The sequence below is a fragment of the Pseudomonas sp. S31 genome, assembly GCF_016648105.1.
Classification (GTDB): domain Bacteria; phylum Pseudomonadota; class Gammaproteobacteria; order Pseudomonadales; family Pseudomonadaceae; genus Aquipseudomonas.
The window spans coordinates 57672-109826 of record NZ_JACVVE010000021.1 but is presented as its reverse complement, the minus strand read 5'-3'; the positions used below and the strand labels follow the sequence as shown (position 1 = coordinate 109826).

Here is a 52155-nt window from a genome sequence, read left to right as displayed (position 1 = left end):
AGTCTGGACAACACCGGCGGCCTGCTGCTCAGCCAGCAAGCCATCGACCACAAGCTGAACCCCTCAAGCGGAGTCAGCCCCATGAGCACCCAGCACCCCATCGTTTCCCGCACCGAGTGGCTCGCCGCCCGCTACCAGCTGTGGCTCCACGAAAAAGCCCTCACCCACCAACGCGACGAGGTCGCCGCCGCTCGCCTGGCCCTGCCCTGGGTCAAGCTGGAACAGCCCTACCGCTTCCAAGGCGCGGATGGCGAACTCAACCTCGCCGACCTGTTCGCCGGCCGCCGCGCCACATTGCTGTCATCGCTAGCGAACCCCGAATAGCGGCGGTTTTCGGGAAACCAACCATACTTCAGCGGTCTCCTCCCGTGCCGACGACTGCCTATGCACAACCGCCGCCGCTTCTTGCAACTGCGTACCCTGGTCCTGGGCATGGTGCTGCTGGCCTGCCTGTCCACATTGATAAACACGCTCTACGTGGCCTACCGGGTCCAACAGACCGCGCTGGTGAAATCGAGCCTGCAAGCCAACCAAGCCTATGCCAGCAAAGTCGCCTCGAGCATCGATGCATTCATCAAGTCGGCACGCGATCACCTGCGCTACAGCGCCGCGCTGCTGGCAACCGAAATGCCCGACGCCGACCTGCGTATCGCCGAGGCAAAGCGCCTGCAGGCCCAGGACCTGGACTTCAACTCGATCGTCATCGTCAATGCCCGCGGCCGCATCCTGGCGGCCTATCCGGATATCCGCCAGATCGCCAGCAGCCGCCTGAGCTCTTCCGAAATACTCCAGGCCGTGGACTCGGCCAAGCCGCACATCAGCAACGCCTATACCTCGCGCGGAGGTGACCTGGTGGTGTTCATCTCCGAACCGATCCGCGCGCCCGACGGCACCTACCTGGGCCTGGTCGGCGGTTCGGTGTTCCTCAAGAAGGAAAGCGAACTGCATACCGTGATTGGCGCGCATTACCAGAACGATGGCTCATACGTATTCGTCGCCGACACCAACCGTCGGCTGCTCTATCACCCTGACCATGAGCTTATCGGTAGCGTCGTCAGCGGTAGCCCGACCATCGAAGCGGCCCTACGTGGGGAGACTGGTAGCCTGGATGCGCCCAACTATATCGGCATCCCGATGCTTGCAGGCTTCGCCCCGGTGGCCGACGCACACTGGGCGGTGGTGGCCCAGCAACCCCGCGAGCTGGCCCTGGCGCCCTTGCGTGAGCTGATGCAGAAAGTGGCGTTGCATATCTTGCCGACCAGCGCCATCGGCCTGCTGCTGATGCTCTGGCTGACCCAATACCTGACCAAACCGCTACGCCACCTCGCCGACGCGGCCAGGCATTTTTCATCCAGCCATGCCGACGCAGACCTCAAGCGCATCGACGCCTGGTATGCCGAAGCGGCGGACATTCGCAGTGCTTTGATCACCGGCGAGCAACTGCTGCAGGAGCGTTTCGGCAAGTTGCGCCAGGAAGCCGAGAGCGATGCCCTCACCGGCCTGCCCAACCGCCGGGTGCTGCAAGCCGCACTCGACGAGCTGATGCAGGGGCAACGCGACTTCGCCGTGCTGGCGCTGGATATCGACCACTTCAAGCGGGTCAACGACACCTATGGCCACGATGCCGGCGACGAAGTGCTGCAGCACCTGGCCGAATTGCTACGCCAGCGCTCACGCCAGCAGGACCTGCCCTGCCGGGTCGGCGGCGAGGAGTTCACCATGCTCCTGCCCGATACCCGGCTCGAGGACGCCCGGCGCATTGCCGAACGCATCCGCGCAGCGGTCGAAGAAGCCGATACCCCCCATGTCGGCCGGCTGACCCTGTCGATCGGCGTGGCCTGCCGCCAGCCCGACACCCAGCAGGCCGATACCTTGCTCAAGCAGGCCGACGAGCAGCTGTACAAGGCCAAGCAGAGCGGCCGTAACCGGGTCGAGGTATTTACCCCCTGACCCGGAGCATGCCGCGTTCGACGATGAAATCGATCACCGCCTGCAGCCCTTCGCCCTTCTTCAGGTTGCTGAAGGTCCAGGGCCGCTGCGGGCGCATGCGCTGGGTGTCGCGCTCCATCACCTCCAGCGAAGCCCCCACATAAGGGGCCAGGTCGGTCTTGTTGATCACCAGGAAGTCGGATTTGGTGATGCCTGGGCCGCCCTTGCGCGGGATTTTCTCGCCTTCGGCGACGTCGATCACATAGATGGTGAGGTCGGCAAGCTCCGGACTGAAGGTGGCGCTGAGGTTGTCACCGCCACTTTCCACGAATATGACTTCGAGATTGCCAAATTTGCGCGCCAGGTCCTCGACTGCAGCCAGGTTCATCGAGGCGTCTTCGCGGATGGCCGTGTGCGGGCAGCCGCCGGTCTCGACGCCGACGATGCGCTCAGGTTCCAGTGCGCCGGCCTCGGTGAGGATGCGCTGGTCTTCCTTGGTGTAGATGTCGTTGGTGACCACGGCAATCTGGTAGTGATCGCGCATGGCCTTGCACAGGGCTTCGAGCAGCGCGGTCTTGCCAGAGCCGACCGGGCCGCCGACACCGACGCGCAGGGGTTGCTGATAGCTTTGCATGAAGGCAGTCCTCAAGAACGGAACAAACGGGTGTATTGGGTTTCGTGTCGTGACGAGGCGATGGCCAGCAGCGGCAGGCCACCGCCAAGCTGGTCATCGCTCAGGGCCAGGGCATGGTCGAGCACGCCGGGCAACTCTGTGCCCAGGTCGCGCAACAGGGTCTGCGCCGCCTGCTGGCCGAACGGCACCAGCTTGACCCCAGCCATCACCGCCCCTTCCAGCCAGGCGAAGGCATGGCCCAGGGCGAGCTGGCGCAGCGGTATCGACCAGTGCGCGGCCAACCAGGCCATGCCGCTGAGCTGGGTCAACTCCAGGCTGGCGCGCCAGGCCGGATCCTGGCCCAGTTGCCAGCCGTCGATCATCCGCGCCAGGGCCGCGCCGCGCTGCCGTTCTTCCAGGCGCAGCTCGGCGGTCTCGCGGTTGGCCAGGAGGAACTGGCTCCAGCGGGCGAAGGCCTCGGCATCGCCGACCTGGCAGGCTTGATACAGGCGCGCCAGCAGCGGCCAGTCCAGGTGCACCAGGGTGTCGTGGATCTGCTCGCGCTGCCAACTGGCGAAACCGGCAGTGTCACGCACCCAGCCGGCCTCCACTGCCCACTCCAGGCCCTGCGAATAGGTGAAGCCGCCCACCGGCAGGCCCGGGCTGGCCAATTGCAGCAGGCGCAACAGCGCCAGGTCGCTGTCCATCAGCCGGCCAGCACCACGGCGGCGCCAGCCAGCAGGCCGCCACCGAAGGCTTTCTGCAGGCCGCTGTGGCGGCGCAGCAGGCAACCGACGGCAAAACCGGCCAGCAGCAACAAGCCACTGACCGTCACGAAGCCGGCGCTGAACTGCCAGAACGCGCTCGGCGTGGCCTCGACGCCATGGGCCCAGCCATGGAACAGCGCGAATACCGGCATGGCCAGTGCCAGCAGCAGCTGGCGGCTGGGCAGCAACACGGCGGCCGCGGCGACCAGCACCGAGACCGCGATCATGCTTTCCATACCCAGCACGTCACCGAACAGATGACCACACACGGCACCGGCGAACATCGCCGCCAGGGTCGCCAGCGGCAAGGCCAGGTTGCGTCGGGTCAGCGCGGCCAGCACGCCGGTACCGAGCAGCATCAGCAAGTGATCGAGCCCAGTCAGCGGGTGCAGCAGACCATCGTGCAACGGATTGGTATCGTGGCCGGGGTGAGCGAAGGCCGGCAGCGCGACCAGCAGCAGAGCAAGGGCGAAAGTCTTTTTCATCAGGGTCTCCATCGAAGGCAGGTCAAGCGTGGGACGGCAGTCGCACGAAGGGGTGGTCGTGGCTATGTTCGTGGCTATGGTTGTGGCTGTGTGGTGCACTTTGGTAAGCGCCGGCTTCCGGCTCGAATGGCGCCTGTTCGGCTTCGACCGTCAGCCCCAGGCCGCGCAGCATGTCGTCGAGCACATGGTCGTGCTGGTAACGCAGCAGGCCCGGCTCGATCTGCAACGGCACGTGGCGGTTACCCAGGTGATAGGCGGCACGGGCCAGCAGGTGCGGGTCGTCGCAGCGCATCGTGGACACGCGCTCGGGCGCGGCAAGCACGCGCACCACCAGGCTGCCCGCGGCATCGGCGAGCAGCTCGCCGCCGCGCAGCAGGTGCCCACGGTCGAGCATCAGGCCGGCCTCGCGGCCATCGTCGAGGGTCACCCGCAAGCGGCTTTTGATACGGCTGTCGACATCCAGGGTGACAGTGCCGTCGACGCGGTCGGCGGCCTCGATACGGCGGGTCAGAACAATCATATTCACTCCTTCAGAACAGGAAATAACGCTGCGCCAGAGGCAGTTCGCGCGCCGGTTCACACACCAGCAGCTCACCATCGGCGCGTACCTGGTAGGTCTGCGAGTCGACCTCGATCAACGGCTGCAAGGTGTTGTGCCGCATGTCGGCCTTGCGTACCTGACGGCAGCCGTGAGCCATCCCGATCAGGCTGCGCAGGCCAAGCTCCTCGGCCAGGCCACGGTCCATCGCCGCCTGGGGCAGGAACGTCATGCGCGTGGCATGGCGGGCCGCACCAAGGGCGCCGAACATTGGCCGGTAATGCACCGGCTGTGGGGTCGGGATCGAGCCATTGATGTCGCCCATGGGCGCGGTGGCGATCATCCCGCCCTTGATCACCAGGGCTGGCTTGACCGCGAAGAACGCCGGCGACCACAGCACCAGGTCGGCCAGCTTGCCGACTTCCACCGAGCCGACTTCGTGGGCAATGCCGTGGGTCAGCGCCGGGTTGATGGTGTACTTGGCGATGTAGCGCTTGACCCGGAAGTTGTCGCTGTAGGCGCCATCCGGTGCCAGCGGGCCACGGCGCAGCTTCATCTGGTGAGCCACCTGCCAGGTACGCAGCACCACTTCGCCGACCCGGCCCATGGCTTGGGAGTCGGACGAGGTCATGGCGAAAGCGCCCATGTCGTGGAGGATGTCCTCGGCGGCGATGGTCTCGCGACGGATGCGCGACTCGGCGAAGGCCACGTCCTCGGCGATGCTCGGGTCCAGGTGGTGGCAGACCATGAGCATGTCCAGGTGCTCGTCGACGGTGTTGATCGTGTACGGCAGGGTCGGGTTGGTCGAGGATGGCAGTACGTTGGCCTGCCCCGCCGCACGAATGATGTCCGGGGCATGGCCGCCACCGGCACCTTCGGTGTGGAAGGTATGAATGGTGCGATCGCCAATGGCCGCCAGGGTGTCCTCGATGCAGCCGGACTCGTTGAGGGTGTCGGTGTGGATCGCCACCTGGATGTCCATTTCCTCGGCCACGCCCAGGCAGCAGTCGATGGCCGCGGGAGTCGACCCCCAGTCCTCGTGCAGTTTCAGCCCCACCGCACCGGCGGCGATCTGCTCGCGCAGCGCTTCAGGGCGCGAGGCATTGCCCTTGCCGAGCAAGCCGATGTTGATCGGCAGGCAGTCGGCGGCCTGGAGCATCCGCGCCAGGTACCAGGGCCCCGGTGTGCAGGTGGTGGCATTGGTACCGGTGGCCGGGCCGGTGCCGCCGCCGATGAAGGTGGTGACACCACTGGTGAGTGCTTCTTCGACCTGCTGCGGGCAGATGAAGTGGATGTGCGAGTCGATACCGCCGGCGGTGACGATCTTGCCTTCGGCGGCGATCACCTCGGTGCCCGGCCCCACCGGCACGGTGACGCCCGGCTGCACATCGGGATTGCCGGCCTTGCCGATGGCCGCGATGCGCCCGTGCTTGACGCCGATATCGGCTTTGACGATACCCCAGTGGTCGATGATCAGCGCATTGGTCAGTACCAGGTCCATGGCCTCGGCCGCCAGCATCTGGCCCTGGCCCATGCCGTCGCGGATGACCTTGCCGCCGCCGAACTTGACCTCCTCGCCGTAGATCGTGAAGTCCTTCTCGACCTCCACCCACAACGCGGTGTCGGCCAAGCGCACACGGTCGCCGACGGTGGGGCCGAACATGTCGGCATAGGCACGGCGGGAAATTCGGCTCATGCCCTGCCCTCCAGCGCGCCCATCACCTTGCCCTGGAAGCCGTGTACCTCGCGCTTGCCGGCATAGGCCACCAGCTGCACGGTGCGCGACTGGCCCGGCTCGAAGCGCACCGCGGTACCGGCCGGGATGTCCAGGCGAAAGCCGCGAGTCGGCTCGCGCTCGAACACCAGGGCGTCGTTGACCTCGTAGAAGTGGTAGTGCGAGCCGACCTGCACCGGCCGGTCGCCATGGTTGGCCACGCTGACACTGACCGTGGCGCGGCCGACATTGAGTTCGATGTCGCCGGCGGCGACCTGGATTTCTCCTGGGATCATGCTGGGCTCCTGGGCCGGGTCAGACGATGGGGTCATGCACGGTCACCAGCTTGGTGCCGTCGGGAAAGGTGGCTTCGACCTGCACGTCATGGAGCATCTCGGCGACGCCTTCCATCACTTGCTCGCGGCCGAGCACCTCGCGGCCCAGGCTCATCAGCTCGGCCACCGTGCGGCCATCGCGGGCGCCTTCGAGCACGGCGGCGCTGATCAACGCCACCGCCTCCGGGTAGTTGAGCTTCAGGCCACGGGCCAGGCGCCGTTCGGCCAGCAGTGCGGCGGTGAACAGCAGCAGTTTGTCTTTCTCTCTCGGGGTCAGCTCCATGGCGCTCTCTCAAGTGGCCCAGATGCGCGGCGGGCACGCAGGCAGGCCGAGGACGGCCGGGCGCAGTACGTGCCAGAGGCGCTGCAGGGTGTGTTGCAGGTGTTGGTTGTCGTGGTCGAGCAGGCGGATCACCAGCAGTGGACCGAGCAAGGTGGCGCCGGCCGGGTTGCCCAACTCGTCGAGGAGCGGGCGGATCCGTTCCAGCACGGCCTGGTCGGCAGGCGCCGCGCAGAAGGTGGCGAGCAAGGGATGCCCGGCCAGCTTGCCCAACTGCCCGCCCTCGATACGCAGGCGCTCGTGCAAACCAGGACCGTCTGGCAAGTCGATGCACAGGCGGCTGTCCAACGCGCCCTGGTCGAAGCGTTCGTGCATCACCGGGCGGCCCAGGCACAGGGTTTCCCAGGCCAGCAGGCGAGCGCCGGGTTCGAGGGTAAAGCGGCTGTCCAGGCTGGCCCGTGCGCCGTTGAAGAAGATGCTGTCCTGCGGCAGCCACTCGAGCGTGCTGCCGGCCTGCAGATGGAAGCGCTGGGCCAGCCGTGCCGTAGGGCAGATGCTGCGGTAGAACTTGCTGGCGCCGGGCATGGTCAGCAGCGCATGGCTAGCGGGTTCGAGGTGGATATCCAGTTCCAGCCGGTCGCCAGCGACGATGCCGCCGGGCGGGTGTAAGACGTAGACATGACAAGGTGCACCTTCAGGGTAGAAGGGTCGCTGCACCAAAAGAGGTCCGAAATGACGCCGCGCACCAAGGCGGGTCACGCCGTCACGCTCGACGAAGCGTAGCTGAAGGTGCGCGCTCCAACCTGCATCCTGTTCCGGTGGTTCGATCTGCTCCGCGAGCGACATCCTGCGGCCCCTGATAATCCGTGGCCTGACGGCCGTTTAGAGGGTCACGCGCGGCACTCCAGGGGAGCGTTGCGGGCTGACCACTCGATCAAATTCGCTGGCTGGATATAGCAGGTTGCGGGCCAACTTCGCAGGTGAAGGCAGATGAAACATTTGCCGCGAGGGCTCTGGCATGGGGCATATGCGCCTGGAACGCACATGGAAGGGGCGGGATTCAGCCCTGTTTCGGTGCTGGTTGGTGAGACGTTTTGGAGGGGCTGGGAGCAGGGCGAGGAGTCGTAGTGGATTCGAGATCGAGCGCCGCCCGCGCGGCGCTTCGCGGGTAAACCCGCTCCTACATTTGTTGCAACGTGCCATACCTGAAAGGCCATGGTTGCCAGCCTTGCACCCGCCAGGAGATCCCACAGGCAATATTGGCCCGAAACAAACTGGGGCTAGGCAATGAAAATCCCCCGCCATGCCCCCTGCGCACCTGCCAATTCGTGACTGGCCGTTCCCGATCCGCGACGGATGTATTATCGTGGCGAGGTGCGCATACAACAGCAGCCCGAGCGATCGGGCATCTGCAAGACAATCGAGGGTGTCATGAGTAACGAGAGCATTAACTGGGACAAGCTGGGTTTCGACTACATCAAGACCGACAAGCGCTACCTGTCCGTATGGCGCGATGGTGAGTGGGACAACGGCACCCTGACCGAAGACAACGTGCTGCACATCAGTGAAGGCTCCACCGCCCTGCACTATGGCCAGCAATGCTTCGAGGGCCTCAAGGCCTACCGTTGCAAGGACGGCTCGATCAACCTGTTCCGCCCTGACCAGAACGCCGCCCGCATGCAGCGCAGCTGCGCCCGCCTGCTGATGCCGCAAGTGCCGACCGATGTCTTCATCGAGGCCTGCAAGCAAGTGGTCAAGGCCAACGAGAAGTTCGTTCCGCCACACGGCAAGGGCGCCCTCTACCTGCGTCCGTTCGTGATCGGCACCGGTGACAACATCGGCGTGCGCACCGCCCCCGAGTTCATCTTCTCGGTCTTCGCCATCCCGGTTGGCTCGTACTTCAAGGGCGGCATGAAGCCGCACAACTTCCAGATTTCCAGCTTCGACCGTGCCGCCCCTCAAGGCACTGGCGCCGCCAAGGTCGGTGGCAACTACGCCGCCAGCCTGCAGCCAGGCGCCGAAGCCAAGAAGGCTAACTTCGCCGACGCCATCTACCTGGACCCGCTGACCCACACCAAGATCGAGGAAGTCGGCTCGGCCAACTTCTTCGGCATCACTGCCAACAACGAGTTCGTCACGCCGAAGTCGGCCTCGGTGCTGCCAGGCATCACTCGCCTGTCGCTGATGGAACTGGCGCAATCGCGCCTGGGCCTGACCGTGATCGAAGGCGACGTCGAGATCAACAAGCTCGACCGCTTCCTCGAAGCCGGCGCCTGTGGCACCGCTGCGGTGATAACCCCGATCGGTGGCATCGAGTACAACGGCAAACTGCACGTGTTCCACGACCTGGAGAAGGTCGGCCCGGTCACCCAGAAGCTCTACAACGAGCTGACCGGCATCCAGAGCGGTGACGTCGAAGCGCCAGCAGGCTGGATCGTCAAGGTCGCCTGAGGCGTCGCGCCACACGAATCAACGGGGCATGCCAGGCAATGGCATGCCCCGTTTCGTTTTGTGCGACCGATAGATGAATTTTTCTTAAATCGCCGCTTGTCTATTCTTTGGCACAATCAAATCTCCATTCGCCGCCCAGGAACCAGCATGCCCCGCGTACTGACCATCGAAGACGACGCAGTCACCGGACAGGAAATCGTCGCCGAACTCACCAGCCACGGCCTGGACGTGGACTGGGCCGACAATGGCCGTGAGGGCCTGGCCAAGGCCATTGCCGGGGGCTATGACCTGATCACCCTCGACCGCATGCTGCCCGAAGTCGATGGCCTGACCATCGTCACCACCCTGCGCAACCTGAAGATCGCCACGCCGATCCTGATGATCAGCGCCCTCTCCGATGTCGACGAACGCGTGCGCGGCTTGCGTGCCGGCGGCGACGACTACCTGACCAAGCCGTTCGCCTCGGACGAAATGGCCGCCCGCGTCGAAGTGCTGCTGCGGCGCAACAGCGTACCGATGACCCAGACCCGGCTGCAGGTCGCAGACCTGGAGCTGGACCTGATCAGCCACGAGGCACGACGCGGCGAGCAGACCCTCAACCTGCTGCCCACCGAGTACAAGCTGCTGGAATACCTGATGCGCCATGCCGGCCAGGTGATTACCCGGATGATGATTTTCGAGGAGGTCTGGGGCTATCACTTCGACCCCGGCACCAACCTGATCGACGTGCATATCGGCCGCCTGCGCAAGAAGATCGACGCGCCTGGCCAGTCACCGTTGATCCGAACCGTTCGGGGCTCCGGCTATGCCATTGCCGAACCCGTCTAAAGGCTGGAGTTCCTCGACCAGCCGCCTGCTGGCACTGTACAGCTTCCTGTTCGTGGCCTGGAGCTGCATCCTCATGGGGGTGCTGTACTTCGAGGTGTCCAGCTACCTGAACAAGCTCACCCGCCATTCCATGCTGCAGCGCCAGCACCTGTTCGCCCATATGAGCGGCAAGCAGCTGGACGACGCCCTGATCGCCAGCCAGGCCTTCGAGGAGCGGGCCTTCGATGCCTATGGCCTGTTCGACGCCCAGCTCAATCCGATCGGCGGTCGCATCCGCGCTATACCGCCCGAGCTCGGCATGGACGGCCAGGTGCACGAGCTGCAGCGCTGCCTGGATGCCGACGACCCGCATGTACCGCGCGACAGCTGCGATGCCGTGGCCATCAAAGTACAGGACGGCCGCTGGCTGGTACTGGTGCGCGACAACGGCTCGCTGTTCGTGGTCACCCGGATCATTCTCGACGCCCTGCTGTGGGGCATCTCCCTGACCCTGATACCCGGCTTCGCGGGTTGGTACCTATTGCGGCGCAGGCCGCTCAAGCGCATCCGCGCAATCCAGGCGCAGGCCGAACTGATCGTCGCCGGCGACCTGACTCACCGCCTGCCCCTGTCTGCCCGCCGCGACGAGCTGGACATGCTCGCCGCCATCGTCAACGCCATGCTCGACCGTATCGAGCGCCTGATGCATGAGGTCAAGGGTGTGTGCGACAACATCGCGCATGACCTGCGCACGCCGCTGACCCGCTTGCGCGCCCAGCTCTACCGAATCCGCCAGCAGAGCAGCGTGGATTCGCCACAAGCCGAAGCGCTGGACCAGGCGATCGGTGAGACCGACACACTGATGGCGCGTTTCCGCGGCCTGTTGCGCATCAGCGAGCTGGAGGATCGCCAACGGCGCGCCGGCTTCGTCCAGCTCGATCCCCATGAACTGCTGGTGGAATTGCATGATTTCTACCTGCCACTGGCCGAGGATGGCGCCATTCGCCTGCATCTGCAGCAGCCTGAGCGCCTGGCGGCCCTGCACGGGGATCGCGAGCTGATGTTCGAGGCCCTGGCCAACTTGATGGGCAACGCCATCAAATTCACCCCCGAAGGCGGCCAGGTGGTGGTGACCGCGACCCAGGACGAAGCCGGCGTGCATATCGCCATCGATGACAGTGGGCCGGGGATTCCCGCACAAGAGCGGGACGCGGTATTGAAACGCTTCTATCGCAGCGAGGAAGGCCACCGCCATACCGGTTTCGGGTTGGGATTGTCGATCGTCGCGGCGATCGTCGACCTGCATGGGTTTGGCCTGGAGGTCGGCGAAAGCGAGTTGGGTGGGGCAAAGCTGGTGCTGCATTGCAAATAAAAGCTGGGGCCGCGTTGCGGCCCCAATTACGCTGATCAGTCAGCCAGTCGCCAGGTAGTGGCACCCTTGCTGTCTTCCAGCACCACGCCCATGGCGGTCAGCTGGTCGCGGATACGGTCGGACTCGGCCCAGTTCTTGTCGGCACGCGCCTGCAGGCGCGCCTGGATCAAGGCTTCCACTTCGGCGCCATCGACCTTGCCTTCGGCACCGGCACGCAGGAACTCATCGGCATCCAGCTGCAGCACACCCAGCACATCACCCAACTCGCGCAAGCGACCGGCCAGGCCGGCGGCGGCCTCAGGGTCGCTGTCACGCAGGCGGTTGATCTCACGCACCAGGTCGAACAATACCGCGCAGGCCTCGGGCGTACCGAAGTCGTCGTTCATCGCCACGCTGAAGCGCTCGACGAACGCTTCGCCACCCTTGGCCGCCACCCGCGGCAAGCCGCGCAGGGCATGATAGAAGCGCTCCAGCGCACCCTTGGCATCACGCAGGCTGTCTTCGGAATAGTTGATGGCGCTGCGGTAGTGGCTGGCCACCAGCAGGTAGCGCACCACTTCCGGGTGATACTTTTCAAGCACGTCGCGAATGGTGAAGAAGTTGTTCAACGACTTGGACATCTTCTCGCCATTGATGCGGATCATGCCGCAGTGCATCCAGGCATTGGCGTACTGCTTGCCGGTGGCGGCTTCGCTCTGGGCGATCTCGTTCTCGTGGTGCGGGAACTCCAGGTCGCTGCCACCGCCGTGAATGTCGAAGCTCTCGCCCAGGCAGCAAGTCGACATCACCGAGCATTCGATGTGCCAGCCCGGACGGCCTGGGCCCCACGGCGACTCCCAGCTCGGCTCGCCGGGCTTGACACCCTTCCACAGCACGAAGTCCAGCGGGTCCTGCTTGGCCTCGTCGACCTCGATGCGTGCACCGATGCGCAGGTCTTCGATCTTCTTGCGCGACAGCTTGCCGTAACCGACGAACTTGCCGACCCGGTAGTACACGTCGCCATTGCCCGGCGCGTAGGCGTAGCCTTTGTCGATCAGGGTCTGGATCATCGCGTGCATGCCGGCGATATGGTCGGTGGCACGCGGTTCCTGGTCCGGCGGCAGGATGTTGAGGCGACGCTCGTCTTCATGCATCGCGTCGATCATACGGGCGGTCAGCGCGTCGAACGACTCGCCGTTCTCGTTGGCCCGGTTGATGATCTTGTCGTCGATGTCGGTGATGTTGCGCACGTAGGTCAGTTCGTAGCCGCTCTTGCGCAGCCAGCGGGTAACCAGGTCGAAGGCCACCATGCTGCGGCCATGGCCCAGGTGGCAGTAGTCGTACACGGTCATGCCGCACACGTACATGCGCACCTTGTTGCCGTCGAGCGGCTTGAAGGTTTCCTTGGTCTTGCTCAGCGTGTTGTAGATGGTAAGCACGGCGATTCCTTAGCTGCCCCAGGAGTCACGCAGGGTGACGGTGCGGTTGAACACCGGACGGCCCGGCTGGCTGTCCTTGAGGTCGGCGCAGAAGTAACCCTCGCGCTCGAACTGGAAGCGGTCCTCCGGCTGTGCCTGGCCCAGCGAAGGCTCGGCGCGGCAACCACTGAGCACTTGCAGCGAATCGGGGTTGATGTTGTCGAGGAAGCTGCCGCCATCTTCGGTCTTTTCCGGGTTCGGCGAGCGGAACAGGCGGTCGTACAGGCGCACTTCACACTCCACGCTGCCTTCAGCCGGGACCCAGTGGATCACGCCCTTGACCTTGCGGCCCTCGGGGTTCTTGCCCAGGGTGTCCGGATCGTAGGAGCAGCGCAGCTCGACGATGTTGCCATCGGCGTCCTTGATCGCCTCGTCGGCGCGGATCACGTAGCTGCCGCGCAGGCGTACTTCACCGGCCGGTTCCAGGCGCTTGTAGCCTTTTGGCGGCTCTTCCATGAAGTCGTCACGGTCGATGTACAGCTCGCGGGCGAACGGCAGCACGCGCACGCCCATGTCTTCCTTCGGGTGGCGCGGCAGTTCGAGCTGCTCGACCTGGCCCTCGGGGTAGTTGGTGATGACCACCTTCAGCGGGCGCAGCACGCACATGGCGCGCGGTGCGGTGCGGTCGAGGTCGTCGCGGATGCTGAATTCGAGCATCGACATGTCGACCACGCCGTCGGAACGGTTGGTACCGATCATTTCGCAGAAGTTGCGGATCGACGCCGGGGTGTAGCCACGGCGGCGGAAGCCCGACAGGGTCGACATGCGCGGGTCGTCCCAGGCGCTGACGTGTTGCTCGTCGACCAGCTGCTTGAGCTTGCGCTTGGAGGTGATGGTGTAGTTCAGGTTCAGGCGGCTGAACTCGTACTGGCGTGGGTGCGCCGGTACCGGCAGGTTGTCCAGGAACCAGTCGTACAGCGGGCGATGGCCTTCGAACTCGAGGGTGCAGATCGAGTGGGTGATGCCCTCGATGGCATCCGACTGGCCATGGGTGAAGTCGTAGTTCGGGTAGATGCACCACTTGTCACCGGTCTGGTGGTGGTGGGCATGGCGAATACGGTACAGGATCGGGTCGCGCAGGTTCATGTTCGGCGATGCCATGTCGATCTTGGCACGCAGCACACGCTCGCCATCCTTGAACTCGCCGGCCTTCATGCGGGCGAACAGGTCGAGGTTGTCCTCGACGCTGCGCTCGCGGAACGGGCTGTTCTTGCCGGGTTCGGTCAGGCTGCCACGGTATTGCTTGGCCTGATCAGGGGTCAGGTCGCAGACATAGGCCTTGCCACGCTTGATCAGTTCGACGGCCCAGTCGTGCAACTGGTCGAAGTAATTCGAGGCGTAGCGCACCTCGCCGGCCCAGTCGAAGCCCAGCCACTTGACGTCGCTCTGGATGGCGTCGATGTACTCCTGGTCCTCTTTGGCCGGGTTGGTGTCATCGAAGCGCAGGTGGCAGACGCCGCCGAATTCCTTGGCCAGGCCGAAGTTGACGCAGATCGACTTGGCGTGGCCGATGTGCAGGTAGCCGTTGGGCTCTGGCGGGAAACGGGTGACGATACTGCTGTGCTTGCCCGAGTCCAGGTCGGCCTGGATGATCGGCCGCAGGAAGTTCGCAGGGACGGCGGGGGCGCCTTTGGCAGCGGCGTTGGGCGCGTTGTCGGCAGTGGGCTTGCTCATAGGATCCTTGAATGCACGTGTCCGGCCTGGGTAGGCCGATTGAATCAAAGGGCCTATCATAGCCGAAGCAGTCAAGCTGCTGACAGTCGGGCTCGGACAAACTGCCGTGATTTATCGCCGCTTTTTGCCGCAGCCTGGCAAAATGGCCCCTGCGCGCCATGTGTCGTGGTCGCCGGATCCTGCGTCAGGTGACTACAGGCGCCCTGCGCACCCTATTCCCGAATGCCTTGAGAGAGCGAATTCCAGCATGTCCAAAGTCAAACTGACCACCAACCAAGGCGATATCGTCATCCAGCTGAACGCTGAAAAAGCCCCGATCACCGTGGCCAACTTCATCGAATACGTTAACGCTGGCCACTACAGCAACACCGTATTCCACCGCGTCATCAAAGGCTTCATGATCCAGGGCGGCGGTTTCGAGCCAGGCATGAACGAAAAACGTGACAAGCGTGCCAGCATCCAGAACGAAGCCGACAATGGCCTGAAGAACACCAAGTACAGCATTGCCATGGCCCGCACCATGGAGCCGCACTCCGCTTCCGCACAGTTCTTCATCAACGCCTCCGACAATAACTTCCTCAACCACAGCGGCAAGAACGTGCAGGGCTGGGGCTACGCCGTGTTCGGTGAAGTGATCGAAGGCCGTGAAGTGGTCGACGCGATCGAAAAAGTCGCCACTGGCTCCAAGGCTGGCCACCAGGACGTGCCGAAAGACGACGTGATCATCGAGAAAGCCGAGATCATTGAGTGATACTGCTGATCTCCGATCTGCACCTGCAAGAAGAACGCCCGGACATTACCCGGGCGTTTCTTGATCTGCTCGATGGCCGCGCCCGCCATGCCGAGGCCCTGTACATCCTCGGCGACTTTTTCGAGGCCTGGATCGGCGACGATGCCATGACGCCCTTCCAGCAGTCGATCTGCCAGGCCCTGCGCCAGTTGAGCGACAGCGGCACAGCCATCTACCTGATGCACGGCAACCGTGACTTCCTGCTCGGCCAGGGCTTCTGCAAGGCCGCAGGCGCGACCCTGCTGCCCGACCCGAGCGTGATCGAGCTGGGTGGCGAGGCAGTGCTGCTGATGCATGGCGACACCCTGTGTACCCGCGACGCGGCCTACATGAAACTGCGCCGCTACCTGCGCAACCCGCTGACCCTGTGGATCCTCCGGCACCTGCCGCTGTCCGCTCGGCACAAGCTGGCACGCAAGCTGCGCAGTGAAAGCCGTGCGCAAGTGCGCATGAAGGCCACCGAGATCGTCGACGTGACGCCTGAGGAAGTACCCCGGGTAATGGCCGCCCATGGCGTGCGCACTCTGGTCCACGGCCACACGCACCGGCCGGCGATCCACAAGCTGGTGGTCGACGGCCAGCCCGCGCGGCGTATCGTGCTGGGCGACTGGGACCGCCGTGGCTGGACCTTGCAGGTGGACGAGCACGGTTTCCAGCTGGAGCCGTTCGAGTTCTCCTGAAGGCCCCTCCTGTCTTCATCGCCGGCAAGCCGGTTCCTGCAGGAATGGCTTTGCCGGCGATTCATTGCACCTATGGCTGACTGGCCACGGCCCCCTTGTCGTGCTCGCTGATCACATACTGCCGGTATTGCGGATCAGCCTTGATCTGCGCCTCGGTGAAGGGAATAGGTGCCAAGCGCTTGTCCGAGAATGCCTTGGTCTGGTCGCTGAAATGCGCCGAACCCGCTTCGCTGGACTGGGAGAACGCCAGCAGCCCGGTGGCCTGCGGCCCCTTCTCGGTGAAGCTGACCAGTTGCAAGTAGCTGGTGCCACTGACCACCAGACGCTTGCCCGGCCCGTGCGGGATGCTGCTGATCGCGTTGTAGATGCCTAGCGCCTGGGGCCCGCCGGCTACCGGGGTGCCATTGAGCGCCTGCTGGATCTGCCCCCATTGGCTGCCGTCGGCGACGCCACTCTTGGCGACCTGTTGCATCGAAGCCAGCGCCGCCTCGCGCAGCAGCTTGCGCACTTGCGCCTGCTCCACCGCCAGCCCTCGCGGCGTGTGCTGCGGGTCGGCCGGATCGAAGGCCACCCGCCAGCTTTGCGGATGGCGGGCCATCGCTTCGAGGATGTTGCTGAAGTGCACCAAGCCGACCCCGCTGTCCAGATCGGCCTTGCCGTTCCACTCGGCCAGGCTGGAGCATACCGGTCGCAGGTCGGCCTCGGCCCCCTGGCACCAGTGCAGCAGGTCGGGCAGCAGCAAGCTGGCCAGGTACACCTCATCATCCATCACCATGCGCTGCAGATCCGCCACGCCCAGCTTGGCATTGCCTTGCAGGCGCTGCAGGGCAAAGCGCCCGCGCATGCCCAGTGGCTGATCGTCACGGCTGACCACGGGTGAGAAGCCAGTCAACGGCTGTGCCGGGTTGACCATCCACGCCGGGTCATTGGAGTTCTGCACGAAGTCTTCGCGCTCAAGGCTCGGCAGCAAGCGCGCGGGGAAGATCCCTGGCTGCGCCGCCTGCGCGTCGACCTTCCACTGGCAGGCAGAACGCGAGCCGTCCAGCACCACCAGCGGCCCCTTCAGCGCCGGATTGCTGCATTGGCCCAGCAGTGCCTTGTCCACATAGGGCACCACCGACTGGTTCAGGTAAAGGGCATGGCCACCCTCGTCCACCGCCAGGGTGTTGACCCACGGAATGCCTTGCAACTGCGCGATCGAGCCCTTGAGCTCATCCAGGTTGCTGGCGCGGTTGATCTGATACCACTGCTGCAGCACCCGGGTATTGTCCAGGTTGGCATCGCGTAGGCTGTAGGCGGCCTGGGTATCCCAGTCCAGACGCCCGGGCCACTGCACCACCGGGCCGAACTTCGAGGCATAGACCTCGCGCCGTACCTGGCTCAGGGTGCCATCCTCGGCTTTGACCGTGACGCTCAAGGACTGCCGGTCCAGCGGCAGCGACTGCCCGTCGAGCAGGTAGCGGGTCGGGTCCTTGGGGTCGAGTTGCAGGCGATAGAGCGTGAAGTGCTTCGACGTGTCGACCGTGTGGGTCCAGGCCAGATAACGGTTGAAACCGATGTTGACCACCGGCAGGCCGGGCAGCGCCGCCCCCATCACGTCGAGCTTCCCAGGGATGGTCAGCTGCATCTGGTAGAAACGCATCGCGCCCATCCACGGGAAATGCGGGTTGGCCAGCAGCAGGCCGCGACCGTTGGCAGATCGCTGTGCGCCGACCGCCACGGCATTGCTGCCGCGCTCGAAGGCAAAGCGCTCCTGCATGGCCAATGCCGCGGCATAATCGGCCGCCGGGCGTTGGGCTGCCTGGCGCGGAGGCTGCGCCGCCACCAAGGCCTCGCCGAACTGGCCTACGCCGCCTTCGACCAACAGACGCCGAGTCAGCTTGACCAGGTCCAGGCTGGTGATGGGCCGCACCCACTCGCCCTGCCCGCATTCGGCTGGCAAGCCCGCCTTGCGCCGCTCACCCAGGGCCCGGTTGTAGCCACTGGCGTAGCCTTCGAGCAGCTCGCGGACCTCCGCAGGCTGGGCCTGGAGGAAGCCATCGACCGCCACCGGGGTGTTGAGCCAGGTGTAGAACAGGTCGCTGGCCAGGTTCTCGCGCTGTTCGAGGGTCTTGCCCTTGGCGCCGAAGTAGCGGGCACGCTCGCCATTGACGGTGAGCACTTCGTTGGCCAACAGGCACAGGTTGTCCTGCGCGTAGGCATAGCCGATGCCGTAGCCCAGGCCACGTTCGTCCTTGGCCACGATGTGCGGTACGCCAAAGCTGGTACGACGGATCTGCGCGCTGGCGGCGAGGTCGTCTTGCCCTGCCTGCACGGCAAGGCTGGAAGCGACCAGCGCGGCGGCAAGCGCCGCACAGGTGAAGGGACGCGAAATAGGCAACACAGGCACTCCTCGGATTCTGGGGTCACCCCGATCAGACGAATGGCTGGATGAAAATTTTACGCGCTGGCACGCGCTGCAACGTCTTGAAAAGAACCGAGGCATTTTTTTTGGCGCAAGGCTGCAGATTTGCCGTTCTCATTCGTCCTAGTAAGTGAGCCACCCATATTTCGGGATAGTCCACGAAAAGGAGCATTCACATGTACAACCCGCAACCCTCATTGCAGGCCGGGCCAATCCCGGGCAAGGCGCCCACCGGACCGGTCGCCAGCGGGGACGAGCGCCTGGGCAATGAGCAGATTCGCGAACTGCTGCGCAGCTTCGGCCTGCGTACCAGCCTTATCCGGCTCAAGGTGATCGACGCGCTGCATCACGCCGACCGCAATGGCCGCAGCATCGGCGTGCGCGGCGTGCACGCGCAACTGGAGAAACTGGATATTCCGTTGTCGTTCCTGAGCGTGCGCGAGGTGCTCAAGCGTCTGTGCGCCGAAGGCGTGATCAGCCTGGGCAGCGACAAGTGCTACAGCCTCAACCCCGAGGCCCGCGCCGTTCTGGAGCAGCCGCTCGCACGTTGAAGGCTGGGCCGGCCAGGGCTGGCCGGCCGGCATGGGTCAGGACTTGACCTTGCGCCGCAGTATCCCGTTGATCACCACCACGACCACGGCAATGGCGATGGCCAGTATCTGGAACGTCTGCTCGCTGATGGTGCCCTGCTTTTGCAGATGGGACAGGCCGAACATCAGGCCCAGCATGACCAGGATGATCAACAGAGAGTATTTGAGGCGCTGTACGTGTGTCATCGGGGTTTCCTTGCAACATCTAGGGCGGATGGCTCGCGACGAGCCGTGGTCATGATACATCGCAGCCTCCCACGACGCCGCATTTCATCGCCATCCGGCAGACCACGTCGGGTACTGCCACCCTCACTCGATCTGCCCATAAGCTTAGACGGAAGATCAAGGGCTGTAGGCAGATGCTGAGGCTACGTCCTACACCGTAGGAATGCGATGCCTGCAATTCCTGCTCGCCTCGCCTACATCCCCTACGCCTCATGGCGCCTAGCGACCCGGCTTGGCGCTGGCTGAAAATCCCTCCATGCCGACGATCTCGAACAATCCGCGATCGTTGGCCAATCACCAAGGATGTTCAAGCATCGCACCCCATCTTCCTGGAGGGAGCCTCACATGGAATTGCCAGACCTCACCTGCATCGACATCACCCAGTTGCCGCAATCGCTGCAAGCCTTGATCGAATGCGTCGGCATCGAAAACGCCTACGCCCTGACCTGCGCTTTTGGCGGCCGCCCAAAGTACATTCCCAAGCACCGCGCACGCACCAAGCTCGCCGATGTCCTCCCGCCCGAAGCACTCGACGCGCTGATCAAGCGTTTCGCCGGCGTGGCCCTGGAAATCCCCAAGCCAGACCACTTCCTGCGCCGGCTACGCAACCTGCAGATCCAGAAAGACAGCGCCGATGGCCTGTCACGCAGCCTGCTGGCGCACAAGTACGGCCTGAGCCTGCGCCAGATCGGCAATATCCGGCGCCAAGCATAGCCCCCTCTGCGGGGGCTATCAGAAGTCGCGTTTGTAGAAAATGTCCAACGAACTCGCCACGCCACTGGCAGCTTCCAGATACACCTTCTTGCTCAACTTGTAGCGCAGCGCGATGGTGTTGGCCGGCTCGAACACCCCTACTCCATAGCGCAAGCTCAGGCGCTCGGTGATGTTGCCGCTGGCGACCACGCTGGTCGAGTTGCCAGCCCCCTCGGTGTCGAGCTGGAAGTCGTCGATCCCCAGGCGCGAGGCCAGGCTGCCGGTCAACCCTTCGCTGCCCGCAAGGCCCAGGCCCAATGCTGCTTCTGCCAGCACGTTGCTGTCTTCGCCACTGTTGTTCAGTGGCCTGCCGAGCACTAGGTAGGACAACGCCTGCTCCTGGCTCATGGCGGGTTCCGAGAACACCTGGGTGGTCGGTTGCTCGGCGCTGCCGCTCAAACGAATGCCGGCGATCACGTCATCGACCTTGCGAATGGCCTCGATGTCCAGGTAAGGCTGATCGATCGGCCCAGCGAACAGCAGGCGTGCGCGGCGGATGGTCAGGCGTTGGCCGTAGGCCCGGTAGCGGCCGTCGGCCAGGCTCAGCTCGCCACGGGTGTCCAGGTTGTCGCCGATGTGTACATGGCCGAGCAGGTTGGCGGTGAGGCCAAAGCCGCTGAACGAAAGCTTCTCCTGGCCCACCTCGACGTCGATGTCCATGGCCACGGCCATCGGTGCCTTGCCCTCTTCGGTCTGGTGGCCGACGATGACCGTGTCGTCGGACACCTTGACCGTCGATGGAGGCAGTTCGCGCACGACGATCTCGCCCTTGGGTATGCGCACCTTGCCAGTCACCGCCAGCTTGTCATCGACCAGGCGCACGCTCAGGTCAGGCGAGGCCTCCAGCGTAGCGTAGGGCTCGACCGTGACCGGCAGGCGCTGGCCCTGCAAGCGCAGGTCCATGGCCAGGGCCTGGCCCCAGGTCATCTCGCCGGACAGCTGGCCACGGCCGGTCGCCCCGCTCTGCCAGCCACCGTTGAGCTGGATCCGCTCACCGGCGATCAAGGCCTGCAACGACAACCCCTCGAAACTCACCGGCAGCTCCGCGCCACTGATCTCGCCACCGGTCAAGGCCAGGTTGCCGTTGATCTGCGGCGCAAGCAAGGTACCGGACAAGCGGCCGCTGCCATTGAGCTGGCCGGTCAGGCGCTCGACCATCGGCACGAATGGTCGGGCGATCGACAGGTCCAGGCCCGCCAGGCGGAAGTCGCCGCTCAACGGTTTGTCCTTGCCCAGCGGGTCGAGACGGGTATCGAGGTTCAGTTCGCCGAGCCGCTCGCCTCGGAATACCAGGCGCGTGTCGACCCGGCGTGGCGCCAGGGTGCTGTCCAGGCGCAGGGTCTGATAGGGAAAATCGAGCCACTGGCCCTTGTCGCGCACCCGCAAGGTACCGCCACTGGCATCCACGACCAGTGTGCCCTTCGGGCCACTGTCCGGGATGTCGAGGTTGATGTCGGCGTTGAGCACGCCCTGCCAGGCGAAGTCCTTGGGCAGCCACTGCGCCAGGCTGTCCAGCGGGAACTGCTTGAGGTGGTAACGCAAGCGCGGCTCCGGCGCCAGGCGCTGGTCGTCGCCACACAGGCTGGCCTGGCCGGAGCGCCAGCAGTGGGCGCCGAAATCCAGCTGCCCGCTTGCCAGCCGCTGCAAGCGCGCCGGGGCCTGCAACTGCCAGTCCTGGCCGCCGGCCTGGATCCGGCCACTGGCCAGGCGACCGCGCCAGTCGCCCTGGTTCAGTTGGCCATCGAGTGCCAGGTTCAACTTGAGCTGCGGGCCGTCGAGACCGAGGGTCAGGGCCTGCTGGCGGATATCGCCCTTGCCGTTGGCCTGCAGCGTGCCCAAGGGTGTTTCACCCAAGCGGATACCGCTGGCCGTCAGGTCGATGACCCCACGCTGGGTGCTGTCCAGGCGCGCATCCAGGGCGAGGCGCTGGATGCGGTTCTCGGCCTGGGCAACCTGCTGGCCTTGCAGGGTCAACGTACCTTGCGGCGCCTTGAGCGTGCCGGCGACGTCGAGTCGACCTTTTACCTGCCCTTGCAACCCAGGCCACAGTTGCCCGAGGCGCGGCAGGTCGAGGTCGATACGGCCGGCCAGGCGCTGCTGCAGGCTACCGCTGCCATTGATGCGGTTGTCCCCCAGTTGCACGGCCAGTGCCCCCAGCGTCCATTGCTGGTCCGCCCCCTTGGCGTCGACCTTGAGCACCGCTGGCTGGCCGCGCAGGCGGCCCTTGAGGTCTAGCTGCGCATCGAGGGTCAGGCGGTCGCCCTTGAGTTCACCTTTACTGCGCAACGGCCCGGCCAGCGTGCCCGGCAGTTCGGCGAGCCAGTAGGCTGGGTCCAGCGCGGACAGCTGCACATCGACATCCCAGGCCAGGGTGTCGGCGAAACGCAGCGCAACGGCGCCGGCGGCCTTGCCCTGGCCTGCGGTCAGGGCAAGCTGCGGCAGGCGCACCTGCTCCAGGTCGCCGTCGAACGGGCTGGCCACGCTGAACGCGCCCGCCGGCCCGTCGAGGTCGCCGGCGAACGTACCTTGGTACTTGCCGTCGAGGTACTGCACCTGGGCGTCGAGGCGCTTGAGGGTGACTTCGGGCGGCGTCTCCAGTGGGTACAGGCGCAACCAGGGGAAGTCCCGCCAGGACATGCTGGCCTGTGCCGTCAGCGCATTCTGCCAGTCGGCGCTGGCGGTCAGGCTCAGGCGCTGGGTTTCGCTGGCGCTGAGGTCCAGCGCATCGAGGCGCGCGCCCTTGGCATCGACCCGTCCGGCCAACACCAGCGCCACGGGCGACTGCTCGGCAGGCAGGCTGGCCGTGCCCGCGAGCCGGTAACCCTTGAGCAGGTCGCCTTCGGCATCGAGCTTGAGCTCATTGAACTGCAAGGTGTCCGGCAGCGTCGCGCTCGGTTTGAACGCATCGCTGCGGATATGCAGCTTGGCCGGCAGGTGCTCGGCCAGCGCCTGCACCTCGCCGTCCAGCCGGGCTTGCAGATAACCGCTGCTGGTGGCCTGCAGGTTCAAAGTCTTCTGCAGCGCCCCCGTGGCGGTCAAGGCCAGTTGCCAGGCCTGCCCCTCCACTGCCGGCAGCTGCACGTTGCCTTCCAGTTGCAGCGGCCAGTCGCCCTCGGGTTGCAGGTCGCCGTGCAGGTCCACGTGCAAGTCGTCGCGCTGCAGTTGCAGGCTGTCGATGCGCATGCCGCTGGTAGTCCAGCGCGCGACCAATTGCAGGTCGCCCAGCAGGTCGCTGCCATCCAGACGCAACTGGCCCACCTTGACTTCACCCAGCTCGATGGCCACCGGCAGGCGCAAGGCCGGCAACAGTACCGGGCCGGGTTCGGCTGGCTGATCGCTGGGCGCGAAGGCCATGTCGATACGTTGCGCCTGCAGGCGCTCCACGCACAGGGTCGCGCGCAGCAGGCAGGCCGGCGACCAGGCCAACTGTGGTTGCTGCAGCTCGACCTGGTTGCCGCCACTGTTCCAGATCAGCCGGCTGGCTTGCCAGCTGCCGCCCAGGTGGCCCTGAAAATCGCTGACCTCCAGCCCCGGCACCTGGCCCAGCACCCAGCGGCTGCCGCCTTCGCTGCCGAGCAGCGCGACCACGACCAACACCACCAGCAGCAGCACGGCCAACAGCGGCAGCAGGATGAATTTGACGACACGCATCACAGCTCTGGCCCCATGGAGAAGTGCAGGCGGAAACCGCCATCGTCATCGAGCGCGTGGGCCAGGTCCAGGCGCAGCGGCCCCACCGGCGACACCCAGCGCACGCCGATGCCGACGCCGGTCTTGAGGCTGGGCAGTTCCAGCGTATTGAAGGCATTGCCCTGGTCGATGAAAGTCGCCACGCGCCACTTCTCGGCCAGCGAATACTGGTACTCGACACTACCGGCGACCAGGTAGCGACCGCCGATTCGGTCGCCATCGCTGTTCTTCGGCGACAGGGTCTGATAGTCGTAGCCACGCACGCTCTGGTCGCCACCGGCGAAGAAGCGCAGCGAAGGCGGGATGTTGTTCTTGTAGCCATTGGTCGCGCTGCCACCGAACTGCACCCGTCCGAGGAATCGGTGGTTACGACCCAGGGTGGTCAGGCCCCTGAGCAGGACGTTGCCATGCAGCAGGTTGGTGTCGGACACCAGCCCTTCCTTGGCCGCCTGCAGGTCGAACTGCAGCCGGTAGCCGTTGTGCGGGTCGATGCGGTTGTCACTGCGCAGGTAGGAGAAGCTCACCCCCGGCATCAGCAGGTTGCTCAGCCCCGAATCATCCCCCAGGCGGTATTCCTCGCGCTGGTACTTCAACGATATCACCCGTTGCCAGCCGCTGGGCAACTTGCTGTGCCACTCGGGCCCGACGGTGAGCAGCTTGCTGAGGGTGTCGGTGCCGGCGATTTCCTCGTACTGGTAGCCCCCGGCGAAACGCAGCTTGTCGGTCAGTGGCGGATCGAGGGGAATGTCGTACCAGAGCCCGACGTTCTGCCGCGGCGCCGACAGTTCCGTCTCCCAGCCGTAGCTGTGACCTTGCGGGTTGACCCAATGGCGGGTCCAGTTGGCCTTTCCGCGTGGCCCCACGTCGGTCGAGAAGCCCAGGCCCAGGCCCATGGTGCGGGGCTTGCGGCTTTCCAGGCGAACGTCCACCGGAATTTCCTCGCCCACTGCGGTGGTAGGCGCCGCGTCCACGCGCACGCCGTCGAAATAGCCACTGGACTGCAGGTCGTTGTTGAGCTCGGCGATCAGTTGCGAATCGTAGGGGGTGCCGGGCTTGAACGACACCATGCGTTGCAGCAGGTCTTCGTCGAGTGGGGTATCGCCACCGAAGTGCACGGCGCCCAGGTGGAAGCGCGGCCCGCTCTGGTAGACCAGCTCGATGTCGGCGACGCCGGCCTGGGGGTCGACGGCCAGGCGTTGCTGGCTGAAGCGGCCATTGAAGAAACCGTAGCGCGAGGCCTGGTTCTGGATCAGCCGCTTGGCGTCCTCGTACACCCCATGGTTGAGCTGCTCGCCGGCACGCAGGGCTCGGCTGTCGGGGACGCGGAAGGCCCTCATCTCGCTGGCCGGCCCCTCGACGCGTACGGTGACGTTGCGCAAGCGCACGGGCTCACCGGGCTCGATGCGGATGATCAGTTGGGGGGAACCGTCGGCCTTGGCGGGCGCCTTGACCTCGGTGTCGATCCGCGCCTGATAGTAGCCAAGTGCCTGCGCGGCTTTGCGCGCCTGCTCCTCGGCCCCACGGCTGAAGCGCAGCAGCGCCTCCTCGTCGCGGTCCCCCAGGCTTCCTATGTAGCCTTCGACATTGGCCTTGAGGTCCTTGTTGGACGGTGCGACTTTCACCAGCAACTCGCTCTGGCCCCATGCGGTACAACTGGCGACCCAGAAAACCAGGCCCCAGGTCAGTCTTCCTGAATACGTCATGCGGCGCATGCTACCAGAGCCAGGCGCTCAAGGGAGCGGCCTGGACGAACTTCACGCATGTGCAGATTTAGGTGACGCAGGATTCGGATGAAAGAACACCCGCTCTCGGATTGGGCCTACTGCGATTTCGCCCACTTCTTCATAGCCCTGACGCTGGTAAAACCCCAGGTAATGCTCGTTGCCAGTGTCCAGCACCACGCCCTGGGTGTTCGGGTCCTCGGCGCACCAATCGTGCACAGCTTGTAACAATTGCTCGCCGTACTGCCGCCCCTGGAATTGAGGATGCACGCCGAGCAGCGGCAGCACATGCACCTTCTCGCTGGGCAGGCAACTGGCCAGTGCCGCCTGGTAGTCCATGTAGCGCCGGGTGCAACGCAGCCCCGCGCCAAGCATCATGCGCAGCCGCCAGGCCCAGCTGTCGGCCACGCCGAGGCGTCGATGGGGTGGAACGATCAGGGCCAGGGCGATGAGCCGGTCATCGACCAGCAAACCGATGGCGGGCAATCGCAGGTAAAAATGCTGGCGCACCCATTCTCGCACCAGGGTACGCAGGCGCCGCTCGTAGCCCGGGCGCTGGGCCTCGAACAGGTAGGCAAAGGTGGGCTCGTGGCGGTACGCGTTGTACAGCAGCGAACGCGCCTCACGGCTGAAACCGTCGTCCAGCTGGCAGACCGTGGCAGGTGGGGCATGGGTGTCGGGCATTGCGCTCTATCCTCCTTGGAAGGGGTGGTACAGTGCCTTGGAGGCGCGCCAAAGCGCATCGTTCAGCCCCATCAGCACGTTAGCAGCCACCTTCACCGGCCGCCATGCTGGTGATGAGGGCCGATGTCGGCTAGCATCGCGCCTTTTACCGGGATCATCTTTGCCATGAAGATCGTCTGTTTCAACATCAACGGCCTGCGCGCCCGTCCACACCAGTTGGCGGCGCTGATCGACAAGCATCAGCCGGACGTGATCGGCCTGCAGGAAACCAAGGTCAGTGACGATCAGTTCCCCCTGGCGGATGTCCAGGCCCTGGGCTACCACGTGCATTACCACGGCCAGAAAGGCCACTACGGCGTCGCCCTGCTCTCGCGCAAGGCACCTCTGGCGCTGCACAAGGGCTTCGCGAGCGATGAAGAAGATGCCCAGCGCCGCTTCATCTGGGGCACCTTCGAGGATGCCGACGGCAAGCCGATCACCGTCATGAACGGTTACTTCCCTCAAGGCGAGAGCCGCGACCACCCCACCAAGTTCCCGGCCAAGCAACGCTTCTACAGCGACCTGCAGGCCCTGCTCGAAGGCCAGTTCAGCGCCGACCAGTCAGTGCTGGTGATGGGCGACATGAACATTTCGCCCCAGGACTGCGACATCGGCATCGGCCCGGACAACGCCAAGCGCTGGCTCAAGACGGGCAAGTGCAGCTTCCTGCCCGAGGAACGCGAGTGGATGGAGCGCCTCAAGGGCTGGGGCCTCGTCGATAGCTTCCGCCACCTGCACCCCGAAGTGGCCGACCGTTTCAGCTGGTTCGACTATCGCAGCCGCGGCTTCGAGGACGAGCCCAAGCGCGGCCTGCGCATCGACCTGATCATGGCCTCGCAAGGGTTGCTGCCGAGGGTCAAGGCAGCAGGCGTGGACTACGACTTGCGCGGCATGGAAAAGCCATCGGACCATGCGCCGATCTGGCTGGAACTGAGCTGATTGCCACAGCCCTATCGCTTGGCGGCGATAGGGCCATCGCGGTAGAGGGCTACAACCCCAGGCGCAACGCCTGCCCTACCCCCGCCCCACGTGCATCGTCCGCCGCACTGACCAACGCGAAGTTGTACGCGCCATGGGACCAATAGCGCGCCTCCAGTTGCCCATCCACCCGCTGCCCCTCGGGCATGCGCGGGAACAGATCCCCTGGCGAGCGCAGGAACAGGCTGATCCGCTGCCCTTGGCGGTCCTGGAACACCAGCAGCGCGGCCGGCCCCTGTTCGTTGCTCAGCAGCCGCGCACCGACGGGTTCGAAGCCATAACCGCCCAGGTCCGGCAACGGGCCGACCTGGCTGAAATGCTGGCCCAACCAAGCGCGCAAGCGCACCGGGTCACTGGCCTGGATGTCCAGCGCCTGGCTGGCGGCAAACAGCCTGTGGGCCTGCAGCGCGTCGGCCATGGGCAACACGCTGCCCGCCAGGGTCGCTTCGCGGGCTTGCCAGCCCCCCAGCCCACCGGCACTCAGTGCCACCAGCAAGACCGCCGCCGAGGCCCAGCGCCGCTGTCGACGCAGGCGCAGTTGGCGGCGCAGGCGGACCAGATCGAGGGAATCGCCGCCCGCTGTTTCGGCCATGCCGGCCAGCGCCGCACGCAGGCGCCGGGCATCGCTGCGCCAGGCCTCGATGCGCGCTGCCTCGTGCGGGTTGGCAGCCAGCCAGGCCTGCACCTCGGCCCGTCGCACCGGGTCCAGGCGCTCGTCGACATAAGCGTGCAGTTCGTGCTCGCTGGGGATCAGGCGTGTCATTTCAGCCTCCGCAAGGCCGGGGGCGGCGGACTGCCCTCGGTCAGTTCACGCAACGCGGCGCGGGCGCGCGACAGGCGCGACATCACCGTGCCAATGGGAATGCCCAGGGCCTGGGCGGCCTCCTTGTAGCTCAGCCCCTCTACGCTGACCAACAGCAGCAGCGCACGCTGCTCGGTGTTCAGCCGAGCGAAGGCCTGCAGGTCGGCCTGGGCCATGACGATGCTTTCGGTGTCGCTGCCCAGCGGTTCGCTGCCGGCATCGGCGCGGCCAAACCAGGACAACCAGCGGGCATGCAGGCGTTCACGGCGCTTGCTGTCGAGAAACAGCCGATAAAGGATGGTGAACAGCCAGGCGCGCAGCCCCTCGGCGTCACGCTGCTGGCCGCTGCGGCTCAAGGCCCGCTCGACCGTGGCCTGGACCAGGTCGTCGGCGCTGCCGCCATCGCGGGTCAGCCACAAGGCGAAGCGGCGCAGGCGTTGCAGCAGCTCGCGCCACTGGGTGTCATCCAGATCATGCATGGCAGGGTTCCGGCCTCTGGGTGGGGTCAGTGTAAGAGGCAGACGCCCGAGCGGGAAATCTATTCCCGATGTTGGAATAAGTTTTCCCCTGCCGCGTCGTACCGGCACCTTCACTGCAATGGACACTTGCCATGAAAGCTCCCCTGCACGGCCAGCCCAAGGCCCTGCGCCTAGGCGCGATCGGCGCGACCCTGGTGGCGCTGGGCGGCGCCTTCGCCTATGCCGCCGGTTGGCTCGGCGGCCCCACGCTGACGCCGAAACGCATCATCGACACATTCGAGGCCCAAGCCGGCCATCACCCTGGCTACCGCAAGAACCACGCCAAGGGCCTGTGCGTCAGCGGCTACTTCCAGGCCAGCGGGCAGGCCGCCGCACTGTCTACCGCACGGGTGTTCAGCCAGGCACGGGTGCCGGTGATCGGCCGCTTCGCCATCGGCGGCGCCAACCCTTTCGCGCCGGACACCAGCGTGCCGGTGCGCAGCCTGGCGCTGGAACTGAGCAGCGACGACGGCCAGGTCTGGCGTACCGGCATGAACAACCCACCCGTGCTGGCGGTGAGTACCCCGCAAGGCTTCTACGACCAGGTGCTGGCCAGCGCGCCCGACCCGGCCACGCGCAAACCGGACCCGGCCAAGCTGCAGGCTTTTTTCGCCGCACACCCGGAAAGCGCGGCGTTTCGCCAATGGGCCGCCAGCTACAAGCCCAGTGACAGCTTCGCCAGCACCCAATACCACAGCATCAACGCCTTCCGCCTGATCGACGCACAAGGCGCCGCCCACCCGGTGCGCTGGCAACTCGAACCACAGGCAGGCTTCACGCCACTGCCAGGCCAGGTCGACGACAAGCAGTTCCTCCAGCACGACCTGCAGCAGCGCCTGGCCCAAGGCCCGCTGCGCTGGACCCTGCGCCTGATTCTCGGCGAGCCCGCTGATGCCATCGACGATCCGGCCCGCCCCTGGCCGAGCGAGCGCCGCAGCGTCGATGCCGGCACCCTGGTGCTGGAGCGGGTCGATGGGCCCGAACAAGGTGCCTGCCGCGACCTGAACTTCGACCCGCTGATCCTGCCCAGTGGCATCCAACCGTCCGCCGACCCGATCCTCGCGGCACGCTCGGCTGCCTACTCGGAATCGTTCAACCGCCGCAGCCGCGAGTCGCTGAAAACCGGAGCCCGCCCATGAAACCCCAAGCCTTCCACCCCGCCGCGCGGCTGCTGCACTGGCTGATGGCGCTGTTGATCCTGGCCATGCTGTTCATCGGCGTGAGCATGGTCGGCGACCTGTCGCCCCGCCACACCTGGCTGCTCCCCCTGCACAAGGCCATAGGCCTGGCGCTGCTGGTGCTGGTCGTGGCGCGCATCGGCCTGCGCCTGGCCCTGCCGCATCCACCGCTGCCCGCGGAACTGCCCGCATTGCAGCGGTTTGCCGCCGGCGCCTCGCACCTGCTGCTGTATGGCCTGATGCTGGCCATGCCGCTGCTGGGCTGGGCGATGTTGTCGGCAGGCGGTTATCCGCGTCCGCTGCAACTGCCCGCCATCGCCCCGCACGACCTGCACCTGTATGCCATCCTGAGAGGTGCACACGGCTGGGCCGGTTACCTGTTGTTCGCCACCATCCTGGTCCACCTGGGCGCCGCCCTGATGCACGCCTGGGTGCGCCGGGATGGCGTGCTGCGCAGCATGTGGCCGGGGCCGCTGCGGCGTGGTCGATAGGCGGCGTAGCGAATGGCGAGGCTCGACAGACGATAAGGGTTCTCATTAAGCTGGGAAGTCTTTCGAAGCTGCCATGGAACGCCCGATGAACGTTGCCCAGGACCCTGCCAACCTGTCCGCCACCCGCCTGGACTTGCGCCCGCTGCTGTTGGCGAACATGGCCTGCACCATGTCGATGATGGCCTTCGTCGCGCTCATCGGCCCGATCGCCCGGCTGCTTGGCATGGCTACCTGGCAAGCCGGCGCGGCAGTGACCGTGGCCGGCGTGGTCTGGGTGCTGCTGGCCCGTCCTTGGGGCCGGGCGGCCGACCGCCTGGGGCGGCGGCGTGTCCTGTTGCTGGGCAGCGCCGGCTTCACCCTTGCCTATTGGCTACTGTGCCTGTTCATCGAAGGCGCCTTGCGCTGGCTGCCGGGGGCGACCCTGGCATTCATCGGCCTGATGCTCGCCCGAGGCTGCATCGGCGCGTTCTATGCCGCGATCCCGGTCGCGTGCAACGCATTGATCGCCGACCACGTCGAACCGCAGCGACGCGCTCGGGCGATGGCCTCGCTGGGCGCGGCCAATGCGGTCGGCCTGGTGGTGGGGCCGGCGCTCGCCGCGCTGCTGGCACGCCACAGCCTGAGTCTGCCGTTCCATGTGATGTCGCTGTTGCCGGCAGGCGCCTTCATTTGCCTGCTGTTCACCCTGAAACCGCAACCCTTGCCGCACAGCCACGCGCCAAACCCGGTGCGCCTGGGCGACCCCCGTCTGCGTCGGCCGCTGCTGGTGGCTTTCAGCGCCATGCTGGCAGTGACGGTGTCGCAGATCGTGGTCGGTTTCTTCGCCCTCGACCGTCTGCACCTGGGCCCGGAGGAAGCCGCGCAGACCGCCGGTATCGCCCTGACCACCGTGGGCGTGGCACTGATCCTGGCGCAGGTTCTGCTGCGCCGGCTGGAATGGCCGCCGCTGAAGATGATTCGGGTCGGCGCCAGCGTCTCGGCACTGGGCTTCGCCAGTGGTGCGCTGGCCACCTCGGCGCCGTGGTTGTGGGGCTGCTACTTCGTCGCCGCGGCCGGCATGGGGTTCGTGTTCCCGGCGTTTTCCGCGCTGGCCGCCAATGCCATGCACGCCAGCGAGCAAGGCGCCACGGCCGGCTCGATCGGCGCGGCCCAGGGCATGGGCGCAGTCATCGGGCCGCTGACCGGAACCCTGGTCTACGCCCTCGACCCGCGCTTGCCATTCCTGGCCGTGGCCGCGCTGTTGCTGCTGGTCGGGCTATGGCCGATGCCACACGACAAACGTCCCTGAGAAGCACAGCGCGCGAGCGTGCAGAGTGTGTTTTAATGCGTCGCCCATTATTTTTGACACCTCTTACAACAAGGCGGCTATGGACACGGGGACACGACTCAAACTGGTGCGTGAGCGCAACAACCTCTCCCAGCGGGAACTCGCCCGCCGCAGCGGGCTGACCAACTCGACCATTTCGCAGATCGAGCAGAACCGAGTCAGTCCATCGGTGAGCTCGCTGAAAAAACTCCTCGAGGGCATCCCCATGACCCTGGCGGAGTTCTTCAGCTTCGACGAGCCGGTGCGCGAGGAGCGTTTCGTGTTCCGCGCTGGCGAACAGCCGGACCTCGGCCGCAATGGCCTGCGCATGCTGCTGGTCGGTGCCAGTGTCGAGGCCCGGCAGATGCGCATGCTGCGTGAGCTGTACGCACCGGGTGCCGACTCGGGCGAACCGATCGTCCACGCCGAAGGCGAGGAATGCGGCCTGGTGACCCGTGGCACGGTGGAGCTGTGGGTCGATGGCCAAGTCAGCGTACTGAACTCGGGCGACGGCTACTACATCCCCACCACCCTGCCGCACAGTTTCAAGAACATCGGCCCCGACGAAGCCGAGATCATCAGCGCCAACACGCCGGCCAATTTCTGACCGCAGCCGGCCCCATGAAACACCTGCTCCTGCTGGCCGGCTTGCTGCTGGCGCTACCGGCGCCAGCCGAACAAGCCTGCCCCGAGGGGCAATACCCGGTGTGCCTGCTCGGGTGTTTCTGCGCCCCGATCGACCCGGGGCAGGCCGGGCAGGTGCTCAAGGATGTCGAGGTCATGGCCTCGACCAGCCTGGCCTACGCCCTGCGCCAGGCACGCGATCAGGCCAATGCCCTGGGCAGCGAACCGATCCCCCTGCATATCCGTGCCCAGCTCGAGCCGTGGTACGACTTCGCCGTGCTCGACGCGGCGCGCTACCGGGTGGGGAACGAACAACAGCTCAGTGCCGCCAATGCCATGCTGCAGAACCCGGATGTGAATGCGGTGACGCTGATCGACACGATCGTCTTCCGTCATGCCGGCGATGCCGAGGATAACGTGGCGCTGTGGGCCCATGAACTCAAGCATGTGCAGCAGTATCAGGAAATGGGCGTCGAGGCGTTCGCCCGGCGCTATACCCGCGACTACCAAGCGCTGGAGGGGCCGGCCTATGCGATCGAGGCCGAGGTGAGGAAGGCCTTGCGCGAGCGCAGTTCGGGGCAGGCGCGCTAGGCGCGACCTACCCCTTACCCGCCCACCTCAGGACGCGGCAGTCGCCCGCTCGCCCGCCTCTTCGCGGCTGGCATAACGTTGTGCCAGTACCGCGCAGACCATCAACTGGATCTGGTGGAACAGCATGAGCGGCAGGATCATCGCGCCGATACCACTGCCGACGAACAGCACCTGGGCCATCGGCACACCGGTCGCCAGGCTCTTCTTGGAACCGGCAAAGAGAATGGTGATACGGTCTTCCAGGTTGAAGCCGAGCACCTTGCCCAGCAAGCGGGTGCCGAACAACACCACCGCCAGCAGGATGCCACAGGCCGCGAACAGCCCTGCCAGGTGCTGGGGCGATACCGTGTGCCACAGCCCAGTGACCACCGCCTCGCTGAACGCGGTATAGACCACCAGCAGGATCGAGCCCTGGTCGACCAGCTTCAGCCAGCGGGCATTCTGCTTGACCCAGGCGCCGATCCAGCGCCGTGCGATCTGCCCGGCCACGAACGGCACGAGCAGTTGCATCGTGATTTTCAGCACGGCATCGAGACCCGAGCCGGTATCGCCACTGGCGCCGAGCAGCATCATCACCAGCAGTGGCGTGAGGAAGATCCCCAGCAGGCTGGAAGCGGCGGCGCTGCAGATGGCCGCAGGGACGTTGCCGCGCGCCAGCGAAGTGAAGGCGATGGCCGACTGCACGGTGGCCGGCAAGGCGCACAGGTAGAGAATGCCGAGGTAAAGCTCGTTACCGACCAACGGCACGAACAGCGGCTTGAACGCCATGCCCAACAGCGGGAACAGCACGAAGGTGCAGGAGAACACCAGCAGGTGCAGGCGCCAGTGTCCGGCACCGGCGATGATGGCCTCGCGCGACAACTTGGCGCCGTGCAGGAAGAACAGCAGGCCGATGGCCAAGTTGGTCAGCCAGCCAAAATACACCGCGCCATTGCCCGAGCACGGCAACAGGGTGGCGATCGCTACCACGCTGAGCAAGGCCAGGGTGAAGTTGTCGAACAACATGCGCACATACTTCATAACAGTTTCCAACTTGTTATTGTCCAAAGCGCGACGATACCGTCCAGCGCTGCTTCCTGCTAACGCTAGAGGCCCCATGGGTATCGCCCAACGGACACCCTTCGCAAGGATCGATCATGCCACTCACCCGCATCACCCTCACCCTGCTGGCCCTGGCAAGCCCGTGGGTACAGGCTGCCGACCCACTGCAGAGCCAGGTCGACAAGGTCGTCGAGCCACTGATGAAGGCCGAAGGCATCGCTGGCATGGCCGTGGCGGTGTACGTCAACGGCCAGTCCCACTATTTCAGCTACGGCGTGGCCAACAAACGGGAACGCACGCCGGTAAGCGCCGACACGCTGTTCGAGGTCGGCTCGCTGAGCAAGACCTACACCGCTACCCTCGCGGCGCTGGCCAGCAGTGAAGGCCAGCTCGATTTGCATGCACCCGCCGAGCGCTACCAGCCCTTACTCGCAGGCACCCCCCTGGGCAAGGTCAGCGTGCTGGATTTCGGGGCCTACAGCGCCGACTGCCTCCCCTTGCAGTTCCCTGATGAGGTGCGCAACGACGATCAGGCCCTGGCCTTCTTCCGCCAATGGCAGCCTCGCGCCGAAGCGGGCACCCAGCGCTGCTATTCCAACCCCAGCCTGGGGTTGTTCGGCGATCTCGCGGCCCGCGCCCGCAAGCAGCCATTCGCCACCCTCATGGCCGAAGACCTGCTGCCACGACTCGGGCTCAAGCACACCTACCTGCAGGTTCCAGCCGACGCGCTGGGTCTGTACGCCCAGGGCTACGATGCGCAGAACCGCCCGGTGCGTGTCAGCGCTGGCCCATTCGCCGACGCCGCCTATGGGATCAAGACCAGCGCCCGCGACCTGCTGCGCTACACACGCCTGCACATGCAGCCCGCCGAGCTTGCGCCGGCATTGCGCCAGGCCATGGCCATCACCCAGCAAGGCTATTTCGAGGTCGGTGCAATGACCCAGGGCCTGGGCTGGGAACGCTACCCCTACCCCGTTGCGCTCGAAACGCTGGTCGATGGCAACAGCCCACGACTGATCCGCGAACCACAGGCCACTCAGCGCCTCGATCCACCGCTGCCGCGACTGCTTGCGGCCTGGTACAACAAGACCGGCTCCACCAACGGTTTCGGTGCCTACGTAGCGTTCGTCCCCAGCGAAGACAAGGCGATCATCCTGCTGGCAAACCGTAATTATCCTAACGAAGCACGCGTGCGCGCCGCCTACCAGATCCTCTCCGAGGCGGGTCGATAAGCCGGTTACGATAGGATTGTCCGACACGATGTAGTGCCAAAAAATATTCACTACAAAACTGTTGACGACGCGGATCTGCCTTGGGCATGATGAGGCCGTCTCCCCGATCGGGAGCGGTGGCAAGGGTGTTCCAGACGGCCTGCGCGGTAACGCAGGCCGTCCGTGGAGAGGGAAACTGTCCAAAAGGCAGCGTGAGAAAGCCCCTGTTGCGATGCTGCTGTAGCAGCCTAGGTAGTGCGCTACACCGTGATAGCGCCAACTGTGAAAAATCAACAACGAATGGGTAATAGGGGCTTATATGATGAACTTGAACAACAATCCCACGATCGACCAATTGGCCCAGCTGTTCGCCGTACGCAAGGACAGCCTCGACGACCACCTGCTGTGGGTCAGCCAAACCGGCGAAGTGCGCCTCGACCGCCTTCCGCCCAACACCATCGAAGACGAATTCGAAGAGCACCTGCCCAGCATGCGTGCACGCTTCAAGGTCTACCGCCGTGGCCAGGGCTACGTCGGCAAGAAGGCCGCCGCCGACACCGAGTTCGTAGGCCGCGTCCTGCAGACCCTGCAACAAGAATGGCCCGCCGCCCGCGAGCGGCAGGCAGTCAAGGTGATCGACCCGCTCAACTGAGCGGCCTCACCCTCGCTTCAGCCCGGCCGGCAACGGCCGGGCTTTTTCATGCCCGCAAACGTGGCGCGGCCCGCTCTGGCAGGGCAATGGCGCCAGTGGCCAGGGCACGGGCGCGCTCGACGCCCCACACCAGCGCGCGGGTCATGCTCTCGCCCGGGCGAGAGCGGTAGTACTCCTCGACCAATGCCTTGCCATCCTGGGCGTACAACCCGAGGAACAACTGCGTGGCCCCCTGCCGCGAAAGGCGCACCTGCACATCGAAGGTAGTGCCGTCGCTGAGTGCTTCATCGTGGCTGCGGCTATGCAGCTGGGCATCGGCCCACTGCCAATAGGTCTCTTCCCTGACTCGCATGGATCACAATCCTCCTTGGCCCAATTGCCGCGCAAGGATTCCACAAGCGCCTGGCTTGGGCGAGGGCAAAACGACGTTGCCATGAGCAGGGTCAAGCAATGCAAACAAAAACCCCGCCAATCGGCGGGGTGTGATGGATTTCAACGTTTCTGCGGTATGCGGGGAGTGAAGCGGCCCTTCTTCGCCCGCTGCAGGTGCGCAGGCTGCATTTGCTCCGATTCGTCCAAGGTCATGTGGGCGAAGCCCAGCCGATAGGCAGCCTGGCCGCAACGTACCTGGTTGTTGATCGGGAATGCGTCGTTGCTGTCTTCGTAAAAGGACTCGCTCATGCCCTGTCTCCCTCCAGCGGCGGCCCTGCCGGCAACCAGCGCGGTTGCCTGAAAGAACGGGGCCGATGAAGTGAGACTAGCCGGTCATTTGCAGACTACCCGGGCAAAAAAACTGCAGCCGACCAGTGGCTACATGGCTCCTGCCTAAGTCTTGATCGCTGCCTATTGCGCGCTTGCGGCCCGCAGGCGCTGGCCCAGCTTGGGCCCGAACACGTTCACCAGCAGCCCGGCCATCACCAGTAACGCGCCCCAGCCCTGCATTGGCGTCAGCCGCTCGCCCAGCAACCAAGCCGAAGAACTCAGGCCGATCACCGGCACCAGTAGCGAGAACGGCGCTACCTTGCCGGCCGGGTGCCGCGACAGCAACTTGCTCCACAGGCTGTAGCCGAGCATGGTGGCGACGAACGCCAGGTAGATCAGCGCCAGTACCGAACTCCAGCTGATATTGGCCAGAGCCTGGCCAATGCGCTCGGGGCCTTCCAGCCACCAGGACAGTGCCAGAAACGGCAACGGCGGGATCAGCCCACCCCAGATCACCAGGGCCACCAGGTTCACCGAGCCAAAGCGCCGGGTGATGATGTTGCCCATGCCCCACATGGCCCCGCCACACAAGGTCAGCAACAGTGCCACCAACGGCACATGGCTACTGTCCTCGCTGCCGATCAACGCCAGGCCACTGGCCGCCACCAGCAGCCCCAGCACGCTGGCCAGGCGCAGGCGTTCGCCAAGAAACAGCGCGGCGAAGCCCAGGGTGAAGAACGCCTGCGATTGCAGCACCAGCGACGCGAGCCCCGGTGGCATGCCGCTGTACATGGCCTGGAAGAGAAAGGCGAACTGGCCCAGCGAGATGGTCGCGCCATAGGCGATCAACCAGCGCCACGGCAGGTTCGGCCGCTTCACCAGCAGGATCGCCGGGAAAGCCACCAACAGGAACCGCAGCGCGCCCAGCAGCATCGGCGGCAGACCATCGAGGCCAACCTTGATGACCACGAAATTGACTCCCCACGCGATGATCACCACCAGCGCGATCAACAGGTCCTTGAGCGGCATTGCTGCATCCTTATTCCAGGCTTTTAGACATATTTCGTTACAGCATAAGGGTATTCCCGAACGCGGGACCAGCACAGTTGGCGACCAGCCTTGCGCAACAGTCGGCTGTGATGGCCAACGCGAGCCACTTGCTGACCATCCGAGCATTGCATGCTTTGCATTTGCCCTTGGCGTCGAACCCATGGCATAGATGCGGGTCCACGTCTTTACGTGCCTGTATTGCGCCACTGAAGGAGAACCGTGCATGAGCAAGTCCCCCTACGTCCCGCCCAAGGTCTGGAGCAACGACGCAGCTTCCGGCGGCCAGTTCGCCAGCATCAACCGCCCGGTGGCCGGCGCGACCCACGACAAGGACCTGCCCGTGGGCAAGCAGCCTTTGCAACTGTATTCCCTGGCTACCCCGAATGGGGTCAAGGTCACCATCGCCCTGGAAGAGCTGCTTGCCCTAGGCCACACCGCCGCCGAATACGATGCCTGGCTGATCCGCATCGGCGACGGCGACCAGTTCGGCAGCGGCTTCGTCCAGGTCAACCCGAACTCGAAGATCCCTGCCCTGCTCGATCGCAGCATCGAGCCGCCGGTACGTGTGTTCGAGTCAGGTTCGATCCTGCTGTACCTCGCGGAAAAGTTCGGCGCCCTGCTGCCCAAGGCCCCAGCCGCGCGTACCGAGGCGCTCAACTGGCTGTTCTGGCAAATGGGCGCGGCGCCTTACCTGGGTGGCGGCTTTGGCCACTTCTATGTCTACGCGCCAGAGAAAATCGAATACGCCATCAACCGCTTCACCATGGAAGCCAAGCGCCAACTGGACGTGCTCGACCGGCGCCTGGCCGAGAGCCGCTACCTGGGCGGCGAGGAGTACAGCATCGCCGACATCGCCGTGTGGCCGTGGTACGGCCAGCTGGTGCGCGGCAACCTGTACGACGCCGCAGAGTTCCTCGCCGTTCAGGAGTACACCCACGTCCAGCGCTGGGCCGAGGAAATCGCCCAACGCCCGGCGGTGCAACGCGGCACCCGAGTGAACCGCACCTGGGGCGATGAGGCGAGCCAGGTGCCGGAGCGACACTCGGCAGCGGACCTGCTCTGAGGTTGGCGGGGCCGCCCGGCGGCCCCATCGCCGACGACACTGCTGCCGTGCAAAAATCCATTTCCCCCGCGCAAACCTGCTTCCCCCAATCCCTTCTTGTACACTCCTCGCATTAGCCCCCACCTGCACAAACTTTTTGGTGAAAGCATGATCGAGGTAACCGAGGTTTCCATTGCCGAGCTGCGCGACGCGCTCGAGTCGGGCCGCACGACGGCGGTCGAGCTGGTCAAGGCGTACCTGGCACGCATCGACGCCTACGACCCAGCCGGCACCGCTACCGCACTGAACGCGGTGGTGGTACGCAACCCCGAGGCCATCGCCGAAGCCGAGGCGTCCGACGCCCGCCGCGCCAAGGGCGCACTGCTCAGCCCGCTCGATGGCATCCCCTACACCGCCAAGGACAGCTACCTGGTCAAAGGCCTGACCGCCGCCTCCGGCAGCCCGGCCTTCAAGGACCTGGTCGGCCAGCGTGACGCCTTCACCATCGAGCGCCTGCGCGCCGCCGGGGCGGTGTGCCTGGGCAAGACCAACATGCCGCCGATGGCCAATGGCGGTATGCAACGCGGCGTCTATGGCCGCGCCGAGAGCCCGTACAACGCCAGCTACCTGACCGCCCCCTTCGCCTCGGGCTCGTCCAACGGTGCCGGTACCGCCACCGCCGCCAGTTTCAGCGCCTTCGGCCTGGCCGAAGAAACCTGGTCCAGCGGACGTGGCCCGGCGTCGAACAACGGCCTGTGCGCCTACACCCCCTCGCGCGGGGTCATTTCGGTCCGCGGCAACTGGCCGCTGACCCCGACCATGGACGTGGTGGTGCCGTATGCGCGGACCATGGCCGACTTGCTCGAGGTCCTCGACGTGGTGGTCGCCGACGATGCCGACAAGCGCGGCGACCTGTGGCGCCTACAGCCTTGGGTGCCGATCCCCGCCGCCTCCTCGGTGCGCCCGGCCTCCTACCTGGACCTGGCGATGAGCGCCAGCAGCCTGGCAGGCAAGCGCTTCGGCGTACCGCGCATGTACATCAATGCCGACCCTGAAGCTGGCACGTCGGAAAAACCCGGCATCGGTGGCCCGACCGGCCAGCGCATCAACACCCGCGCCAGTGTCATCGACCTGTGGCAGGACGCGCGCAAGGCCCTCGAAGCCGCCGGTGCGGAGGTCGTCGAAGTGGACTTCCCGCTGGTGTCCAACTGCGAGGGCGACCGCCCAGGTGCCCCGACCGTGTACAACCGCGGCATCGTCAGCAAGGCATTTCTCCATGACGAACTGTGGGAGCTGTCGGGCTGGGGCTTCGACGACTTCCTGCGGGCCAACGGCGACCCCAAGCTCAACCGCCTGGCCGACGTAGACGGGCCGCAGATCTTCCCGCACGACCCCGGCACCCTGCCCAACCGTGAGGACGATCTGGCGGCCGGCATGGACGAGTACGTCAACATGGCCAAGCGCGGCCTGAAGACCTGGGACCAGATCGAGACCCTGCCCGACGGCCTGCGCGGCCTGGAAGCCACGCGCAAGCTCGACCTGGAAGACTGGATGGACAACCTGGGCCTGGACGCGGTGCTGTTCCCGACCGTGGCCGATGTAGGCCCGGCCGATGCCGACGTCAACCCGGCCTCGGCAGACATCGCCTGGAGCAACGGCATCTGGGTCGCCAACGGCAACCTCGCCATTCGCCACCTGGGCGTGCCGACCGTCACCGTGCCAATGGGCGTGATGGCGGATATCGGCATGCCGGTGGGGCTGACCTTCGCCGGGCGCGCCTACAGCGACAATGCACTGCTGAGCTTTGCCGCGGCGTTCGAATCGACCGGGTCGCGGCGGGTGATTCCGCCGCGTACGCCAGCACTGGGCTGATTGCGGCCCCTATCGCCGGCGCCCGACATGCTGCATCTGCAGGCGCCGGCTTGAACTGGCGATGGGGCTGCTGGTATTAACAAGCCTTCTGCAACCTGCATCACAAGGCTCACATGACCCTGCATATCGCTACTCCCCTGATCGAATCGCGCCCGCTTTCGCTGGCCGCCCAGCGCTCCGTCTGGCTCAAGCTCGACGCCCTGCAACCTTGCGGCTCGTTCAAGCTGCGCGGCGTCGGCCATGCCTGCGAGGTTCACCACGCCCGTGGCGCACGCCACTTCGTGTCGTCGTCCGGTGGCAATGCCGGCCTCGCGGTCGCCTATGCCGGTCGCAAGCTGGGCGTGCCGGTGACCGTGGTGGTGCCCGAGACCACCACCGAACGGGCCAAGGAGCTGCTGCGCCTGGAAGACGCCAAGGTGGTGGTGCATGGCAGTTCCTGGCAGGAAGCCAACGAACTGGCATTGACCCTGGTCGGTGCGGGTGATGCATTCATCCACCCCTTCGACGACCCGCTGCTGTGGGCCGGGCATGCCAGCCTGGTCGACGAAATGGCGGCGGCCGGGTTCAAGCCCGACGCAGTAGTGCTGTCGGTGGGCGGCGGCGGGCTGCTCAGTGGCGTGGTGGAAGGGTTGCAGCGCAATGACTGGGGCGATGTGCCGGTGCTCGCGGTGGAAACCACCGGCGCCGCATCGTTGCGGGCGGCGATGCAGGCAGGGCACACCGTCGAGCTCGAACGCATCGCCTCGGTGGCCAGTTCGCTGGGGGCCAAGCGGGTAGCCGAACAGGCGCTGGCCTGCACCCAATTGCACCCGGTGCAGAGCCACCTGGTCAGCGACCGGGCGGCTCTGGAGGCCTGCGAACGGTTCCTGATGGATCATCGGGTGCTGGTGGAACCGGCGTGTGGGGCGGCATTGGCGCTGGCGTATGCAGGGGATGCGCTGGCGGACTTCGAGAAGGTGCTGGTGGTGGTTTGTGGTGGGGCGACTGCCACGCTGGGGCAGATTCAGGAGTGGTTGAAGCAGGTCGAATGAGACCCGCTGTCCCGGCCTGTTCGCGGCTAAAGCCGCTCCTACAGGAAAAACGGTGCCCCTGTAGGACCGGCTTTAGCCGCGAACAGGCCGGAACAGGCAACAGCTGAATCGCCTGCCTTGTAGCGGTTACTCATCGGATTCCCCTTGTTTGTCCTATTGGTTCATCAGGATGGTCACATAGTCCTGTTCTACTGAACCTGCCATGCGCGGAAAAATTCCGGCAAATCGCCAGCATCGCTGACGAAATACCTGTTCCGCCCTTTCGATATGCGGCAAGGGAAGGCACAATGCGTGTCTTTTTTTTGGCCGGCCTGGCCGGGGGCCTTTAAATGATCAAGACGCCGTACTACCTCATCGACAAAACCAAACTGCTGGGCAACATGGAGAAGATCGCCTACGTGCGCGAACACTCCGGTGCCAAGGCGCTGCTCGCCCTCAAGTGCTTCGCCACCTGGTCGGTGTTCGACCTGATGCAGCAGTACATGGATGGCACCACCTCGTCCTCGCTGTTCGAGCTCAAGCTCGGCCGCCAGAAGTTCGCCGGCGAGACCCACGCCTACAGCGTGGCCTGGGCCGATGACGAGATCGAGGAAATGCTCGAGAACTGCGACAAGATCATCTTCAACTCGATCGGCCAGCTGCAGCGCTTCGCCGAACAGTCCGAAGGCAAGGTCCGCGGCTTGCGCGTCAACCCACAGGTAAGCAGCTCCGACTACCTGCTGGCCGACCCGGCCCGCCCGTTCAGCCGCCTCGGCGAATGGGACCCGGCAAAGATCGAGCAGGTGATCGATCAGATCTCCGGCTTCATGTTCCACAACAACTGCGAGAACGGTGATTTCGGCCTGTTCGACAAGATGCTGTCGCACATCGAAGAGCGCTTCGGCCACCTGCTGCACAAAGTCGAGTGGGTCAGCCTCGGTGGCGGCATCCACTTCACCGGCGAAGGCTACGCTCTGGACGCCTTCTGCGCGCGCCTGAAGGCCTTCTCCGAGAAGTACGGCGTGCAGGTCTACCTGGAGCCCGGCGAAGCCGCCATCACCAACAGTGCCTCGCTGGAAGTGACCGTGCTCGACACCCTGTACAACGGCAAGCACCTGGCCGTGGTCGACAGCTCGATCGAAGCGCACCTGCTCGACCTGCTGATCTACCGCCTCAACGCCAAGATGGCCCCCAACGACGGCGAGCACACCTACATGGTCTGCGGCAAGTCGTGCCTGGCGGGCGACATCTTCGGCGAATACCAGTTCGAGCGCCCGCTGGCGATCGGTGACCGCCTGTCGTTCATCGACACAGCCGGTTACACCATGGTCAAGAAAAATTGGTTCAACGGTCTGAAGATGCCATCGATCGTGGTCAAGCAGCTCGACGGCAGCGTCGAAGTGGTCCGCGATTTCGGCTTCGAAGACTACGTTTCCAGCCTGTCGTAAGACCGGCTTTCCAAGTAAGGAGCAAAAGGTAAATTGAAGAAGAACGTTCTTATCATTGGTGCAGGAGGTGTCGCCAAGGTGGTGGCCCACAAGTGCGCGCAGCATAACGACGAACTGGGTCGTATCGCTATCGCGTCACGGAACATCTCCAAATGCCAGGCCATCATCGACAGCGTCAAGGCCAAGGGTAGCCTCAAGGTACCCGCCGACATCCAGGCCTTCTCGCTCAACGCCCTCGATGTCGAGGCGACCAAGGCACTGATCCGCGAGACCGAATCGCAGATCGTGATCAACGTCGGTTCCGCCTTCCTCAACATGTCGGTGCTGCGCGCCTGCATCGATACCGGTGTCGCCTACCTGGACACCGCCATCCACGAAGAGCCGGGCAAGATCTGCGAGACCCCGCCGTGGTACGGCAACTACGAGTGGAAACACCTCGAAGAGTGCCAACAAAAGAACATTACCGCCATTCTCGGCGTCGGTTTCGACCCGGGTGTGGTGAACAGCTACGCAAAACTTGCGCAGCAGCAATACTTCGACAGCATTGATTCGATCGACATTCTCGACGTCAATGCCGGTTCGCACGGCAAGTACTTTGCCACCAACTTCGACCCGGAGATCAACTTCCGCGAATTCACCGGGCAAGTCTGGAGCTGGCAGAACAGCCAGTGGACCAGCAACAGCATGTTCGAAGTCAAGCGTACCGACGACCTGCCGGTGGTAGGTTCGCAGAACCTGTACCTGACCGGCCATGACGAAGTTCATTCGATCTCGAAGAACCTCAATGTGCCGAACGTGCGTTTCTGGATGAGCTTCGGCGAGCACTACATCAATGTGTTCACCGTGCTGAAGAACCTCGGCCTGCTCTCCGAGCAACCGGTCAAGACTGCCGAAGGCCTGGAAGTGGTACCGCTGAAAGTGGTCAAGGCCGTGCTGCCCGACCCTGCCTCGCTGGCCCCGGGCTACACCGGCAAGACCTGCATCGGCGACCTGGTCAAGGGCACCAAGGACGGCCAGCCGCGCGAGGTGTTCATCTACAACGTGGCTGACCACGAAGAGGCCTACGCCGAGACCGACAGCCAGGGCATTTCCTACACCGCCGGTGTTCCACCAGTGGCAGCGGCTCTGCTGGTCGCCCGTGGCGAATGGGATGCCAAGCGCATGGTCAACGTCGAGGAGCTGCCTGCCGAGCCGTTCCTCAAAGCGCTGGACGTGATGGGCCTGCCCACCCGCGTCAAGGATGAAAAAGGCGATCGTCCGTGGGACGCTGAAGCCTAAGCTGCACACCAAGGGGCGCCATCTGGCGCCCCTTCTGTTTTATCGGCTAAGGCGACAACAGGCGCTTGCCAAGCGTACAATCTCAAAATACTGTATGAATATTCAGTATATTCGAGATCGCTCAATGCAGCTCATCGCCAAGCTCGGCATCCTTGCCGACGCCGCCAAATATGACGCCTCCTGTGCCAGCAGCGGCGCGCCCAAGCGCAGCTCGCGTGGTGGCAACGGCCTGGGCGCCACCGATGGCATGGGCATCTGCCACAGCTACACCCCGGATGGCCGCTGCGTCTCGCTGCTCAAGGTGCTGCTGACCAACTTCTGCCTGTACGACTGCCAGTACTGCGTCAACCGCCGCTCCAGCAACGTACCGCGGGCGCGTTTCAGCCCCGAGGAAGTGGTGCGCCTGACCCTGGACTTCTATCGGCGCAATTGCATCAGCGGGCTGTTCCTGAGCTCGGGCATCATCCGCTCGGCCGACTACACCATGGAGCAACTGATCCGCGTCGCCCGCCTGCTGCGTGAAGAACATGACTTCCGCGGCTATATCCACCTCAAGACCATCCCAGATGCGGACCCGTTGCTGATCGAGGAAGCCGGGCGCCTGGCAGACCGCTTGAGCGTCAACATCGAGTTGCCCACCGACGCCAGCCTCAAGCGCCTGGCACCGGAGAAACACGCCCATACCATTCGCCAGGCGATGGGCGTCATCCACCAGGGCCAGCAGGCCGTGGCCAACGAGCCACGCGCCCCGCGCTTCACCCCGGCCGGGCAAAGCACCCAGGTGATCGTCGGCGCCGACGCCACCGACGACAGCACGCTGCTGCGCAACGCCGAGTCGCTGTACCAAGGCTACGGTCTCAAACGCGTCTACTATTCGGCCTTCAGCCCGATCCCCGACAGCCCCGGCAGCGTGCCATTGGCCGCCCCGCCGCTGCTGCGCGAGCACCGCCTGTACCAGGCCGATTTCCTGCTGCGTGGATACGGCTACAAGGCCGGCGAACTGTTCAGCGACAACGCCAATCTTGCCCTGGACATCGACCCCAAGCTGGCTTGGGCCCTGGCCAATCGCGAGGTATTCCCGCTGGACGTGAATCGCGCGGAGCCGGCGCTATTGGCGCGGATCCCGGGCATCGGCCTGCGCAGCGTGCAGCGCCTGGTGGCGCTGCGCCGCGAGCGGCGGATCCGCTACGACGACCTCATCCAGCTGCGCTGTGTGCTGGAAAAAGCCCGGCCCTTCATCGTCACCAGCGACTACCGCCCGGCTCAGGCCGAGCTGCGCAGTGGGCTGCTGCGGGCTCGTCTGCGCGAACCTCAGGCACCGGTGCAAATGGGCTTGTGGGGATGATCGCGCTCGATTGCGACAATCTCTTCGGCCGCTGGCGCGACCAGGCGCGGCGTCTGCTCGGGCACGGTATCGATCCTGCCGATGTGACCTGGACTCAGGGGCCGATCGATGACCTGTTGGCCGTCCCAACACCATTGCCCGAAGGCCCAGGGCCATTCCAGGCGCGGGTACCGGCAACGCTGCTGGCGCAGTTGGAACAGGCGGCGCGCTACCGTGGCGAGCAGCGCTGGAGCCTGCTCTACGAGGTGCTCTGGCGCGTGGCCCATGGCGACCGCACCGCCATGCTCGCCGGCGATCGCCTCGGCAGTGAACTGCAGCGGCGGATCAAGCAGGTCAGCCGCGAGGCCCACCACCTGCACGCATTCGTGCGTTTCGTGCCACTGCCCACTGCCCTGGCTGAGCAGCTGCAACTCGACCTCGTGGCCTTCCACGAGCCTGCCCACGATATTCTCGAAAGCGCCAGCGCGCACTTCGCCGATCGCCTTGGTCGGCAGCGCTGGCTGATCGCGACGCCCGACGATGGCATCCGCTTCGATGGCCAGGCGTTCGACTACCAAAGACGTTGCCCGCAGACCTGGCACGACTGGGCACGCAACGCAGATGACCCGGGGGCCGAACTGTGGCGCACCTATTACCGGCACACCTTCAACCCCGCCCGCCTCAACCCTGACGCGCTGCGCCAACACCTGCCCGGGCGCTTCTGGCGCCACCTGCCGGAGGGCATGTTGATCCCGCAGCTGGAAGGGCTGGCTCGCCAGGGCAAGCAGCGCGATGGGCAGGCCATCGAGGTGGCCAGCCAGCAAGGCAAGCGAGTGGGCCGCGCCGAACATTAAGGGCACGAAATTGGCGCTCCAAACAATTGCCAGCTACCTTGTACCCCCATAACTAGTACGTGCTTTATCTACCGTGATCTCGGCTGGCGGGTGGCGTTTATTCAGGACTGGCATGACCAGGCCTCGGTACGCCTCCGGCTGATGCACATCCGTCGCTTCTGCACCCCACAGGGAAGTGCTTGCATGGCCACGAATGTTCCAGCTGCCGATCAGTATCGCGCCCTGGGTTTGTCCACCCTGGCATTCACCCTGTGCTTCGCGGTATGGACCGTTTTCTCCATCCTCGGCCTGCAGATCAAGGATGAGTTCGCCCTCTCCGACACCCAGCTCGGCCTGCTGATGGCCACGCCAGTGCTGACCGGGTCAATCTCACGCATCTTCCTCGGCCTGTGGACCGATCGCTATGGCGGGCGTTGGGTATTCGGCCTGCTGATGCTGGTGTCGGCGCTGTGTGTCTACCTGCTGACCTTCGCCGACAGTTTCGTCATCCTGCTGCTGGCGGCGCTCGGCGTCGGCCTGGCCGGTGGCGGCTTCATCGTCGGCACCGCCTACACCGCCACCTGGTTCGAGCCCGGCCGCCAGGGCACCGCCCTGGGCATCTTCGGCGCGGGCAACGTCGGCGCCGGCCTGACCAACCTGGCCGCGCCGTTGCTGCTGCTGGCCCTGGGCTGGCGTGGCGCGGCACTGGTATACGCCAGCGTGCTGGCGATCATGGGCGTGTTGTTCATCCTTCTGGCCAAGAACGACCCGCAAAGCGAAACCCGTCAGGCCAACCCTGTATCCCTGCGCGAACAGCTGGCGCCGCTGGCCGAGCTGCGCGTCTGGCGCTTCTCGCTGTACTACTTCTTCGTCTTCGGCGCCTTCGTCGCCCTCGCCCTGTGGCTGCCGCACTATCTGATGCAGGTCTATGGCCTGGGCCTGGCTGCGGCAGGCGTGGTCGCCGCCCTGTATACCGTGCCGGCGTCGTTGTTCCGCATCCTCGGCGGCTGGCTGTCGGATCGGTATGGCGCCCGCAAGGTCATGTACTGGACCCTGGCCGTGTCGGTGGCCTGCACCTTCCTGCTCAGCTATCCGCCGACCCGCTACACCGTGACCGGGGTACGTGGCGACATCGACTTTTCCATGCATCTGGGGCTGGTCGGTTTCACCGTGATCATCGTGATACTGGGTTTCTTCATGTCGCTGGGCAAGGCGGCGGTGTTCAAGCACATCCCCACCTACTACCCACAGCATGTCGGCGTGGTCGGCGGCCTGGTCGGCATGATCGGCGGCCTGGGTGGCTTCCTGCTGCCGCTGACCTTCGGCATGCTCAACGACGTGGTCGGCATCTGGCAGAGCTGCTTCATGCTGCTGTTGCTGATCGCTGTCGGGGCACTGGCCTGGATGCACTATGCGATTCGCATGGCCGAGCGCGTCGAGTGGGCGACACGCGGCGAGAGCCAGGACCTGCCGGAACTGTCGACCCCGAGCAGCTTCGTGTTGCGCGACTGGCACCCGGAGGACCCAACATTCTGGGAGGCGACCGGCAAGCGCATCGCCACCCGCAACCTGTGGATCTCGATCCCCAACCTGCTGCTGGGCTTCGCCATCTGGATGGTCTGGTCGGTGGTGGTGGCCAAGCTGCCGCTGGCCGGCTTCGACTACAGCCCCAACCAGCTGTTCTGGCTGGCCGCCCTGCCCGGCCTGTCAGGCGCCACGCTGCGCATCTTCTACAGCTTCATGGTGCCGATCTTCGGCGGCCGGCGCTGGACCGCGCTGTCGACCGCCTCGCTGCTGGCGCCGGCGCTGTGGATCGGCTTTGCCGTGCAGAACCCGCAAACACCCTACCTGGTCATGTTGATCCTGGCGCTGCTGTGCGGCCTGGGCGGCGGCAACTTCTCGTCGAGCATGGCCAACATCTCGTTCTTCTTCCCCAAGCAGGCCAAGGGCGGCGCCATGGGCCTGAATGCCGGGCTGGGCAACCTGGGTGTCAGCGTGATGCAGTTCCTGGTGCCGCTGGTGATCACCGCCGGCGTGTTCGGCAGCCTGGGCGGCGCACCGCAGACCACCGCCCAGGGCACGCCGCTGTGGCTGCAGAACGCCGGTTTCATCTGGGTGCCGTTCATCCTCGCCGCAGCGGCAGCTGCATGGTTCGGCATGAACGACATCGCCAGCGCCAAGTCGTCGTTCAGCGACCAGATGGCGATCTTCAAACGCAAGCACACCTGGCTGATGAGCGTGCTCTACACCGGCACCTTCGGCAGCTTCATCGGTTTCTCCGCCGGCTTCCCGCTGCTCGCCGGGCACCTGTTCCCGGACGTCGACATCCTCAAGTACGCCTTCCTCGGCCCGTTGATCGGCGCCTTGTCGCGAGCGTTTTCCGGGGGCCTGGCCGACCGTTTCGGCGGTGGCCGCATCAGCCTGTGGGTGTACGTGGCCATGGCCGCCTGCGTGGTCGGCGTGCTGGCGGCGATCAGTGCCGGTTCATTCTGGATGTTCCTGGCGATGTTCCTGCTGCTGTTCTTCTTCTCTGGCGTGGGCAATGCCAGCACCACGCAGATGATCCCAGCGATCTTCCGCCTGCAGACCCCGCGCCTGTTCCCCAACCTGCCGGCCGAACAACAGGCACTGGCCAGCGAGAAGGAGTCCGCCGCTGCGGTGGGCTTCATCTCGGCCGTGGCCGCCTATGGCGGCTTCTTCATTCCCAAGTCGTTCGGCAGCTCGTTCGACCTGACCGGTGGCCCGCAGTGGGCGCTGTACGGGTTCATCGTGTTCTACCTGCTGTGCATCGCGCTGACCTGGTTCTACTACACCCGACGTGATGCCGAGGTCCGCTGCTGATCGCCCTGCGTAACCGTCACGGAGGAAAGCCATGAGTTTCTTCATCGACCGCCTGCGCTACCTGGTCAAACGCCCGCCCGAATTCGCCAATGGCCATGGCGAAACCCGCGACGAGAGCCGCGACTGGGAGGACGGCTACCGCCAGCGCTGGCAGTACGACAAGATCGCCCGCTCCACCCACGGGGTGAACTGCACCGGTTCGTGCAGTTGGAAGGTCTATGTGAAGAACGGCCTGGTGACCTGGGAAACCCAGCAGACCGACTACCCGCGCACGCGCCCGGACCTGCCCAACCACGAACCGCGGGGCTGCCCGCGCGGGGCCAGCTACTCGTGGTACCTGTACAGCGCCAATCGCCTCAAGTACCCCATGGTACGCAAGGCGCTGATCCAGTTGTGGCGCGCGGCGCTGGCCACCCAGCCCGACCCGGTTCTGGCCTGGGCGAGCATCGTCGAAGACCCGGACAAGGCCCGCCAGTACAAGTCGATCCGTGGCCGCGGCGGCTTCGTGCGCAGCGACTGGGACGAGCTGCAGACCCTGGTTGCGGCAGCCAACGTGTACACGGTCAAGCAGTATGGCCCCGACCGTGTGGCCGGTTTCTCGCCGATCCCGGCGATGTCGATGGTCAGCTATGCTGCCGGCACCCGCTACCTGTCGCTGATCGGCGGCGTGTGCCTGTCGTTCTACGACTGGTACTGCGACCTGCCGCCGGCCTCGCCACAGGTGTGGGGCGAACAGACCGACGTGCCGGAATCGGCCGACTGGTACAACTCGGGCTACATCATCGCCTGGGGCTCGAACGTGCCGCAGACCCGCACCCCCGACGCGCACTTCTTCACCGAGGTGCGCTACAAGGGCACCAAGACCATCGCCATCACCCCCGACTACGCGGAAATCGCCAAGCTCTGCGACGAGTGGATGAGCGCCAAGCAAGGCACCGACGCGGCCCTGGCCATCGCCATGGGCCACGTGATTTTCAAGGAGTTCCACCTCGACAACCCCAGCGCCTACTTCACCGACTACATCCGCCGCTACACCGACATGCCGATCCTGGTCGAGCTGGAGCAGCGCGAGGACGGCACCTTGGTACCCGGCAAGCAACTGCGCGCCAGCGACTTCGCCGGCAACCTGGAGCAGGCCAACAACCCCGAGTGGAAGACCATCGCCTGGGACGAACAGGGTGAGCGGCTGGTGGTGCCGCGTGGCTCGATCGGTTTCCGCTGGGGCGAAAGCGGGCACTGGAACCTGGAAACCGTCGAGGCCGGCGGCAGCGAAGTGCAGCTGTGCCTGTCGCTGCTGGGCCGCCACGAGGAAATCGCCCGCGTCGCCTTCCCCTACTTCGGCGGCATCGCCCGCGAGCACTTCGCCCATGTGCCGGTGCGCGACGTGCTCTACCACCACATCCCGGCCAAGCGTTTGCGCTTGGCCGATGGCCGTGACGTGCTGGCCGTCACGGTGTTCGATCTGAGTGCTGGCAACTACGGCATCGATCGCGGCCTGGCCGCCACGGTCGGAGGCACGGGCGAGGACGACGGCGCCAGCGCCTACGACCAGCTCAAGCCGTACACCCCGGCCTGGCAACAGGCGATCACCGGGGTCAAGGCCGAGCAGATGATCCGCATCGCTCGCGAGTTCGCCCATAACGCCGACAAGACCCACGGCCGCTCCATGATCATCGTCGGTGCCGGGATGAACCACTGGTACCACATGGACATGAACTACCGCGGGCTGATCAACATGCTCATCCTCTGCGGGTGCGTGGGCAAGAGCGGTGGCGGTTGGTCGCACTACGTCGGCCAGGAAAAACTCCGCCCGCAGACCGGCTGGACGCCGCTGGCCTTCGCCCTCGATTGGCACCGCCCGCCACGGCACATGAACAGCACCTCGTTCTTCTACAACCACTCCAGCCAGTGGCGCTACGAGAAGCTCGAAGTCAAGGAGCTGCTGTCGCCACTGGCGCGCAGCGAAGACTTCCACGGCAGCCTGGTGGACTACAACGTGCGCGCCGAACGCATGGGCTGGCTGCCCTCGGCGCCACAACTGGGCATCAACCCCTTGCGCCTGGCCGCCGCCGCCCAGGCTGCCGGGCAGAGCACCGTGGACTACACCGTCGACCAGCTCAAGCGTGGCGCCCTGCGCTTTGCCAGCGAAGACCCGGACAACCCGCAGAACCACCCACGCAACCTGTTCGTCTGGCGCTCCAACCTGCTCGGCTCGTCGGGCAAGGGCCACGAGTACATGCTCAAGTACCTGCTCGGCACGCGCCACGGCGTGCTCGGCAAGAACCTCGGCGAGGCCGGCGGGCACAAGCCCGAGGAAGTGTTGTGGAAGGACGACGCCATCGAAGGCAAGCTCGACCTGGTGGTGACCCTGGACTTCCGCATGTCCACCACCTGCCTGTACTCCGACGTGGTGTTGCCCACCGCCACCTGGTACGAGAAGGACGACCTCAATACCTCGGACATGCACCCGTTCATCCACCCCCTCACCGCCGCCACCGACCCAGCCTGGGAGGCGCGCAGCGACTGGCAGATCTACGACGGCATCGCCCAAGCCTTCGCCCGCGTCTGCGTCGGCCATCTGGGTGAGGAAACCGACCTGGTCAGCCTGCCCCTGCAGCACGACAGCCCCGGAGAACTGGCCCAGCCCGACGTGCGCGACTGGAAGAAAGGCGAGTGCGAGGCGATCCCAGGCAAGACCATGCCCTCACTGATCGAGGTCAAGCGCAACTACCCCGAGACCTACGAGCGCTTCAGTTCGGTCGGCCCGCTGCTCGACACCCTGGGCAATGGCGGCAAGGGCATCAGCTGGAAGACCGAGGCGGAAGTCGACCTGCTCGGCAAGCTCAACTACCACAAGCACGAAGGCTCTGCGGCCGGCCGCCCGCGCCTGGCCTCGGCGCTGGACGCCGCCGAGATGATCCTGACCCTGGCCCCCGAGACCAACGGCCAGGTCGCGGTGAAGGCCTGGGAAGCGCTGTCCAAGGTCACCGGCCGCGACCACAGCCACCTGGCCAGGCGCAAGGAAGAAGAGAAGATCCGCTTCCGCGACCTGGTGGCGCAACCGCGCAAGATCATCTCCAGCCCTACCTGGTCGGGCCTGGAGGACGAACATGTGAGCTACAACGCCTGCTACACCAACGTCCACGAGCTGATCCCCTGGCGCACCCTCAGCGGTCGCCAGCAGTTCTACCAGGACCACCCGTGGATGCGTGCCTTCGGCGAAAGCCTGATGGTCTACCGCCCGCCCATCGACACCAAGGCGGCGGCCAGCGTCGCCGCGCCGAAGAGCAACGGCAACCCGGAAATCGCCCTCAACTGGCTGACCCCGCACCAGAAATGGGGCATCCACTCCACCTACAGCGACA

The 52155-nt window shown here is 65.2% G+C and carries 46 protein-coding genes and 1 pseudogene (1 of these 47 cut by a window edge); 26 read left to right on the top strand and 21 right to left on the bottom strand.

The features are described 5' to 3' along the window. Positions 1–81: 81 nt before the first annotated feature. Positions 82–300 (top strand): annotated as a pseudogene (locus IAE37_RS16705) (DUF899 family protein); the annotation flags it as partial. 84 nt (positions 301–384) lie between these two features. Then, positions 385–1950: a sensor domain-containing diguanylate cyclase gene (locus IAE37_RS16700; protein ID WP_201175308.1), complete on the top strand. Its 1566-nt coding sequence runs from the start codon at positions 385–387 to the stop codon at positions 1948–1950. Here IAE37_RS16700 and ureG read toward each other — a convergent pair. The 8 genes from ureG to IAE37_RS16660 are packed head-to-tail and all read right to left on the bottom strand — an operon-like array spanning position 1940 to position 7507. After that, positions 1940–2563 carry an urease accessory protein UreG gene (gene ureG, locus IAE37_RS16695; protein ID WP_201175307.1) on the bottom strand — a complete coding sequence of 208 codons (624 nt, stop codon included), beginning with the start codon at positions 2561–2563 and terminating at the stop codon, positions 1940–1942. The genes IAE37_RS16700 and ureG overlap by 11 nt on opposite strands. Before the next feature lie 11 nt (positions 2564–2574). Further along, positions 2575–3249 carry an urease accessory protein UreF gene (locus IAE37_RS16690; protein WP_201175306.1) on the bottom strand — a complete coding sequence of 225 codons (675 nt, stop codon included), beginning with the start codon at positions 3247–3249 and terminating at the stop codon, positions 2575–2577. Beyond that, complete coding sequence (locus IAE37_RS16685; protein WP_201175305.1) at positions 3249–3794, bottom strand: HupE/UreJ family protein; 546 nt, start codon at positions 3792–3794, stop codon at positions 3249–3251. The genes IAE37_RS16690 and IAE37_RS16685 overlap by 1 nt, the downstream gene beginning before the upstream one ends. A 22-nt stretch (positions 3795–3816) precedes the next feature. Beyond that, the gene (gene ureE / locus IAE37_RS16680; RefSeq protein ID WP_201175304.1) at positions 3817–4314 is read right to left on the bottom strand and encodes an urease accessory protein UreE; all 498 of its coding nucleotides are present in this window, start codon (positions 4312–4314) and stop codon (positions 3817–3819) included. A gap of 10 nt (positions 4315–4324) precedes the next feature. Next, positions 4325–6028, bottom strand: coding sequence for an urease subunit alpha (gene ureC / locus IAE37_RS16675; protein WP_201175303.1), 1704 nt, complete (start codon positions 6026–6028; stop codon positions 4325–4327). Further along, positions 6025–6342, bottom strand: coding sequence for an urease subunit beta (locus IAE37_RS16670; protein ID WP_201175314.1), 318 nt, complete (start codon positions 6340–6342; stop codon positions 6025–6027). Before IAE37_RS16670 ends, ureC begins: the two co-directional genes overlap by 4 nt. 19 nt (positions 6343–6361) lie before the next feature. Continuing rightward, positions 6362–6664 (bottom strand): urease subunit gamma, encoded by a 303-nt coding sequence (locus tag IAE37_RS16665; protein ID WP_167069853.1) that lies wholly within the window; start codon positions 6662–6664, stop codon positions 6362–6364. A gap of 9 nt (positions 6665–6673) precedes the next feature. Further along, positions 6674–7507 carry an urease accessory protein UreD gene (locus IAE37_RS16660; protein WP_201175302.1) on the bottom strand — a complete coding sequence of 278 codons (834 nt, stop codon included), beginning with the start codon at positions 7505–7507 and terminating at the stop codon, positions 6674–6676. Between the two features lie 585 nt (positions 7508–8092). Here IAE37_RS16660 and IAE37_RS16655 point away from each other — a divergent pair. The 3 genes from IAE37_RS16655 to IAE37_RS16645 all read left to right on the top strand — a co-directional run bounded on the left by IAE37_RS16655 (position 8093) and on the right by IAE37_RS16645 (position 11291). Further along, positions 8093–9112 carry a branched-chain amino acid aminotransferase gene (locus IAE37_RS16655; RefSeq protein WP_201175301.1) on the top strand — a complete coding sequence of 340 codons (1020 nt, stop codon included), beginning with the start codon at positions 8093–8095 and terminating at the stop codon, positions 9110–9112. A 147-nt stretch (positions 9113–9259) separates the two neighbouring features. Further along, the gene (locus tag IAE37_RS16650; RefSeq protein ID WP_133324179.1) at positions 9260–9940 is read left to right on the top strand and encodes a response regulator transcription factor; all 681 of its coding nucleotides are present in this window, start codon (positions 9260–9262) and stop codon (positions 9938–9940) included. Next, positions 9918–11291 carry a sensor histidine kinase gene (locus tag IAE37_RS16645; protein WP_201175299.1) on the top strand — a complete coding sequence of 458 codons (1374 nt, stop codon included), beginning with the start codon at positions 9918–9920 and terminating at the stop codon, positions 11289–11291. The genes IAE37_RS16650 and IAE37_RS16645 overlap by 23 nt, the downstream gene beginning before the upstream one ends. Positions 11292–11326: 35 nt before the next feature. Here the strand turns inward: IAE37_RS16645 and cysS are convergent, their stop codons facing one another. After that, entirely contained in the window at positions 11327–12709 is a 1383-nt protein-coding gene (gene cysS, locus IAE37_RS16640) for a cysteine--tRNA ligase (protein WP_201175297.1), read from the bottom strand. A gap of 9 nt (positions 12710–12718) precedes the next feature. Continuing rightward, positions 12719–14422 (bottom strand): glutamine--tRNA ligase/YqeY domain fusion protein, encoded by a 1704-nt coding sequence (locus IAE37_RS16635; RefSeq protein WP_201175296.1) that lies wholly within the window; start codon positions 14420–14422, stop codon positions 12719–12721. A gap of 247 nt (positions 14423–14669) precedes the next feature. On the opposite strand from IAE37_RS16635, the gene IAE37_RS16630 reads away from it, so the two are divergent. Continuing rightward, positions 14670–15173 carry a peptidylprolyl isomerase gene (locus tag IAE37_RS16630; protein ID WP_201175295.1) on the top strand — a complete coding sequence of 168 codons (504 nt, stop codon included), beginning with the start codon at positions 14670–14672 and terminating at the stop codon, positions 15171–15173. Then, positions 15170–15892, top strand: coding sequence for a UDP-2,3-diacylglucosamine diphosphatase (lpxH, locus tag IAE37_RS16625; RefSeq protein ID WP_201175294.1), 723 nt, complete (start codon positions 15170–15172; stop codon positions 15890–15892). The genes IAE37_RS16630 and lpxH overlap by 4 nt, the downstream gene beginning before the upstream one ends. Positions 15893–15962: 70 nt before the next feature. On the opposite strand, the gene pvdQ is transcribed toward lpxH, so the two are convergent. Then, on the bottom strand, positions 15963–18275 hold the full coding sequence (gene pvdQ, locus IAE37_RS16620; protein WP_328822749.1) for a bifunctional acylase PvdQ: 2313 nt from the start codon (positions 18273–18275) through the stop codon (positions 15963–15965). A 197-nt stretch (positions 18276–18472) separates the two neighbouring features. Here pvdQ and IAE37_RS16615 point away from each other — a divergent pair, with 197 nt between their 5' ends. Continuing rightward, complete coding sequence (locus tag IAE37_RS16615) at positions 18473–18847, top strand: fe2+ zn2+ uptake regulation protein (protein ID WP_201175292.1); 375 nt, start codon at positions 18473–18475, stop codon at positions 18845–18847. A 36-nt stretch (positions 18848–18883) separates the two neighbouring features. On the opposite strand, the gene IAE37_RS16610 is transcribed toward IAE37_RS16615, so the two are convergent. Then, complete coding sequence (locus tag IAE37_RS16610) at positions 18884–19072, bottom strand: hypothetical protein (RefSeq protein ID WP_201175291.1); 189 nt, start codon at positions 19070–19072, stop codon at positions 18884–18886. A gap of 384 nt (positions 19073–19456) precedes the next feature. Between IAE37_RS16610 and IAE37_RS16605 the strand changes: the two genes are divergently transcribed. After that, positions 19457–19825, top strand: a complete 369-nt coding sequence (locus IAE37_RS16605; protein WP_201175289.1) for a Mor transcription activator family protein — start codon at positions 19457–19459, stop codon at positions 19823–19825. An 18-nt stretch (positions 19826–19843) separates the two neighbouring features. Here the strand turns inward: IAE37_RS16605 and IAE37_RS16600 are convergent, their stop codons facing one another. Genes IAE37_RS16600 through IAE37_RS16590 form a run of 3 tightly spaced genes read right to left on the bottom strand, consistent with a single transcriptional unit; the run spans position 19844 to position 25959 of the window. Continuing rightward, the gene (locus tag IAE37_RS16600) at positions 19844–23518 is read right to left on the bottom strand and encodes a translocation/assembly module TamB domain-containing protein (protein WP_201175288.1); all 3675 of its coding nucleotides are present in this window, start codon (positions 23516–23518) and stop codon (positions 19844–19846) included. Next, a complete protein-coding gene (locus tag IAE37_RS16595; RefSeq protein WP_201175312.1) occupies positions 23515–25257 on the bottom strand; it encodes an autotransporter assembly complex protein TamA in 1743 nt (580 codons plus the stop codon). Before IAE37_RS16595 ends, IAE37_RS16600 begins: the two co-directional genes overlap by 4 nt. Positions 25258–25308: 51 nt before the next feature. After that, entirely contained in the window at positions 25309–25959 is a 651-nt protein-coding gene (locus tag IAE37_RS16590; RefSeq protein ID WP_201175286.1) for a GNAT family N-acetyltransferase, read from the bottom strand. A 165-nt stretch (positions 25960–26124) separates the two neighbouring features. On the opposite strand from IAE37_RS16590, the gene xthA reads away from it, so the two are divergent. Next, the gene (gene xthA / locus IAE37_RS16585; RefSeq protein ID WP_201175310.1) at positions 26125–26937 is read left to right on the top strand and encodes an exodeoxyribonuclease III; all 813 of its coding nucleotides are present in this window, start codon (positions 26125–26127) and stop codon (positions 26935–26937) included. 49 nt (positions 26938–26986) lie between these two features. Here the strand turns inward: xthA and IAE37_RS16580 are convergent, their stop codons facing one another. Both IAE37_RS16580 and IAE37_RS16575 read right to left on the bottom strand, forming a co-directional pair. Continuing rightward, a complete protein-coding gene (locus tag IAE37_RS16580; RefSeq protein ID WP_201175284.1) occupies positions 26987–27739 on the bottom strand; it encodes an anti-sigma factor family protein in 753 nt (250 codons plus the stop codon). Then, a complete protein-coding gene (locus tag IAE37_RS16575) occupies positions 27736–28257 on the bottom strand; it encodes a sigma-70 family RNA polymerase sigma factor (protein ID WP_201175283.1) in 522 nt (173 codons plus the stop codon). Before IAE37_RS16575 ends, IAE37_RS16580 begins: the two co-directional genes overlap by 4 nt. Before the next feature lie 131 nt (positions 28258–28388). Here IAE37_RS16575 and IAE37_RS16570 point away from each other — a divergent pair, with 131 nt between their 5' ends. The 5 genes from IAE37_RS16570 (at position 28389) to IAE37_RS16550 (ending at position 32486) form a co-directional block, all read left to right on the top strand. Further along, positions 28389–29435, top strand: coding sequence for a catalase family peroxidase (locus tag IAE37_RS16570; RefSeq protein ID WP_201175281.1), 1047 nt, complete (start codon positions 28389–28391; stop codon positions 29433–29435). Continuing rightward, positions 29432–29965, top strand: coding sequence for a cytochrome b (locus IAE37_RS16565; RefSeq protein WP_201175279.1), 534 nt, complete (start codon positions 29432–29434; stop codon positions 29963–29965). Before IAE37_RS16570 ends, IAE37_RS16565 begins: the two co-directional genes overlap by 4 nt. 85 nt (positions 29966–30050) lie before the next feature. Further along, entirely contained in the window at positions 30051–31253 is a 1203-nt protein-coding gene (locus IAE37_RS16560; RefSeq protein WP_201175277.1) for an MFS transporter, read from the top strand. Between the two features lie 79 nt (positions 31254–31332). Next, positions 31333–31878, top strand: coding sequence for a cupin domain-containing protein (locus IAE37_RS16555; protein WP_133324202.1), 546 nt, complete (start codon positions 31333–31335; stop codon positions 31876–31878). Between the two features lie 14 nt (positions 31879–31892). Beyond that, on the top strand, positions 31893–32486 hold the full coding sequence (locus IAE37_RS16550) for an eCIS core domain-containing protein (protein ID WP_201175275.1): 594 nt from the start codon (positions 31893–31895) through the stop codon (positions 32484–32486). A gap of 27 nt (positions 32487–32513) precedes the next feature. On the opposite strand, the gene IAE37_RS16545 is transcribed toward IAE37_RS16550, so the two are convergent. Then, on the bottom strand, positions 32514–33506 hold the full coding sequence (locus tag IAE37_RS16545) for a bile acid:sodium symporter family protein (protein WP_201175274.1): 993 nt from the start codon (positions 33504–33506) through the stop codon (positions 32514–32516). 116 nt (positions 33507–33622) lie between these two features. Between IAE37_RS16545 and ampC the strand changes: the two genes are divergently transcribed. Further along, complete coding sequence (gene ampC, locus IAE37_RS16540; protein ID WP_201175272.1) at positions 33623–34759, top strand: class C beta-lactamase; 1137 nt, start codon at positions 33623–33625, stop codon at positions 34757–34759. Positions 34760–35057: 298 nt separating this feature from the next. Beyond that, positions 35058–35390 carry a hypothetical protein gene (locus IAE37_RS16535; RefSeq protein ID WP_201175270.1) on the top strand — a complete coding sequence of 111 codons (333 nt, stop codon included), beginning with the start codon at positions 35058–35060 and terminating at the stop codon, positions 35388–35390. Between the two features lie 46 nt (positions 35391–35436). Here IAE37_RS16535 and IAE37_RS16530 read toward each other — a convergent pair whose 3' ends face one another. From IAE37_RS16530 to IAE37_RS16520, 3 genes are all read right to left on the bottom strand, one after another. Continuing rightward, a complete protein-coding gene (locus tag IAE37_RS16530) occupies positions 35437–35742 on the bottom strand; it encodes a hypothetical protein (protein ID WP_201175268.1) in 306 nt (101 codons plus the stop codon). Between the two features lie 140 nt (positions 35743–35882). Further along, entirely contained in the window at positions 35883–36071 is a 189-nt protein-coding gene (locus IAE37_RS16525) for a hypothetical protein (protein WP_201175266.1), read from the bottom strand. Between the two features lie 162 nt (positions 36072–36233). Then, positions 36234–37121, bottom strand: coding sequence for an EamA family transporter (locus IAE37_RS16520; protein ID WP_201175264.1), 888 nt, complete (start codon positions 37119–37121; stop codon positions 36234–36236). A 244-nt stretch (positions 37122–37365) separates the two neighbouring features. Between IAE37_RS16520 and yghU the strand changes: the two genes are divergently transcribed. From yghU to IAE37_RS16475, 9 genes are all read left to right on the top strand, one after another. Next, complete coding sequence (yghU, locus tag IAE37_RS16515; RefSeq protein ID WP_201175263.1) at positions 37366–38205, top strand: glutathione-dependent disulfide-bond oxidoreductase; 840 nt, start codon at positions 37366–37368, stop codon at positions 38203–38205. Positions 38206–38352: 147 nt separating this feature from the next. Beyond that, positions 38353–40056 carry an amidase gene (locus IAE37_RS16510; protein WP_201175262.1) on the top strand — a complete coding sequence of 568 codons (1704 nt, stop codon included), beginning with the start codon at positions 38353–38355 and terminating at the stop codon, positions 40054–40056. Positions 40057–40169: 113 nt separating this feature from the next. Further along, on the top strand, positions 40170–41087 hold the full coding sequence (locus IAE37_RS16505; RefSeq protein ID WP_201175261.1) for a pyridoxal-phosphate dependent enzyme: 918 nt from the start codon (positions 40170–40172) through the stop codon (positions 41085–41087). A gap of 329 nt (positions 41088–41416) precedes the next feature. Next, complete coding sequence (locus IAE37_RS16500; RefSeq protein WP_201175260.1) at positions 41417–42514, top strand: carboxynorspermidine decarboxylase; 1098 nt, start codon at positions 41417–41419, stop codon at positions 42512–42514. 33 nt (positions 42515–42547) lie between these two features. After that, positions 42548–43792, top strand: coding sequence for a saccharopine dehydrogenase family protein (locus IAE37_RS16495; protein ID WP_201175259.1), 1245 nt, complete (start codon positions 42548–42550; stop codon positions 43790–43792). A 124-nt stretch (positions 43793–43916) separates the two neighbouring features. Further along, entirely contained in the window at positions 43917–45137 is a 1221-nt protein-coding gene (locus IAE37_RS16490; protein ID WP_201175258.1) for a putative DNA modification/repair radical SAM protein, read from the top strand. Next, the gene (locus tag IAE37_RS16485) at positions 45128–45970 is read left to right on the top strand and encodes a TIGR03915 family putative DNA repair protein (protein WP_201175256.1); all 843 of its coding nucleotides are present in this window, start codon (positions 45128–45130) and stop codon (positions 45968–45970) included. The genes IAE37_RS16490 and IAE37_RS16485 overlap by 10 nt, the downstream gene beginning before the upstream one ends. Before the next feature lie 141 nt (positions 45971–46111). Next, positions 46112–48790 (top strand): nitrate/nitrite transporter, encoded by a 2679-nt coding sequence (locus IAE37_RS16480; RefSeq protein WP_328822750.1) that lies wholly within the window; start codon positions 46112–46114, stop codon positions 48788–48790. Positions 48791–48821: 31 nt separating this feature from the next. Then, positions 48822–52155 carry the 5' portion of a nitrate reductase subunit alpha gene (locus IAE37_RS16475; RefSeq protein WP_201175252.1) on the top strand. 431 nt of this gene lie beyond the right edge of the window, so only the first 3334 of its 3765 coding nucleotides appear in the window; it begins with the start codon at positions 48822–48824; the stop codon falls past the right edge of the window.

Excerpts from the sequence above, each read along its gene's own strand:
- IAE37_RS16660 (WP_201175302.1), bottom strand. The coding sequence starts at position 7,507 with ATGTCGCTCGCGGAGCAGATCGAACCACCGGAACAGGATGCAGGTTGG.
- IAE37_RS16510 (WP_201175262.1), top strand. The coding sequence starts at position 38,353 with ATGATCGAGGTAACCGAGGTTTCCATTGCCGAGCTGCGCGACGCGCTC.
- IAE37_RS16565 (WP_201175279.1), top strand. The coding sequence starts at position 29,432 with ATGAAACCCCAAGCCTTCCACCCCGCCGCGCGGCTGCTGCACTGGCTG.
- IAE37_RS16575 (WP_201175283.1), bottom strand. The coding sequence starts at position 28,257 with ATGCATGATCTGGATGACACCCAGTGGCGCGAGCTGCTGCAACGCCTG.
- IAE37_RS16545 (WP_201175274.1), bottom strand. The coding sequence starts at position 33,506 with ATGAAGTATGTGCGCATGTTGTTCGACAACTTCACCCTGGCCTTGCTC.
- IAE37_RS16520 (WP_201175264.1), bottom strand. The coding sequence starts at position 37,121 with ATGCCGCTCAAGGACCTGTTGATCGCGCTGGTGGTGATCATCGCGTGG.
- IAE37_RS16560 (WP_201175277.1), top strand. The coding sequence starts at position 30,051 with ATGAACGTTGCCCAGGACCCTGCCAACCTGTCCGCCACCCGCCTGGAC.
- IAE37_RS16530 (WP_201175268.1), bottom strand. The coding sequence starts at position 35,742 with ATGCGAGTCAGGGAAGAGACCTATTGGCAGTGGGCCGATGCCCAGCTG.
- IAE37_RS16500 (WP_201175260.1), top strand. The coding sequence starts at position 41,417 with ATGATCAAGACGCCGTACTACCTCATCGACAAAACCAAACTGCTGGGC.
- IAE37_RS16655 (WP_201175301.1), top strand. The coding sequence starts at position 8,093 with ATGAGTAACGAGAGCATTAACTGGGACAAGCTGGGTTTCGACTACATC.
- IAE37_RS16670 (WP_201175314.1), bottom strand. The coding sequence starts at position 6,342 with ATGATCCCAGGAGAAATCCAGGTCGCCGCCGGCGACATCGAACTCAAT.
- IAE37_RS16490 (WP_201175258.1), top strand. The coding sequence starts at position 43,917 with ATGCAGCTCATCGCCAAGCTCGGCATCCTTGCCGACGCCGCCAAATAT.
- IAE37_RS16685 (WP_201175305.1), bottom strand. The coding sequence starts at position 3,794 with ATGAAAAAGACTTTCGCCCTTGCTCTGCTGCTGGTCGCGCTGCCGGCC.
- ureE (WP_201175304.1), bottom strand. The coding sequence starts at position 4,314 with ATGATTGTTCTGACCCGCCGTATCGAGGCCGCCGACCGCGTCGACGGC.
- IAE37_RS16690 (WP_201175306.1), bottom strand. The coding sequence starts at position 3,249 with ATGGACAGCGACCTGGCGCTGTTGCGCCTGCTGCAATTGGCCAGCCCG.
- IAE37_RS16635 (WP_201175296.1), bottom strand. The coding sequence starts at position 14,422 with ATGAGCAAGCCCACTGCCGACAACGCGCCCAACGCCGCTGCCAAAGGC.
- xthA (WP_201175310.1), top strand. The coding sequence starts at position 26,125 with ATGAAGATCGTCTGTTTCAACATCAACGGCCTGCGCGCCCGTCCACAC.
- IAE37_RS16550 (WP_201175275.1), top strand. The coding sequence starts at position 31,893 with ATGAAACACCTGCTCCTGCTGGCCGGCTTGCTGCTGGCGCTACCGGCG.
- IAE37_RS16590 (WP_201175286.1), bottom strand. The coding sequence starts at position 25,959 with ATGCCCGACACCCATGCCCCACCTGCCACGGTCTGCCAGCTGGACGAC.
- IAE37_RS16555 (WP_133324202.1), top strand. The coding sequence starts at position 31,333 with ATGGACACGGGGACACGACTCAAACTGGTGCGTGAGCGCAACAACCTC.
- ureG (WP_201175307.1), bottom strand. The coding sequence starts at position 2,563 with ATGCAAAGCTATCAGCAACCCCTGCGCGTCGGTGTCGGCGGCCCGGTC.
- IAE37_RS16480 (WP_328822750.1), top strand. The coding sequence starts at position 46,112 with ATGCACATCCGTCGCTTCTGCACCCCACAGGGAAGTGCTTGCATGGCC.
- yghU (WP_201175263.1), top strand. The coding sequence starts at position 37,366 with ATGAGCAAGTCCCCCTACGTCCCGCCCAAGGTCTGGAGCAACGACGCA.
- IAE37_RS16505 (WP_201175261.1), top strand. The coding sequence starts at position 40,170 with ATGACCCTGCATATCGCTACTCCCCTGATCGAATCGCGCCCGCTTTCG.
- IAE37_RS16665 (WP_167069853.1), bottom strand. The coding sequence starts at position 6,664 with ATGGAGCTGACCCCGAGAGAGAAAGACAAACTGCTGCTGTTCACCGCC.
- IAE37_RS16645 (WP_201175299.1), top strand. The coding sequence starts at position 9,918 with ATGCCATTGCCGAACCCGTCTAAAGGCTGGAGTTCCTCGACCAGCCGC.
- IAE37_RS16650 (WP_133324179.1), top strand. The coding sequence starts at position 9,260 with ATGCCCCGCGTACTGACCATCGAAGACGACGCAGTCACCGGACAGGAA.
- IAE37_RS16595 (WP_201175312.1), bottom strand. The coding sequence starts at position 25,257 with ATGACGTATTCAGGAAGACTGACCTGGGGCCTGGTTTTCTGGGTCGCC.
- ureC (WP_201175303.1), bottom strand. The coding sequence starts at position 6,028 with ATGAGCCGAATTTCCCGCCGTGCCTATGCCGACATGTTCGGCCCCACC.
- IAE37_RS16615 (WP_201175292.1), top strand. The coding sequence starts at position 18,473 with ATGTACAACCCGCAACCCTCATTGCAGGCCGGGCCAATCCCGGGCAAG.
- IAE37_RS16525 (WP_201175266.1), bottom strand. The coding sequence starts at position 36,071 with ATGAGCGAGTCCTTTTACGAAGACAGCAACGACGCATTCCCGATCAAC.
- IAE37_RS16605 (WP_201175289.1), top strand. The coding sequence starts at position 19,457 with ATGGAATTGCCAGACCTCACCTGCATCGACATCACCCAGTTGCCGCAA.
- IAE37_RS16630 (WP_201175295.1), top strand. The coding sequence starts at position 14,670 with ATGTCCAAAGTCAAACTGACCACCAACCAAGGCGATATCGTCATCCAG.
- IAE37_RS16700 (WP_201175308.1), top strand. The coding sequence starts at position 385 with ATGCACAACCGCCGCCGCTTCTTGCAACTGCGTACCCTGGTCCTGGGC.
- IAE37_RS16570 (WP_201175281.1), top strand. The coding sequence starts at position 28,389 with ATGAAAGCTCCCCTGCACGGCCAGCCCAAGGCCCTGCGCCTAGGCGCG.
- IAE37_RS16580 (WP_201175284.1), bottom strand. The coding sequence starts at position 27,739 with ATGACACGCCTGATCCCCAGCGAGCACGAACTGCACGCTTATGTCGAC.
- ampC (WP_201175272.1), top strand. The coding sequence starts at position 33,623 with ATGCCACTCACCCGCATCACCCTCACCCTGCTGGCCCTGGCAAGCCCG.
- IAE37_RS16535 (WP_201175270.1), top strand. The coding sequence starts at position 35,058 with ATGATGAACTTGAACAACAATCCCACGATCGACCAATTGGCCCAGCTG.
- IAE37_RS16610 (WP_201175291.1), bottom strand. The coding sequence starts at position 19,072 with ATGACACACGTACAGCGCCTCAAATACTCTCTGTTGATCATCCTGGTC.